The following is a 56634-nucleotide window of genomic DNA, read 5'->3' on the forward strand; positions in this document are numbered from 1 at the left end:
CGCGGTCGCCGACTTCTCGCCGGATGGGCAGGGCTTGGTGGTAGTGGTCGAGGGCCCGCTGCTGGTCCCCCAGCCCGTTGTACACGTGGCCGATGTTGTTGAGCGTGACGGCTTCGCCGGTCCGGTCGCCGACCTCTCGCAGGATGGGCAGGGCTTGGTGGTAATAGTCGAGGGCCCGCTGCCGGTCCCCCAACCCGTCGTAAACGAGGCCGATGTTGGTGAGAGTGGCGGCTTCGTTGCCTCGGTCGCCGGCCTTCTGGTAGATGGTCAGGGCCTGCTGGTAGTCCTCCAGCGCCAGCCAGGGCCGACCGGTCGACGACCGCGCCCAACCCCGGTCGTAGAAGGCACTAGCGTCCGGGCCCAGTGTCAGGGTCGCGGTGGCCATCGCCTCCACGGCGGCGAACCGCGACGTGCGCAGCCACAGCCGGCATACCCGGGCACTGGTGTGCCGGGCGATCTCCGCCTGCCGACCGGCGACGGCGAGCCGATGCACCTCCACGTGTCGGGCGACGGTCGCCGTCCCAGCAAGGGCAAGGGGACGTGATCGCGACGGTTCTGGGTCTTCCATGCCCCGATCCGCCCCCTTCGTTCTGCGGGCCGTGGCAGCACCTGCGTGGGGCGGGTGCATCGGTCGTCAAGTTTCTTGCTGGGACGGCCGGGGCGTGGTCGGTGAGTCGGAAACTCGTCACCCGGGCCGGGTTCTCCGGCCGGGCCCGGGATGCGAATGGAACGTACAGTGGCCGCCATGGCCCGCCGTCGATCACCTGGCCTGGGCCGGGCGCGGGCGGTGCTGGGCCGGCTTGGCCAGGCAGCTTGGGGGAGGCGCGAGTGATGGGTAATGCCACGGTCGAGGTGTCCGGGGCGCAGGCCGCGAGGTGGGCGGCGGAGTTGCGGGTCGCGCTGGCCGAGGCCGTGGGGCCGGAGGGCAGCGTGTCGCCAATGCAGGTGCAGCGGTCGGCGGAGATGGTGATCGCGGTGATCGGGTTGGTGTTCTCCGGGGTCGAGGTGGCCAAGACGATCACCGAGTGGTGGGGTGCCCGCCGCCGGGACGGTGCTGCGGTGACGGTGCTGCTGCCTGATGGCACCCGGATCGAGCTGGCCGAGGGCAGTCAGACGCGGTTGGAGATCGCCATGCGGCAGGACGACGCCGGCCAGCACTGAAACCGGCCGGCAGACGGGGGATGGGCTGATGAGCACCTTCGAGCTGGAGGTCTTCGCGCAGACCTCCAACTACTACGAGCTGCGCTTGTCCGCCGACGGCGAGCCGCCTCGCACCCGTGGCTTGGACCGGGCCGCCGTCGATGAGCTGATCGCGCTGGTAGGGCGTGACTACAGCACCGACGCCGCCGCGCAGAAGGTGTACGGCGCGGTCCGGCTGGCTGAGCTGGGGGCGCGGCTGGCGGAGTTCCTCGACGGCGACCAGCGGTGGCTGGCCCCGATGCTGGCCCACCCCTCCGGGTCGGTGCTGCGGATCACCGCCGAGCAGCGGCTGCGGCACCTGCCCTGGGAGCTGCTCGCCTGGGAGGGCGCGTTCCTGACCGTGGCCGGGCGGGCGCCGCTGTTGCCGGTGCGTGCGGTCGGCACCCACGCGGCGCTGACCGGTGCGGTCGCGCCGGGCAACCGGCCGTTGCGGGTGCTGTTCATGGCGGCGTCGCCGGAAGGCGTCGAGCCGGTGCTCAACTTCGAGGCCGAGGAAGCCGCGATCCTGGCCGCGACCCGACGCACCGGCACCGATCTGGTGGTCGAGGAGAGCGGCACCCTGGAGGGGCTGCGTTTCCTCAGCCGCGACTACGGGTCCGGTTACTTCGACGTGCTGCACCTGAGCGGGCATGCCACCACTGCCGGCGGGGAGCCGGTGTTCGTGGTGGAGGACGAGTTCGGCGCGGTCGCCAGGGCGACGGCCGACCAGCTCGCTCAGGCAATGCAGGGGCACTGGCCGAGGCTGGTGTTCGTCTCCGGCTGCCTGACCGCCGACGCCCCCGACGGTGGGGTGTTCCCGTCGATGAGCGAGAGCCTGGTGCAGGCCGGTGCCCCTGCGGTGCTGGGCTGGGCGCTGCCGGTCGGGGACGTCTCTGCCACCGACTTCGCCGCCGCCCTCTACCGGGCTTTGGCCGACGGCCAGCCACTGGACCGGGCCGTCGTCGAGGCCCGCCGCCACCTGTTCCACGACAAGAAGAGCAGCTACTGGCATCTGCTCCGGCTCTACGCCGACCGGTCCCCGCTGGCACCCATGGTCACGCCGCTGCACACCAAGGGTCGCAAACGCTTGCAGGTGCGCCCCGCCGACCAGCAGTTCCTGGACCCGCAGACCCAATTGTCCCGGGTGGCGTCCCGCGCCGAGTTCGTCGGCCGGCGTCGCGTCATCCAGCGGTGCCTGCGCGTCCTGCGCCAGCCCGCCGACACCCCGGGCGCGGCGCAGGGCCTGCTGCTGGCCGGGATGGGCGGGCTCGGCAAGAGCAGCCTGGCCTCCCGGCTGCTGGAGCGCATGCCCACCCACCAGCGCGCCGTCTGGTATGGCCGGGTCGACGCCATCAAGTTCCGTGAGCTGACCAGCAAGATCCGTTTTGACAGCGTCGACCAGACCGTCGAGGCCAACAAGCTTCTCGACAACGAGCAACTCCCGCTTCCGATCCGTCTGCGGCACCTGCTCGACGTCGACGGGCCGCTCGGCGGGACGCCCTGCCTGTTCGTGTTCGACGACTTCGAAGCCGGCAACCTCGACACCCGCGCCGACGGCAGCCGGGTGCTCGCCCCGGCAATGGCCGAGATCCTGCCTGCCCTGCTCACCGCCATCCGCGACACCGGCAGCCCGAGCCGCGTCGTCATCACCAGCCGCTACCGCTTCCCCGCCCTGGCCGGCACCACCATCGCCGTCGAGGCCCTGGAGACGCTCACCGCCGTCGAGCAGGACAAGAAGATCGCGAACCTGGCCAATCTGCGCCCTGAGTCCACGATCGACCCTGCCATCCGCGACCGGGCGATCGAGGCCGCAGCGGGCAACCCCCGGCTGCTCGACTGGCTCAACCGGATCGTCGGCGATCCCACCCTCGACATCGATGGGCTGCTCACCGCCATCGAGAACGAAGCCGACCGGTTCCGCCGCGAGACCGTCCTGGCCGACAACCTGCTCGACTCCCAGCCCCTCGAACTCCGCCGCATGCTTGCCAAGGTCAACGTCGTCGAGCTGCCCGTGCCCGCCGCCACCGTCCACGCCCTGCACCAGCACTCCGACGCCGCCGGGCACATCCAGCGGGCCGTCGAACTCGGCCTGCTCGAAGAGGGCACCGACCCGGACACCCGCCAGCCCCGCTACTACGTCTCCAACGTCCTGCATCCCCTCGTCCGTCCCCTGCTCACCGACGACGAATACATCGAGGCGTGTGCCGCCGCCGCCCAGTCCCTCTACCAGCTCTGGGTCCTCGACCCCGCTGCCTCCGATGGCCACTGACCCGAGGGCCCTCGCCCGGTGGGCCGAGGTGCATAGGCTTGCCGTAGCCGGTGCGCAGGCGTCGATCGCCCGGGACGTCGGTACCCGGGTGTGCCTGGTGTGGCTGCATACCTCGCGGTTCGCCGCCGTCGAGGCCATGGCCACCGCGACCCTGACCCTGAGCGCAGACGCCAACGCCTTTTTCCACCGTGCCTGGGCGTTGTCGTCGACCGGTCGGCCCTGGCCAGCGCTAAGGGACTATCAGCGGGCTCTGACCATGTACCAGCAGGCCGGTGACCGAGGTCGGGAAGCCGCCACCTTCAGCAACATGGGCCTCGTGTATGCCGAGATAGGGGATTGGCGGCGGGCTCTCGACTTCTATGGCCAGGCTCTCCCTGTCCTGCGGGAGGTGGGTGATCGGGCTGGCGAAGCCGCGACTCTCAGCAACGTTGGTGGTGTGCACGCCGGGTTGGGGGATTGGCGGCGGGCTCTCGACTTCTATGGCCAGGCTCTCCCTGTCCTGCGGGAGGTGGGTGATCGGGCTAGCGAAGCCGCTACCCTCAGCAACGTCGGCCTCGTGTACGTCAGATTGGGGGACCGGCAGCAGGCTCTCGACTTCTTCCACCGATCCCTCGCCGTGGCGCGGGAGGTGGGTGATCGGGTTGGCGAAGGCGTGACCCTCAATAACATCGGCCTCGTGTATGCGGGGTTTGAGGATTGGCGGCGGGCTCTCGACTTCTATGGCCAGGCCCTCCCTATCCGGCGGGAAGTCGGTGACCGCGCCGGCGAAGCCGCCACCCTCCATAACATCGGCGGCGTGTACGCAGGGTTGGGGGACCGCCAACAGGCTTTCGACCACTACCACCAGGCCCTGCCCATTCGGCGGGAGGTGGGTGATCGGGCTGGCGAAGCTGTGACCCTCAATAACATTGGCCAGGTGTACGCCGGGTTGGGGGACCGGAAGCGGGCCCTCGACCACTACCACCAGGCCCTGCCCATTCGGCGGGAGGTCGGCGACCGGGCCGGCGAGGCCGTCACGCGGTACAACATCGCGATGCTCCACCGGGCGGACGGGGACCTCGACCAGGCAATCCAGGAACTCGAACACGTCGTCGACCTGGAACGGCAGATCGACCACCCCGACCTCGAAGCCGACACCGCCGTCCTCGAACAACTCCGCCGTCAGCGCGCGAAAGACCACGGATCCGAGCCACCACCTGCGGGACCGTGAGGGCAGCGATGCCGACGACTCAGGCGAGATGCTCCTGACGCCGACCGGTGGCGCTGCGCTCGGCATCGTACTGCCGAAGGGGGTGTGCTGGTCGTCGCCTGAGCGGGTGCAGGGTCGCCTGGTCACCGGGCCGGTGGGTGCTTGACCCGTGTTATGGATGGAACCTAAACTTTCGCCTTGTTATCGCTAACAGTGGCGTCAGTCGATGAGAGCCGACGGGTCATTGACGCCGGGGTCAAGGGCAGTCCCCAGGGCGACGCTGGAGGGCGGTGCCGACCGGTCCGGGCAGGGCCGGGGCACGCGCGTGTCACCACCACCAGCCAGGAGGACGCAAACATGACGCAAGAGCAGAACGGGCCGGCCGGCGGCGAGCGGCGAACGCTGAGCCGCAGGGCCGTCCTGACGACGGTGGGGGCCGTGCCGGTCGCGGCGGCGGCCGGGACGCTGCTGGGGGCCACGGGAGCCTCGGCCGCGCCCGCGACCATCAACGTGTCGGCGCAGCGCCAGACCATCAAGGGGTACGGCGCGATGGCCCACGCGGCCTGGATCGGCGACCTGACGGCCTCCCAGCGGGAGACGGCGTTCGGCACCGGCGAGGGCCGGCTCGGCTTCTCCATCCTGCGCATCCCCGTCGGCGAGAGCTCGGCCGACTTCGGCCGCGACCTCGCCACGGCGAAGCGCGCCGTCGAGCTGGGGGTGACCGTCTTCGCGTCGCCGTGGAACCCGCCGGCCAGCATGATCGAGACCTTCACCCGGGGCAGCCAGACCAACGCGAAGCGGCTCCGCTACAACGCGTACGCCGCCTATGCGCAGCACCTCAACGACTTCACCACCTACATGCGCAACAACGGGGTGCCCCTCTACAGCATCTCCGTGCAGAACGAGCCCGACTACGCGCACGACTGGACCTGGTGGACCACCACCGAGATGGTGCGGTTCCTGAAGGAGAACGCCGGCTCGATCAGCACCCGGGTCATGGCGCCCGAGTCGTTCCAGTACGTCAAGTCCATGTCGGACCCGATTCTCAACGACGCCGCCGCGCTGGCCAACGTGGACATCATCGGGGCCCACCTCTACGGGACGTCGTACTCGAACTTCCCGTACCCCCTGTTCAAGCAGAAGGGTGCGGGCAAAGAGCTGTGGATGACCGAGGTCTACTACCCCAACAGCAACGCCAACTCCGGTGACGCCTGGCCCGAGGCGCTCGACGTGGGCGAGCACATCCACCGCGCCATGGTCGACGCCGAGTTCCAGGCGTACGTCTGGTGGTATTTGCGGCGCAGCTACGGCCCCATGCGCGAGGACGGCCAGATCAGCAAGCGCGGTGCCATGATGGCGCACTTCGCCCGGTTCGTCCGGCCCGGCTACACCCGGATCGACGCGACGGCGAACCCGGCGTCGAACGTCTACGTCTCGGCGTACCGGGGCGGCGACACCGTCGTCATCGTCGCCGTCAACAAGAACACCTCGTCGGTGAGCCAGCAGTTCACCCTGTCGGGCGCCACCGCGTCCGGCAGCGTCTCGAACTGGCTGACCGACGCGAGCCGCACCGTCGCGCCGCAGAGCGCGCTCACCATGTCGAACGGCTCCCTCACCGTCACGCTGCCCGCCCGAAGCATCATGACCTTCGTGACCAGCGTGAACGGCACCACGCCGCCCACCACGCCGCCGCCCACGAGCCCGACCCCCACGCCCACCGCCACGCCCCCGCCTGCCGGCACGGGTCCCCGGGTCGCCTACACGATGAACTCGTGGGGCTCCGGCTTCACGGCCAGCATCGACATCACCAACACGGGCACCTCGGCGATCAACGGCTGGACGCTGGCCTTCACCCTGCCCTCGGGCCAGTCGATCACCTCGGGCTGGAACGCCACGTTCTCGCCGTCGAGCGGCCAGGTGAGCGCCCGCAACGTCGACTACAACGCCGCGATCGCCCCCGGGGCCACGATCAGCATCGGCTTCCAGGCCAACACCAGCGGCAGCACCGCCAAGCCGACCGCCTTCACCCTCAACGGCGTCGCCTGCACGGTGGTCTGACGGCCACGGGACGTCGAACATCCGGGTGCGGCCCCTCCGGCGTCGGAGGAGCCGCACCCGGCGTACGTGCTGCTGCTGTTGCCTTTCAGGTGGGTTCCTGGCCGCCCGCGCGTTGCCGACGGAGTTGTTCGAGGACGGCGATGCTTGCTTTGAGACTGGGGTGGCCCATCTGCCGGTTCAGTTCCACGACGTGTTCGATCTCCTCGATCGCCTGGTCGAGGTGGCCTCCCGCCTGGTGCACCATCGCGATGTTGTAGCGGGTGACGGCCTCGCCGACCCGATCGCCGACCTCCCGTTGCAGGGGGAGGGCCCGGTGGTAGTGGTCGAGAGCCCGCTGCCGGTCGCCCAACCCGTCGTACACGAGACCGGTGTCGCTGAGGGTGGCGGCTTCGTTGCCTCGGTTGCCGGCCTGCTGGTACCTGGTCAGGGCCTGCTGGTAGTCCTCAGCGCCGGCCAGAGCCGGCCGGTCGACGACCGCGCCCGACCCCTGTCGTAGAAGGCGCTGGCGCCCGGGCCCAGGGTCAGCGTCGCGGTCGCCATGGCCTCGACGGCGGCGAACCGCGAGGTGCTTATCCACGACCGGCACACCTGGTCACCGGTGCGCCGGGCGATCTCCGGCTGCCGCCCGGCAACGGCGAGTCGATGCACCTCCACGTACCGGCTGACGGCGGCTGTCGCGGCGGGAGTGACAGGGCGCGGTCGCGACGGCTCTCGATCCTCCATGCCCGATCCACCTCGCTTTGCCTGCTGCTCCCGCTCGTCGGCGTGGCGGTTGCCGAAGGTCGGACCGTGGCACCACCGGCGTGGGCGGGTGCGTTGGTCGTCATGTTCTTCCCACTGCGCCCGGGGTGCGGTCGGTGAGTCGGAAATTCGTCACCTGCGCCGGGTTCTCCGGCCGGGACCGGGGTGCAAATGAAACGTACAGTAACCGCCGTGGCCTGCCGTCGATCACCTGGCCTGGGCCGGATGTGGGCGGTCGCGGGCCGGCTTGACCAGACGCATTGGGGAAGGCGCGGATAATGGGCAATGCCACGGTGGAGGTTTCCGGGGCGCAGGCCGCGAGGTGGGCGGCGGAGCTGCGGGCCGCGCTGACCGAGTGCAGTCAGGCGCGGCTGGAGGTCTTCGCGCGGACCTCCCACTACTACGAGCTGCGCCTGTCCGCCGACGGCGAGCCGCACGTCGACGTGGTCGGCCTATCCGTGCCCGCCGTCGCCGCCCAGTCCCTCTGTCAGCTCTGGGTCCTCAACGCTGCCGCCCCCGATGGCCACTGACCCGAGGGCCGCCGAACCGGCGGCCCTCGCCCGGTGGGCCGAGGTGCATCGGCTCGCCGCCGCCGGTCGGCAGGTGGCGATCGCCCGGGACACCGGTGCCCGGGTGTGCCGGGTGTGGCTGCGTACGTCTTGGTTCGCCGCCGTCGAGGCCATGGCCACCGCGACGCTGACCCTGGGACCGGACGCGGGCGCGTTCCACGACCGGGGTCGGGCGCGGTCGTCGACCGGCCGGCCCTGGCCGGCGCTGGAGGACTACCAGCAGGCCCTGACCATCTACCAGCAGGCCGGCGATCGAGGCAACGAAGCCGTCACCCTCGGCAGCATCGGCGCCGTGTACGACAGGTTGGGGGACCGGCAGCGGGCTCTCGACCACTACCGTCGGGCCCTCCCCATCCAGCGTGAGGTCGGCGACCGGGCCGGCGAAGCCGCCACCCTCAACAACACGGGCCACGTGCACGCCAGGTTGGGGGACCGGCAGCGGGCTCTCGACTACTACCGTCGGGCCCTCCCCATCCAGCGTGAGGTCGGCGACCGGGCCGGCGAAGCTGCCACGCTCAACAACATCGGTGGCGTGTATGCCGGGTTGGGGGACCGGCGAGCTCTTGACTACTACCGCCGGGCGTTGCCTATCGCACGTGAGGTTGGCGACCGGGCCTGCGAAGCTGCCACGCTCAACAACATCGGTGGCATGTATGCCCGGCTGGGGGACCGACAGCGATCCCTTGACTACTACCGCCGGGCGTTGCCTATCGCACGTGAGGTCGGCGACCGGGCCGGCGAAGCCGTGACCCTCAACAACACGGGCCACGTGTATGCCGGGTTGGGGGACTGGCAGCGGGCCCTTGACTACTACCGTCGGGCCCTCCCCATTCGGCGTGAGGTCGGCGATCGGGCCGGCGAAGCCGCCACGCTCAACAACACGGGCCGCGTGTATGCGGGGTTGGGGGACTGGCAGCGGGCCCTTGACTACTACCGTCGGGCCCTCCCCATTCGGCGTGAGGTCGGCGATCGGGCCGGCGAAGCCGTCACGCGGTCCAACATCGCGATGGTCCACCGGGCGGGCGGTGACCTCGACCGGGCGATCCAGGAGCTCGAACAAGTTGTCGACCTGGAACGGCAGATCGACCATCCCCGCCTCGAAGCCGACACCGCCGTCCTCGAACAACTCCGCCGACAGCGCGCAGAAGACCAGGAACCCGAACCGCCTGCGGGACCGTGAGGGCACCGCCGCGCCCCACACTGCGCCGATCTTGCACTTTCGGCCCCTCGGGTGGGTGCTTCATCCCATTCGTCGGGGCCACAACCGCAAGATCGTGTGAACGTGGGACGCGGGCAGCCGGGCTGGACGTGGGGTTGGCGGGCGGCGGGCCGCGCACGACGTGTGCGCGGCCCGCCTCGCGTACGGCTGAACTGCTCTTTGTCCTACTTGTAGGTGATGTTCGACGACGTGTACTTGCAGTACGTACCGTCGGGGCCGCTGCCCGTCTTGACGGGCTCCTTCCCGGTGTTGTTGCCGGTGTAGCGGTCGCAGATGGAGATCTTCCTGCTGCTGTCGCCATAGATGGTGATGCCCGAGAACGTCGCGGTGTCGCCGTAGTTGGTGTTGATGCCGGCAAGCGCCGATCCGGGTGCGGTCACGGTGACGTTCTGGATGACGACCGTCCGCTTGTGCTGGGTCGAGCAGTTGCCGCACGACCGGTACAGCTTGCCGAAGTTGCTGACGTCGAAGTTCTTGATGGTCAGCGTGCCGCCGCCGTTGTGCTGGAACACCTTGTCGGAGGCGGAGCGGGCGCCACCGCCGTCGACCGTGTAGTTGGCCGACGAGCCGCCCTTGAACGTGGCGGCGTCCTCGCCCACGTCCTCCCACCAGACGTTGATCAGCGTGCAACTGCCCTTGCAGTGGATGCCGTCGGCGGCCGGCGAACCGATGATCAGGTTCTTGACCACGGCTCCGTCGGCCAGCTCGAAGATCGGCTTCTGGCTCTCGCTCTGGCCGCCGTCGCCCATCGCGCCGCCGGCCTTGTAGCGCACCATGCCGAAGTCCTTGGTGCCGCTGACCGACTGGGTGCTGGTCACGGTCGTGGTGCTCTTGGGCGTCGGCCAGGTGGCGGCCTGCGCGGCGGTCTGGGTCACGGCCAGGCCGGTGGCGACCAGGCTCGCGGTGACGAGCGGCAGCAGGGCGAGCCGCCAACGCCGGTGGCGTGGCGTCGCACCATTCTCACGTGTGGTCACGTGTCCTCCGAGTTGGATCAAGGGACGGGGTGGTGGCGGGTCTGCGTCCGCAGGCGGCGGGAAAGCGCTTGCCTGCCGGTTGTTACAGTACGACAACCGTCGATGGCACGAAAGAGGGTTTCCTGGTGAGTGCCAATCTGGGCTTGGAGGTCGACGCATCGTTCTCTGCCGGTCGCCGTGGGAGACGGGCCTCCTTGGCGGCCGAACTGAGTCCCACCCCGGCCGGGCGAAGCGGGCGATGCCGCCCAGCGGAGAGTTCCCGGGCGTCAGCAGACCCGTTGGTGGGTCGCTGTGACGGGCTGCCCGCCCGCAGACACCGGGCGACCTTGGACAGAAACTGCTCTCCAGCAACCGGAACTGTCCAAGATTCGCGCGACCGCGACCGCGACCGCGACCGTGGTCGCGGGCGTGGGTGTGGGCGCGACCGTGGGTGTGGGTGGGTGTGACCGTGGGCGTGGGCGTGGGTGGGGGGCGGAACGGCGAGCGCCGCCTGGCGCTGCGCGCCGCTGCGCGAGCGCGGTGCAGCGTCGCGCCGCGCCGACCCCGGCGAAGTCGCCGAGACTTGTCAGGGCGCTGAGCTGTGCGGCGTCGAGCGGTACGAGTCCGGCGTTAAGAAGGGGCCCCTGCTATGCAGAATGCGTTAACAAGGTGCCCTTCCTTACCGCAGCGAAGCGCGGGCGGAGAAGGCGATGCTCGCCAGCAGGAAGCCGCCGTTGACGATCGTGAACGCCACGATCACCCAGAACACCAGGGCCGGGGCGAACGCCAGCACCAGGCCCGCCACGAAGATCACCGCGCCGTAGTCGCGGACCAGCTTCACCAGCCGCACCGGCAGCGACGTCGAGGTGACCATGCTGGCCGCGTTCGGGCCGGACTGCATCACCGACGTGACGAGGTTGACCATCCAGGTGCCCGCGAACAGCGCGACCAGCCACGTCGGCGTCGACGGGCGCTGCGCCACCGCCGTGGCGGACAGGGCGGCCACCAGGGCGATCTGCGCGGCCACGTCGCAGAGCACGTCGACCCGCGCGCCCGCCGCGCTGCCCGTGCCGGTCACCCGGGCGAGCTGCCCGTCGGCGCAGTCCAGCGAGTAGGCCACCTGCCAGCCGACCAGCGCCGCCAGCCCCACCGCCCACGCCGGTACGCTCCCGGCGGCCACCTCGTCGGCGAGCGCGACCACGGTCACCGAGGCGGCCAGCCCGAGCACCAGGTTGGCGATGGTCAGCGCCGTGGGGCGCAGCCCGAGCCGCTGGGCGACCAGCGCGAACACCGCGCCCAGCCACTGGCTGACCGACTCGCTGAACAGGCCGCCGCCCCGGTTGACCCGGTGGAAGTCGGCTACGGAGGGGCGGGCGGGATCAGCCAAGGTCGCGGAGTGCACCGGCGTAGTCTGCCAGCCGCTCCCGCGTCTCGGAAGCCGACATCGCCAGGTGCTCCAGGATGGTGTACCGGTCGGGGCGGGTGGCCGGCGCGAACTGCACCGCCTCGACGAACTGGTCGTCGGTGAGCGCCACCTCGGCCGGGAGCCGGGGCAGGTTGTGCCGGGCCAGGCACGCCGACATCTCCGCGAACCGCCGCGCGTCGCCGCGCAGGAACGTGCAGAACAGCGCGCCGAGGCCCGCCAGCTCGCCGTGCGAGGCGGTGCCGGGGAAGATCGCGTCGATCGCGTGCATGATCTCGTGGCAGCCGCCGCTGGACGGGCGGGACGTGCCGGACACCGCCATCGCCAGGCCGCTGGAGATCAACGCCTCGGCCAGCACCGTGACGAAGGCGTCGTCGGTCATGTCGCCGGGGTGGGCGAGGACCGCCTCGGCCCCCATCCGGGCCAGCGACGCGGCCAGGCCGTCGACGGGCTCGCCGCGTACCTGGCGGGCCAGCTCCCAGTCGGCCAGCGCGCTGATGTTGCTCACCACGTCGCCGATGCCGGCCCGGTTGTGCCGCTCCGGCCCGGCCTCCACGAAGTCGAGGTCCACGATCACGGCGATCGGGATGTGCACCCCGTAGGAGCCTTTGATCCCGCCGGTGATCAGCGACGCCACCGGGGAGGCGATGCCGTCGTTGGCCAGGCTCGTCGCGACGGTCACCATGGGCAGGCCGCGCCGGGTGGCCGCGTACTTGGCCACGTCGATCGTCTTGCCGCCGCCGATGCCGACCACCGCGTCGTACGACCGGGCGCGCAGCTTCCCGCCCAGGTCGTCGGCCGCCTCCAGGGTGCCCCCGGCCACGGTGAACACGTCGGCCGAGCGCAGCGACGGGCGGATCAGCTCGGCGATCTGCCCGCCCTGCCCCGGCCCGACCACGACGGCGACGTCGCCCCCGGAGGAGATCCGCCCGTCGGCCAGGATCGCCGCCAGGTCCGCCACCGCGCCCCGCCGCACGTCGATGTGCAGCGGGGTGAGGATCGTCCGGGCTAGTAGCGGCACGCGATCTCCCGCGCCCGGGCCAGGTCGTCGTGGTTGTCGACCTCCACCCAGGAGACGTCCCCGATCGGCGCGGCCCGCACCTCGCCGCCCCGCTCGGCGAACTCCTGGTAGCCGTCCTCGTAGTAGAGGTTCGGGTCGCGCCGCCAGGTCGCCTCCAGGGCGTCGGCGAGCGCGTCGGCCACCTGCGGCTCGATCAGCGTCGCGCCGATGTACTCCCCGTACGCCTCGCCCGGGTCCATCAGCTTGGTGATGCGGGTGAGCTGGCCGGCGGCGTCGAAGGTGGTCTTCATCTCCTCCTCGGCCAGCGTCTTGAGCGTGTCCACGGCGAGCAGGATGCCCGGCCCGCGCTCGGCCAGCAGGGTCCGCTCGACGCTCACCGGGTGCACGGTGTCGCCGTTGACCAGCAGCACGCCCTTGGCGAAGTGCTCCCGGGCCAGCCAGAGCGAGTACGCGTTGTTCCACTCCTCGGCCTTGTCGTTGTGCACGAGGCTGAGCGTGACGCCGTGCCGCTTCTCCAGCTCCGCCTGGCGGGTGACGACCGCGTCGGCGGCGTACCCGACGACGACCACCACGTCGGTGAGGCCGACCTCGGCGAGGTTGCGCAGCGCGATGTCCAGGATGGTGGTGTCACCGTCCACCGGCACCAGCGCCTTGGGCAGGGTGTCGGTGTACGGGCGCAGCCGACGCCCCGCACCGGCCGCGAGGACCATCCCGATCATGCAGTTGCCTCCCTGGTTCGACTCCGGGTCACCGGTGGAGGATAGCGCCGGGGCCCACCCCGCCCGCCGTCAACCGGCGCGCCAGCCCGGCCGGGCCGCGCCCGATCCCGGCGCGTCCGCCCCGGCGGCACCACCACCGACCCCCGGCGTCAGCCCGGCAGGGCGGCCAGGTCCGCCAGCATCGTCAGCCGCTCCTCGGCGGTCAGCGCCGCGTACGGGCCGGCCGCCCGGCGGTCCGTCTCCAGCTCGATGGCCAGCCGCTCCGGGCCCGCCGGCAGCTCGCTGACGCTCAGCGCGGTGTGCCCCGCCGCCGTCCACGCCGCCGCGTGGGCGTCGGCCCGGTGGTAGCGCAGCGTGCCCAGCCGGTTGAGCAGCAGCACGCCCGGGGCGGTGCCGTCCGGCTCGTACGGCGGCGCGGTCACCGCGAACGCGTCGCCCAGCACGTCGGTCTCCTCCTCGGCGCTGACCAGCGCGTGCGCCAGCAGCCGGCCGAGGACGTCGACCAGCCGGAGGATCCGCTCGTCGTGCCCCGCCCACAGTTCCTCGGTCACCTCGGCGTGCACCTGGAACAGCTCGGCCAGGAAGGCGAGGCCACGCTCGGTGGCGCAGAGGCAGCCGTCGGGGCGGCGGTGCAGCATCCCGTACGCCACCTGCTTGTCCAGCGCCCGCTGGCAGGAGGCCGGGTCCCGGTAGCGGGTGACCGCGGCGAAGCCCGCCGGGTCGACCGTCCCGCCCGGCGCGGCCAGCCGGGTGCGGAACTCGACGAGGAAGCCGGTCGCCGCCGGCCCGCCGTACCGCTGGCTCAGCTCCGCGCCGCCCCCGTCCCGCCCGGCGAGGATGCCGGCGGCGAAGACCCGGTCGACGGCCGGGGCGACCAGCCCGGCGAACCGGTGCGGCGGAAGCTCGACGTCGTCGCTCACAGACCGATCGAGCGCAGCGCCGCGAAGCCGTCCTCGGCGATCCGCCGGATCAGCCCGTCGTTGACGTCGCGGTGCTCGTCCAGCACGGCCAGGTCCCGCTCGGTCAGCCAGCGGAACTCGGTGTGCTTGCCCTCCTCCAGCCGGGGGCGGCTCAGGTCGCCGTCGACCCGGACGAGGAAGTCGCTCTCGATGCGGGCCAGGCCGTCGTTGCCGGTCCACCGGTATTCGCCGACCACGCCGAGGAGGTGCGACACCGTCCAGCCGGTCTCCTCGGTGACCTCCCGGCGCAGCGCGTCCTCGATCTCCTCACCCGGCTCCAGGTGGCCGCCGACGATGTCCCAGGTGTCGGGAAAGAGGACCCGCTGCGGGGACCGGCGCTGGAAGAAGAGGCGGCCGTCGTCGTCGACGATCAGCGCGCCGGCGCAGCGGAGAGGCTCGGTGGGCACGTCACGACAGTAGCGAGCCGGGGCCGTCAGGGCGATGCCCCGTACGGCCCCGGCTCGTCACCGCTGGCGTCGTGCCCGGGTCACGGCCCGACGAAGACCGCCTTCGCCCGCCAGTCGACCCCGTTGACGAGGCGGTTGCTGCGCACCGTCCAGCTCCCCGACGGCGCGCCGTTGACCCAGCTCGCCGACGACAGGTTGCCGGAGGCGCGGCTGACCAGGTAGATCCGGTCACCGGAGACGAAGACCCCGCCGGAGTCGGCGAAGCCGGTCGTGGCCGCGGTGAACTTGTCCGCCCCGACGGTGCCGCTGTCCGGGTTGAACCAGCGCCAGTACAGGCCGCTCTGCCCGGTGAGCGTGTAGTAGAGCCGGCCCTTGGTGTAGAACATGCCGGTCACGTTGGCGATCTCCGGGTAGAAGCTCACCGTGCTGCCGGCGTACGTCTGGCCCTCCGGCCCGGAGCCGGTCACCACCTTGTCCCACAGCGCGTCGTGGTACGGGTCGACCTTCGTCGGGGCGCCGAAGGTGTCGCCGTTGAACGTGCGCCGCCACAGCGCGCCGCTCATCCCGTAGAACAGGGTGCCGCCGACCCAGAAGGCGCTCTTCGCCGCCGACCAGGCGGTGGCGTCGGGGTTGGCGACGGTCGTGGCCGCGCCGATCGCGCTCGTCCCGTCGTACGACCGGCTCTGCACCGCGTTGACCGAGCCGCTGCTGAACCCGGCCAGGTAGACCTTGCCCGGCAGGGCGGCGGTGGCGGTGGAGTGCGGGGCGGCCCCGCCGCTGAGCGGGAAGAACGCGATCCGCCCCCGGCGGTACTGGAAGTTGCCGATGTACTCCTGGTCGGAGCCCAGCCAGATGCCCTCCGAGGTGACCAGCAGCTTCGCCACGCCGTAGCCGCGCGGGTGCCGGCCCGGGTTCCACGACAGCGGCAGGCCGCTGAGCGGGTCGAGCGCGGCGATGCTGGGCCGGGCCACCGCGCCCGCGTACGCCGAGTTGGTGGCGGAGGTGTTGTTGAGCCAGCGGAAGTGCCCGCCGACGTAGATCGCCTTCTCGGTGATGCCCACGGAGAGGAACGTGTCGCCGCCGCTGTAGTTGACCCAGGTCGGCTGGACCGACGTGCCGGTGGACGACGTCTCCCACCGCGACACGGCGTCGCAGAGCGTCCCCGCGTACGACCCGCCGGTGTTGACGATGACGAAGTAGCTGCCGTCGGGGGAGAAGCTCACGTCCCGCACGTACGAGTCGAACGACTTGTAGGAGCAGCGCGGCTCGAACCGGTTGGTGTTCCACGACGACACGGTCGCGGCGGACGCGCCCAGGCTGATCCGGACCACCTGGTCGTGCAGCGCCCCGTTGGCCTTCTTGAAGTTGCCGATCACCACGAGCTGGGTGCCGTCGGGCGAGACGGCCATCTTCTCGGGCCCGATGCCGGCGCTCGCGCCGCTGACCCCGTCGTAGTTGTGGTGCTCGGTCAGCGAGGTGGTGAGGTAGTCGTCCACCACGCCGGTGACGGCGTCGAGCGAGGCGAGGCCGTTGCGCGGCTTCGTGGCGGCGGTGGTGAAGATGCCGCCGACGAGCAGCCGGCTGCCGACCTTGACGACGTCGTTGACCAGGCCGTTGAAGGCCAGGTTGGGGAAGCTGGTGACCACGCTGCCGTCGGCGAGGTTGAGCAGGGCCAGCTTGCGCCGGCTGGTGCCGTTGACGGTGTTGAACTTGCCGGCGAGGTAGACGGTGCCGGCGGTCGGGCCGGCGAGGATGTCGTAGACCTCGTTGTCGACCACCGGGGCGAACGCGGTGTCCACCTGGCCGGTGGCCTTGTCGAAGGCCAGCACGTAGCTGCGGGCGATCGTGACGTCCGAGTTGCGGTTCTGCGCCTGCGTGAACGAGCCGCCGACGATGACCTTGCTGCCGGCGTCGTGGATGGCGAAGACGGTGCCGTCCACGATGTTCGGGGTGAGGGCGGAGGGGACCGCGCCGACCACGGTGGAATGGTCGGGCGCCGCGGGGGCCGGGCCGGCGACGAGGACGCCGGAAACGGCCAGGGCGGCGGCGGTCAGGACCGCGAGGGGTCGGCGACCAAGCGCCGGGAAACGGACCACGGGCAACTCCGGGTGAACAGCGGAGATCGATGTGAGGTGCCTCCGTGCGAGCGGGCGGACCCGTTCGGCGACCGCCGGTCGGTCAGGCGTCGACCGGGGGACGGAAAGGCTCGGTGACACGATCGCGCACAAAACGCCCCGCGTCTACCCCGTGGGACGTGTTGTGCCCGACCACCTGGCCGCAGCCGCCGGTGCAGCCGGGCCGGACGGACGAAAAGACGAGGTCACTGGGCACGCGGGCCGTGCGCCGGGGTCGGTGGCGGCGGCGCGGAGAACCACGGGTCGGCCGTCAGTTCCCGGAACGCGGCCAGGCCGTCCGGGTCGTCGTTGAAGGTGCTGTCGTACGCGGGCTTGGTCTGCTTCGCCGCGAAGTAGACGACCGCCTTGATCTGCGGGTGCCGCTTGACGTACGCGCCGGCCTCGCGCAGCCACGCGCCGCGCTGCCCCGGCGAGCCCGGGTAGGTCACGCCGAACTCGCCGATCACCACCGGCCGCGGGTGCTGGGCGGCGAACGCCATGAACTTGTCCATCTGCGGGGCGAAGCCCTCGAACCCCTTGCCCGGGTAGACGTCCGTGCAGAGCCAGTCGACCTGGTCGTCGCCCGGGTAGTACGCGGCGGCGTCACGGGAGGAGTCGACGAACCCCTGCACGTGCGGGCACCAGACGAAGCCGGCGTTGGTCGCGCCGACCTCGGTGAAGATGCCCCGGATGCGCTTCCAGGCCGCCACGTAGTCCTCCGGCGAGTGGATGCTCTGCCGCAGGTTGGGCCGGTCCATCTCCCACCGCCAGCGCAGCAGCAGCGGCACCCCGAACTGCTTGATCTTCTCGGCCCGCTGCCGGATGAGCTGGTCGTACACGCCATCGCGGATGGACCGGGTGTCGGCGCCCGACCAGGAGATCATCTGGAGCTTCCCGGCGGCCTGGAATGCCTGCTCGGTGGGGCCGGGGAAGTCGTCCTCCCACTCGTGGAACATGTGCGCCAGGGTCACGTTGCCCTGGGTCTGTGCGGCGAACGCGTTCAACGCCTCCACCCGCCCCTCCGGCGTCTGCCAGTCCGGCTTCACCCACGCGCCCAGCCACGCGCCCTTCTCGGGCAGCTCCGGGCCCCGGCCGGTGGTGGCCAGGTCGCCCGCTGCGCGGGGGGACACCGTCGGCGCGGCGTCGGACGGGGGCGGCACGAAGTCCGGGGCCGGCTCGGAGCAGGCCGTCACGGCCAGCGCCGAGGCGAGCAGGAGCGCCGCCGCCCTGTGGAACCGCTTCATCGTGTGCCGCACCTTCCCCGTGCCGGTGCCGCCGGTAGACCCGGCGGCGGGAGTTGCTTGTTGGTGGGAGACCCGGGCGGGCCTCAGCGCCGGCGGCCCCGGCGCAGGGCCCGCAACGCGTCGAGCTGGAGCACCCGGCGCAGCCGCCACGCACCGGCGAGGTACCCGGCGGTGCCGAGCACCGCGAGCACCGCGAGGGTGACCGGCCCGGCGTCGAGCAGCGCGCGGGCGATCAGCGCCGGCACGCCGAAGCAGGCCACCGCGAGGCCGGCGGCGGCGAGCGTGCCCCGGCCGAACGGGTGCAGCCGGTACGCGTGGTGCAGCTGCGCCAGCGGCACCAGGTTGGTGATCAGGATGGACGCCGACCAGGCGACCGCCGCCCCCATGATGCCGAAGCGCGGGATGAGCAGCACGTTCAGCACCACGTTGACCAGGGTGCCGGCCAGCGCGTTGTAGAACGTCCACGACGTGCGCCCGGCCATGTTGAGCACCGTGTCGACCATGCCGCAGCCGGTGGCCACCAGCATCGTCAGGGCCAGGAACACGGTCACCCGCGCCCCGGCGGAGTAGCCCTCGCCGAACAGGTGCAGCATCGGCTCGGCGAACACCGCGAACAGCAGGTACGCCGGCCAGGCCAGCAGCACCAGCCAGCCCGTGGCGGCCTGGTAGAGCCGGCCCGCCGCGTCCCGGTCGTCGCGCACCAGGTGCTCGGCCAGCCGGTGCTGCACGGCGGTGGACAGGGCCTGCCCGGAGAGCTGCCCGAGGGCGAGGAACCGGGTGGCCGCCGTGTAGAGCGCCGCCTCGGAGAGCCCGCGCAGCGCGCCCAGCAGCACGATGTCGAGCCGCTGCACCGCCATCTGGGCCAGCCCGCTCAGCGCCCGGGGCCCGCTGTAGCGCCAGTAGGGGGCGAACTCCTCGCGCAGCGACACCGCCGGGGCCTGCGCGCCCCGCTCCGCGCGCCGCACCAGCCGGGCCAGCCACACCGTGCCGACCAGCGCCGCCGGGAGGTAGGGCGCGACCCAGGCCAGCGGCAGGGCCGTCGTCGCCGACAGGCCGAGGACGGCGGCGAGCCCCACCCCGGCCACCTGCAACCCCGGGCGGCCGAGGCGCTCGATCAGCAGCAGCGGGCGCATCTTGCCGAAGCCCCGGCAGGCGGCCAGGACGAAGTCGCACAGCGCGGCCACCGGCACGAAGACCAGCAGCACCCGCAGCGCACGCACCGCGCCGGGCACCGGCTCGTCGAACGTCAGCGCCACGATCCGGGGGGCCACCCACCAGCCGGCCACCGCGATCAACGTGCCGACCACCAGCACCGGCAGCAGGCCCACCAGCACCGACGCGCGCAGCCGCTCCGGCTGGCCCAGGGTGCGGTAGCGGCTGATGAAGTAGACCGAGCCGACGCCGGTGCCCAGCCGCGCCGCCGCGTACGCGATCATGAAAGCGCTGGTGGCGGCGAAGAACAGGCCCGCGTCCGACATGGACCAGCCGCGGGTGACGACGATGTTCAGGCCGAAGCCGGCGACCGCCGCGACCGCCACCCCGAGCAGGTTCGCGACCCCGTGCCGGGCCGCGCCGCCCAGCTCGCCGCCGGCCGACCGGGCCGGGGCTACCGTCGCCACGACGGCACGCGTCCCCACCAGGCGCTCAACCGCTCGTCGTACGGGGCGAAGTGCTCCTCCAGGCGGGCCCGCAGCGCCGGATCCATCGGCGAGCGGGACCGCGCGTTGTGCTTGCCGAACGAGATGTCCGCCCAGTGCGGCAGGCCGAGGAAGTCGCACACCGCGTCGAACGCCGGCCGGGGCTCGGCGAAGAAGTCGTCCGCGTCGATCACGTGCAGCCTGTCCCGCCCGAAGATCGACTCAAGGCGTTCGAGCTGCTCCACGTACTGGCCCCGGGTCAGGTACGCGTTGTGCTGGAAGTGGTGGCTGTGCGCCGTCGGGTCGGCGAGCAGCCGCTCCCGCTCCCCGGCGATCCGCTCCTGCTCCAGCTCCAGGGCCCGCTCGAAGCCCTCCGTCTCGAAGCCACGCGCCGCCTCGTGGGTGTGCGCCGAGTAGGCCCGCTCCACCGGGTCGCGCAGCAGCACCAGCAGCCGCACGCCCGGCAGGTCCTTCGCGATCCGCTCCCCCGCGAGGGGGTGGAACATGTAGTACGGGCTCGACTCGCCGGTCACCCCGCGCACCCCGACCTGCTCGCGGACCGATTCGGCCCGGCGCACCGTCGGGAAGTGCCCGAGATACCAGTCCATCCCCCGGTCGTAGCCGGTGTCGAAGTAGTGCACGCCCTTGTGGTAGACCGCCGGTAGCACCGCCGGATGCTGCGACAGGGTCTTGAACAGCGAGGTCGTGCCGCAGCGCTGGGCACCCACGATCAGGAAGTCGGGGGCGAGCCGCGACCCGGCGGTCCACCGGCCGTACGTCCGGCTCACCGACCGCACCGCGCGCCGCGCCTGTGCCTTGACCAGCGTCACTTCGCCACTCCTCCCGCACCCGGCCGCCCGGCCAGGTGTTCCTCCACCGCCGGCAGCAGCCAGGCGTCCACGTGTCCCAGCCGGGCCCCCGCCTCGGCCTGCCGGTCGCGCAGGTAGCGCGCCGCCAGCTCGACCAGGTAGAGCACCGCCACCAGGTCGGCCACCCCGGCGGGCTGACCGAAGGGGGTCAGCTCGTCGGCCGCCCCGGCGATGAGCCGCCCCGCCGCCGCCCGGGGCTCCACCCCGGCCCGGGTGATCGCCGTCTGCACCCGCCGGTGCAGGGCGTCGAACCCCAGCGGCACGTCGTCGGCGAACCGCTCCCAGTCCCACACCAGTACCCGGCCGTTGGCCAGGGCCGCGCTGTTGCCGCCGTTCCAGTCGCCGTGCCAGGCCCCCAGGCCCAGCACCGGGTCGACGCGGCGCACCTCGGCCAGCACCGCGCGCAGCCGCGCCGCCTCCGGCCGGTCCCCCAGCGCCGCCACCTCGGCTTCGAGCCGCCGGGCGTGGGCGCTGCCCGCGTACGGGCGGTGCTCCACGCCGACGCAGCGGCTCACCGCGACCATCGCGGCCCGTTCCGCCTCGGCGGCCGGCGCGGGCGCGGCCCGGGGCAGCCCCACCGGCAGGGCGCTCTGCACCAGCAGCGCGTGCCCGCCCCAGGCGCCGTGGTGCAGCGCCTCGGCCACCTGCACGCCGGGCAGCTCCAGCGTGGCGAGCCGGGCCAGCGCCGCCGCCTCCGCCTCGACCAGGGCCCGGGTGAGCGGGTCGACGCCGAGCTTCGCGTACCCGATCGGGACGCCGGCGGCGTCGAGGAGCTGGACCACCGGCTTGCGGTTGGCCCGCGCCGGCCCGATGTGGATGCTCAGCAGCGCCGGGCGGCCCAGCACGGCGGCCAGGTGCGCGTCGAGCGCGCCGCCGCCGGAGCCGCCCGCGTTGCCGCCGGGGTCGACGACCAGCCGGTCCCGGAACGCCAGCCGGCCCAGCCCGGTGCGGAACGCGGTGGCCAGCACCGCGCGGCGCAGCCGGGCCTTCGGGCTCTGCGCCTCCGTGGAGTGCCGCACCGCGCCGGCCGCCGCCCGCCGGGAGCCGGCCGGCACCAGCAGCCGGGGCCGCGCGGCCGAGGGCACCACCGCGAACCCGGCCCGGCCGCCGCGCCGCAGCGCCGGTCGGGCCGGCGCCGGCCAGACCAGACCGGCCAGCTCCGGCAGGTACGCGCCGCGCGCGTCGGCGTCGGGGGGAGGGGTGAGCATCAGCGGGACCGCCGTTCGGGCCGGGCACCCGGCGCGGCCGGCGCGGACGCGGCCTCGACGGCGGCGAGCCGGGCCTCGCGGCGCTCGGCGCGCAGGTGCAGGTCGTTGCGGGCGAGCAGGGCCACGGTGATCAGCCCGTACGCCAGGGTGGTGTTCAGCGAGCCGTAGAGGAACTGGAAGAACAGCATCAATATCAGCACCAGGCTGCCGGCGATGCCGATCGGGGTGTTGTCGTGCCGGAACCGCCACAGGCACCACAGGAAGAACGCGCTGTAGCAGAACGCGCCCACCCAGCCCTGGCCGGTCAGCAGGTTCCACACCTGCCCGTTGCTGCCCAGCTCCCGGTTGCCGCACTGCTTGCACTCGGCCGACTTGCCGATCGCGATCGACCGGTTGCTGCCGATCAGGGCGCGGTTGCCCCCGTAGCCGAGCACCGGGGAATGGTTGGCCGCCTCGACCGCGCCGCTGGACAGGGTGGCCCGGATGTCGTCGCTGTGGCCGTTGGCCATCCGCTCGTTGAGCAGGTCGCCCAGCGGGGACGCCAGCACCGCCACGCCCATCAGCCCGGTCGCCAGCGCCAACCCGACCAGCACCACGACCCGGCCGCGCAGCGCCAGCCGCACCGCGACGTACACCGCGCCGATCACCAGCCCGATCCACAGCCCCCGGTTGAGCGAATAGACGATCGGGAAGACGGCGGCGACGGCCACCAGGTAGCCGGTGAGCCGGCGCGGCCCCCGGCCGAGGACCACCCAGCCGACGATGAACCAGATCAGCAGGATCGCCATGTTCTCGCCCCAGGTGTTGGTGTATTCGAAGGGGGCGGCCGGGCGGGGCGAACTGGCTTCCCCGGCGAGCACCTCCTGCACCTGGGCGACCTCGACGTGCATCAGCCGGTTGACGAACGGTTCCTTGGCGATGGAGGCGGGCAGGATGTAGTTGAGCGGCGCGACGAACTTGAGCTGCGGGAACAGCGCGCCGACGTACCCGCCGACCACGGTGACCACGGCCATGAAGCCGAACAGCTTCACCATCCGGCCCCGGGGCAGCTCCCGCTCGCTGAGGTTGAGGACGTAGAGCATCGTCACCGTCAGGGCGGTGTAGTTCATCACCCGGATGCCCCAGCCGATGTATCGACCGGAGCCGCTCGGGGGAAGCGTGTTGGGCGCGGTGATGCCGAGCATCAGCCCCGAGAGCACCACCCAGGCCAGCAGGATCAGCCAGATCCCGAAGCCCGGCGGCACCTTCACGTTGCCGCGCCGGTAGAGCTGGAACGCCATCGGGACGGCGAGGATGGCGAAGATGAACGAGGGCAGGCCCAGCGCCCACCACACCGGGTAGAGCACGAAGAGCGCGGTCACCGGCCAGCCGACGGGCAGCCGCAGCGACCAGCGCCGGGCCGGCGCCTCCGGCGGGTGCTGCGCGGGGTGCTGGGGCGGGCCGGCCGGATGCCCTCCCGCCGGTGCCGGCTCCGGTCCCGGTGCCGGCCGGAGCGGGGCGGCCATGGTCATGTCACGCTGACCTTGGCGGTCTTCGGGGCGTAGACCACCCAGGCCGGGCCGGGCTGCGGCCGGACCTGGAAGCCGCCCTCGTCGGTGACGTTGCAGACCAGCTTCTGCCCCGGCTTGCGCCACTGCGCGACGGCGCTGGACGGGCCGGAGACCACGAGCGCCGCCCCGGAGCCGTAGACGTTCGCCCCGGGCAGCGAGCGGGGGCTGGGCTTGCGCACGGTGAGCGTGCGGTATTCCATCGTGAGCACCACCACCGAGGCGACGCTCACCGTGACCTTGCCGATCCTGCCCCGCCACGACGAGCTGGCCGCGTCGTACGTCCAGGTCTGCGTGGGGTGCCCGGGGGCGGCGATGGTCAGCTTACCGGCCGGCTTGACGCCCTGGCTGGCCAACGGCGCGCCCGGGGTGGCGTGGTCGAGGACGGGGGTCGGCGCGGCTCCGCCCTTCGGCGCCGCCGCCCGCAGCGCGGCGGTCGACGCCTGACCCGACGGGAACGCCGCCTCGCGCTGCGCCGGGGTGACGCCCTTCAGCTCGGCGGCGGCGAACTGGTTGAGGAAGCCGGTCGGCCCGCCCGCGTAGCCGACGAACGGATGCAGCACGCCGACGGTGCGGACGTCCACGGGGCGGATCTCCGCGACCGGGCCCACCTTCGCGGCGTCCCGGGACTGGTAGACCGCCGTCAGGTGCAGGCTCTCCGACTCGGCGAACTCCTGGTAGACCACGTCGGCCTCGGCCAGCCCGACGGGGCTCGTGCCGGGCGTCACCCGCACCGGGACCACCACCGCCTGGCGGCCCGCCACCTCCTCGGCGACCGGCTTGCCGGACAGCGGCGCGGTCGGCAGGCTCGGGGTCGGGGTGGGCCGGGGGGCCGGTGAGCCAGGGTCGACCACGTTGGTGGCCCCGGGCGGCTGCTCCTCGGCGCAGCCCGCGCCGAACGTGGCGACCAGCGCCACCGCGAGCGTGTTGCCCAGGGCGCGCCGGCGGTTCACTCCCTGTCCTCGACCGGGTCGAGGGCCATCGAGTATCGGCCCGGGTCGACGCCGTCGGAGTCCCGCGACGAGCGGTAGACGGTGGACTTGCCCGGGGGCTTCGGCTGCGTCGTCGGCCGGGACGGCGCGACCGGCTGCGGCGGGGCGGGCGGCGGGGCCTGCACCGCCGGGGCGGGGGGCGTCGGCCTGGCGGGCCCCTGCGGCCCGGTCGGGCGGGCGTCCCGGCTGCCGGCGGTGGGCCGGCCGTCCCGGGCATCGGCCGAGGGGCGGGCGTTCCGGGCGCTGGCGGCGGGGCGGGGAAGGATCATCGTGGACTCGATGTTGGGCGGGCCGGCCTGCGGCGGCACCGTCGGGCTGGGCCGCGGGCGGGGCGACGGCGGACCGTCGCGCCGGGCCGCCGGGGCGGCGGCCGGGGCCGGGACCCGCTCGGCCAGCCGGGGGGCCAGCACCGCGCCGAGCACCGGCGCGTCGACCTGCTCGAACTGGTGCATCGCGGCGGTGATCTCGCTGCTGCGGGTCTGCCCGCCCTCGATCACCAGGATCACCCCGTCGACGTGCCGGGCCAGCGCCTGCGCCTCCACCGCCGCCGTCGGCTGGGCCGTCTCGATCAGCACGTGGTCGAAGCGGGCGGCCAGCTCGCCCAGGACCTCCAGCATCATGGCGACCGGCAGCTCCACCTCGGTGTCGAGGGCGCCGGGGAACAGCACCCGCAGCTGGCCGAGGCCGGGGGCCGGGGTCAGCGCGGTCAGCGCCGACACGTCGCGGCGCAGCACGTCGGCGAGGGTGTGCCGGGGCTTGATCCCGCCCAGCATCGTGGGCAGCGGGGAGTCCCGCTTGGTCGTCACCACCGCCACCTGCGCGCCGGTGCGGGCGTACGCGGCGGCGAGGTTGCCGACCACGAAGCCGGCCGCCGGGCCGGGCGAGGTGTCGGTGAGCAGCAGCTGGCGGCCCCGCCCGGGCTGCGGCTCGGGCATGGTCGACAGCAGCACGTTGCGCAGCCGGCCCAGCTCCCGGGAGACCTCGTGGCCCGCCGGCAGGATGGTCAGCCCGGCCTGGCCGGTCGGCAGCTCCAGCAGCATCGGCAGGCCGAGCCGGTCGGCGACGTCCCGGCCGCGCCGGACGCGCGTGTCGAGCCGGTCCAGCACCAGGGCGACCACGATGCCGAAGAGCAGACCCGCGCCGAGGCCGCTGGCCAGGTTGAGGGTCGTGTTCGGGGAGCTGGGCTTCCGGGGCAGCGGCGCGTCGGAGATGATCTCGCCGGGGTCGAGGGCGGTGCTGAGCAGCGGGCTCAGCCGACTGTTGAGGCTGGCGAGCTGGTTGGTCAACACGTTGCGGTCGGCCTCGGCCCGGGCCCGTTCCACCGAGTTCGGCGGCGCGGCGGCGATCTTGCCGGCGACGGCGGCGAGCTGCTTGTTGGTCTCGGTGATCTGCTGCTTGAGCGCGGTGGTCTCGTTCTCCAGGGATCGGGTGGCCGTGGCCAGCCGCAGGTCGAGGTATGCCTGGGCGAAGGAGTGCGAGCCCGCCTGCGCCGCCTCGGGGCTGGCCGCCTCGAACGCGATCTGGAGCACCTGGCTGTTCGGCGGCACCGTCACCGACAGTGACCGGACCATCTCGTCGGCGGGGAGGTCGGTCTTCAGCAGGGCCTGGGCCCGCTCGGCGACCACCAGGGAGCGGACGACCTGCGCCTCGGTGTCGAGGTTGACCTTGGCGCCAGGGTTGGCGTCCGGGCCGACCTGGCGGACCAGCAGCGACGTGGTCGACACGTAGGTGCGGGTCTGCACCTGGCTGACCAGCATGCCGGCGCCCGCGCCGAGCAGCGCGGCCACCACGAGGATCCACCACCGGCGGCGTAGCCACTCGAGGTAGGTCATCAGGGTGGGGCCGTCTGAGTCGCGCAGATCGGCGTGGTGAGACGAGGGCATCGGGGTGTGTCGCTCCCTTTGGACCGGACCGGCCAGTCGTCCGTGGCGGGCGACGCCACGGCGGAAACCTGAGTCTCCCTGATCCGGGCGGTCAGGGGAAGCCGACGAAGCGTCGCTTCTCAGCAACGACGTCGCAGGGGAGGATAGGCGGGTGCGGTTTTGCTACCACATCCAGAGCCACCGGTCGCCCGAGCAGCTGAACCGGCTGGTGCACGCGGTGAAGAAATACAGTCCCGACAGCATCGTGCACGTCAGCCACGACGTGAACGGCGCCCCGCCGGACCTCGCCGAGCTGCGTTCGCTGACCGACGTCGTCGTGCAGATGCACGAGGGTGGATACGGTGACTTCAGTCATGTCGACCGCTACATGGCCGCCGTCGACTGGCTGAACGCCGAGGGTGTGCAGGTCGACTGGCTGGTGAACATCACCGGTCAGGACTACCCGCTCCGGCCGCTCGGCGAGTGCGAGGCGGAGCTGGTCGACTCGGGCGCCGACGGGTTCATGGAATACTGGGACGCCCTCGGGCCGGAGAGCCACTGGCCGCGCAGCCGCGTCCACTCCCGCTACCACTTCCAGCACCGCCGGCTGCTGCCGCTCAGCCCCCGGGGCAAGAAGCTGCTCCGCCCGCTCCAGGCGGTCAACCGGGTGCAGCCGCTGGTGCGGGTGCACGTGTCGTACGGGCTGGCCGTCGGCCGCCGGGCCCGCACCCCGTTCGGCCCCGACCTGCGGCTGCACGGCGGCTCGGCGTTCTCCTCGCTGAGCTGGCCCGTGGTGGCCTACCTGCGGGACTACTTCGACCGGCGACCGGACGTGGTCGAATACTTCCGACACTGCCTCTCCCCGGTCGAGGCGGTCTTCCAGACGATCGTGTGCAGCGCCGACCGGTTCGACCTGGTGCCGGACTGCAAGCGCTACTTCGACTTCCGCAACAGCACGTTCAACCACCCCAAGTCGCTGACCGCCGAGGACCTGCCCCGCGCGCTGGCCAGCGGGGCTCACTTCGCCCGCAAGTTCGACTACGAGCGGGCCCCGGAGCTGCTCGACACCCTCGACGCCCACCTGGCCGCCGCCGTGGCGGCGGCGTAAGGAAGGGCCCCCTGTTAACGCTTTCGGTATAGGAAGGGCCCCCTCCTAACACCTCAGCGGTAGCCGTAGCGGCGGCGCAGCGGCCAGGTCATCGCCCCGACCAGGCGGCGGGGCCCCGGGGCGTACTCGCGACGCCACTTCTCGTCCAGCGCCAGCGTGATCGGGCCGCTGCGCATCCGGATCCGGCCGCCGGCCACCGCGTGCGATCCGGCCTGCTCGAACTCGTTGTCGCGGAGGAACTCCAGCGGGTCGACGACGCCGGTCGCGTCGGCGGTCAACGCCGCGATCCGGCCCAGTTCCCCGCGCGGATCGCGGACCAGGTCCTCGTACCGGACGGTGACCCGGGGCACGCCCCGGCGACCGAGCGCGGCGACCATCGCGTTGACGGTGACCCAGCGCCGGGCGGTCAGCCGTGCCGACCGCTGGTTCATCCGGCCCTTGGTCGAGGTGCCCTCGGGCAGCTCCACCACCTGGCTCCACGAGTACGCGACCCCGCGCGGGTCGCGCAGCACGTGCACCAGCCGCAGGTCGACCTGCGGGGCGCGGGCCAGGATGTACGCCAGCGAGGGGCGCTTGGTCGAGTCGACCACCACCCGCGCCCCGGACACCTCGGCCACCGCCCGGTAGAGCGGGGTCAGCAACTCGGTGTAGCGGTCCAGGTCCCGCCGGAAGGCGGTGGACATCCCCGGGTTGACGATCAGCGGGATCTTTGCGGTGGCGTCGACCCGGCCCTGCAGCGCGCGTACGTCGGCCACGTCGATCTCCGACCACCCGCCGTACGCCCGGCGGCCCACCTCGCCCCAGAACGGGCACGCGTCGAAGTGCTCCCCGCAGGCGCACCGGAAGTTGCGTTCGACGCCGGACTGCCACAGGTAGAACAGCTCGCCGACGTCGCAGTGCCCGACGAACTGGCCGAGCATCAGGTCGAGCAGCGTGGAGCCGCTGCGCGGCATGCCGCAGACGTAGAGGACGGTGACCGGCTCGGGGGTCACCCCGCTGCCGACACCCTGTGCTGCCTCGGCCGTCTGGTCGGTCATTCGCGATCCCCTCGCCCCGGTGCTGTCAGCGGGCAGTCTAGGTGCGGGACGGCGGAGCCCGGCATTGGCGAAAGGTCCTGCTGGCAACCATCCGACAGGCCGGATGATGGTGAACGCCACTTATGTTTCTGTTCCGGAGGCCGCTACATTGTGGCGGCGTCGCGCCGCCCGGTCGACCGCCCCCGGTGGGCGCGTCCCGGGGCGCGGTGGGCCCTCGGGAGGCGGGTGGACGTGGAGTCTGGTGAAGTGATGCTCGTCGGTTCCAGCGGCGGGCACCTCGCCCAACTGGTGGCGCTCGCGCCGTGGTACCGCGACCGGGCCCGCTCCTGGGTGACCTTCGACACCCCGGACGCCCGTTCGCTGCTCGACGGTGAGGACGTCGTCTGGGCGCACCACCCGACCACCCGCAACCTGAGGAACCTGGCCCGAAACCTCTGGCTCGCCGTGCGGGTGTTCCGGGGGCGGGACGTCGCCGCGGTGGTCACCACCGGCGCCGGGGTCGCCCTGCCGTTCGTGGTCGTGGCCCGGCTGCGCGGCATCCCCACGGTCTACATCGAGGTGTACGACCGCATCGACACCCCGACGCTGTCGGCCCGGCTGTGCCGGCCGTTCCTCTCCGCGATGCTCGTGCAGTGGGAGGAGCAGCGCCGGCTCTATCCGAAGGCGACCGTGGTGGGAAACCTGCTGTGAGCCTGCCGATCCCGCGCCAGCGCGGCAACTCCCCGGCCCCCCGCACGATCCTCGCCATGGTCGGCACCGACGTGCACCGCTTCGACCGGCTGGTCGACTGGCTGGAACGCTGGCACGCCGGCCGGGACGCCGCCGCGCCGGAGGTCCGCCTCGTCGTGCAGCACGGGCGCAGCCGCGCGCCCCGGCTGCCGGGCGCCGCGCCGTTCCTGGCCCACGACGAGCTCCAGCGGGCGATGACCGAGGCGGACCTGGTGGTCTGCCACGGCGGGCCGGCCACCATCACCGAGGCCCGCCGGCACGGGCACCTGCCGATCGTGGTGCCCCGGGACCCGACCCGCGACGAGCACGTCGACAACCACCAGCAGCTCTTCGCCCGCCGGCTCGGCGCGGCGGGGATGGTCAAGCTGGTCGAGGCCGAGGTCGACCTGGTCGAAGCGCTCGACAAGGGCGTGGCGGACCCGCTGACGTACGCCCTCGCGGCCGACCCGGACCGGCCCGACCCCCGGGTCGCCGCCGCCACGGCGGTGGGCCGGATCGTCGAGGACCTGGTCCGCGCCAGCCGGGCGTCGGGGCGGCGCAGGTGGTGGCGGTGAGCGCCCGCGTGCTCTTCGTCGGCGGGCTGGGACGCAGCGGCTCCACCCTGCTGGAGCTGATCCTCGCCCAGCACCCCGACGTCTGCGCCGTCGGCGAGGTGGTGCACCTGTGGGAGCGGGCGCTCGGCGGCGACGAACGGTGCGGCTGCGGCGAACGCTTCACCGCCTGCGACTTCTGGCAGCGCGTCGGCGAGCACGCCTTCGACGGTTGGTCGACGGTCGACCGCGCCGAGGTGCTGGCCCTCAAGGACGCCGTGGACCGCACCCGGCACATCCCCCGGCTGGCCCGCGCCGAGCTGCCCACCGCGCAACTCGACGAGGTGCGCCGCTACGCCGACCTCTACACCCGCATCTACGCCGCCGCGATGGCGGTGACCGGCGCGCGGCTGGTGGTGGACTCCAGCAAGCACGCGTCCACGGCGTTCGCGCTGCGCTGGGCCGACGACCTCGACCTGCGGGTGCTGCACCTGGTGCGGGACAGCCGGGCGGTGGCCTACTCGTGGGCGAAGCAGGTGCGCCGGCCCGAGGTGGTGGACGCCGAGGCGTACATGCCGACCTTCTCGCCGTTCACGGTCAGCAAGCTGTGGACGGCGCAGAACGCCGCGTTCCACCTGCTGGCCACCCGCGCGCCGGTGGTCCGGCTGCGCTACGAGGACTTCACCGCCGACCCGCGCGGCACGGTCGCCCGGCTGCGCCGCTTCGCCGGCCTGCCCGACGACCCCGCCGCGCTGCGGGTGCTGGACCCGTCGCCCGCGCCGCTGCGTCGGGCGCACAGCATCGCCGGCAACCCGCTGCGGTTCAACGCCGGCCCGCTGCGGGTCCGGCAGGACGACGCCTGGCGCACGGCCCTGCCGTCGCGCAGCCGGGTGGTGGTGAGCGCCGCGACGCTGCCCCTGCGTCTGCGGTACGGATACGTCGGCCTCGGCCGCCCGGGTTCCACGGAGGCACCATGACCGAGCCGGTGAACGACGCGGACGCGGTGCGCGAGCAGGCCGGCGCATACCCGTCGGTGACCGCCGTGGTCCCCACCCGGGACCGTCCGGAGCTGCTGCGCAGGGCCCTCGACGCGATCCTCGGCCAGGACTACCCGGGCCGGGTCGACGTGGTGGTCGTCTACGACCAGTCCGAGCCGGACCGGTCGCTGGCCGACGACCCCCGGGTCACCGTGCTGGTCAACCAGCGCACCCCCGGCCTGGCCGGCAACCGCAACACGGGCATCCTGGCGGCCACCGGCGACCTGGTGGCGTTCTGCGACGACGACGACGAGTGGCTGCCCGGCAAGCTCGCCGCGCAGGTCGCGGCGCTCGCCGCCGCCGGCGACGGCGCGTTCGTGAGCTGCGGCATCCGGGTCGACTACGACGGCCGCCAGGTCGACCGGGTGCTGCCCGTCGACCGGGTGCCGCTGGCCGCCCTGCTGCGCGACCGGCACACCGAGCTGCACCCGTCGACCTTCCTCATCCGCCGGGACGCGCTGCTCGACGGCATCGGGCTCGTCGACGAGGAGATCCCGGGCAGCTACGCGGAGGACTACGAGTTCCTGCTCCGGGCCGCCCGGCACGCCCCGCTGGTCAACCTGGCGCAGCCGTACGTGACGGTGCGCTGGCACAAGCGGTCGTACTTCGCCCAGCGCTGGGAGACCATCGCCGTGGCGTTGCAGTGGCTGCTCGGCCGCTATCCGGAGTTCGCCACCGTGCCGGCCGGCGAGGCCCGGGTCAGCGGGCAGATCGCGTTCGCCCAGGCCGCGCTGGGCAACCGGGGCGAGGCCGTGCGCTGGGCGCGGCGCACGCTGTCGCGCAACCCCCGGGAGCCGCGCGCGTACCTGGCCCTGGCCGTGGCCAGCCGGGCCGTCGACCCCGACCGCGTCCTGCGTACGCTGCACAAGCGCGGCCGGGGGATCTGAGCCTCGTCAGGAGGCGGCGCACCAGGCCCGCCACGCCTCGCGGCTCGGCGCGTCGGTGAGCCGGAAGTCGCCGCCGGCCACCTCGTAGTCGTAGTACGCCACCCACAGCGGGCGCTGCGCGTCGAGGTAGCGGCTCATCGACCGGATCCACGCGGCCCGGCCGGCGCCGCTGCTGTCCCCGGCGATGCGGACGCTGCCGGTCTCGGCGAGCCCCCACGGCTTGCCCAGCGCCTTCGACTTGTTGATCATCGGGGTGAAGACCTGCGCGGGGTCGGTGTAGCGGTCGTACTTCCCGCCGCTGTTGTAGCAGTCCCAGCCGAGCACGTCGATCGCGTCGCCGCCCGGCCAGTAGTCGTCGAAGCTGCGCCGCGAGTTCGGGTTGAGCGTCCAGCACATCAGGATGAGCGTGGACCGCAGCCGGGCGTTGCCGGCCCGGTCGGCGAGGCCCGCGAGGCGCTTCCACGCGGACCGGTACTGGGCGGCGGTGTACGAGCCGCGCTCGATGTCGTCCTCCGGCTCGTGGAAGTAGGACCAGTAGACGTCGAGGTCCCGGGGCACGGAGCGGAACCAGGCGGCCAGCCGCGAGTCGTGCCTGCCGGCGGCCACCTCACCGGGCGGGGCCTTGAACGAGACGACCACCGTCCGGTCGGCGACGTCGGCGCGGCTGCCCGACCAGGACGGCGGCAGCCCCGGGTAGAAGACCCGGACCATGCGCAGCGGGCCGTAGCTGCGGTCGGACCGGGCCAGCCCGGCGGCGAAGCTCTCCCCGTCCTTGAGGTGGATGCTCGCCCCGGGCAGCGTGTTCCGGTTGCCCGGGACGACGCCGGAGGTGCCCCCGCCGCTGACGCTCGGGCTCGGCGAGCCCGACTTCGGGCCCGCGCCGAAGCCCTCGTTGCCGCCCGGGGTGGGGCGGCTGCCGGGGGCGGCCGGGCCGAGGCCGGCCTTGCCGCCGGTGGCGTCGGTGACCGTCGGGCCCGGCCGGCCGGGCAGGTCCCCGTTGGTGGCGAGGGCGACCGTGGTGCCGAGCGCGAGCGCGCCGGCCGTCAGCGGCAGCAGCCACCACCGGCCGAGCAGCAGCCGCCGGCGACGGGGCGGGTCGGGCTCGGGCGGGGCGGGCGCGAGGGTGGGCGCGGCGGCGGGGCCGGTGCTCATGACCCTCCTCGGATCGGCGGTGCCGGAGCGGGCGTCGTCAACGGTAGCGGTCGATGGCCGCGAGCAGGGATCCCGCGTGCTCCGGCCGGCACACCAACAGGTCCGGAAGTCGCGGGTCGTCCCGGTTGTAGCGCAGCGGCGAGCCGTCGATCCGGGAGGCGTGCATCCCCGCGCCGAGGGCCACCGCGACCGGGGCCGCCGAGTCCCACTCGTACTGGCCCCCGGCGTGCACGTACGCGTCGACCTCGCCGGTCACCACCGCGCAGACCTTCACCCCGGCGGAGCCCATCGGCACCGCGCGGGCGTCGATGCCCTCGACCAGCTCGCTGACGAACGCGGGCGGACGGCTGCGGCTCACCGCGATCCGCAGCGGCCCGTCGACGGCCGGCGCGGCCGGGACCCGGTTGCCGAGCACCAGCGGCGTGCCGTCGGGGCCGGTCCGGGCCGGCATGCCGACCGCGCCCGCGACGAGCGCGCCGTCCGGGCCGGCCGACCGCTGCCACAGCGCCACGTGCACCGCCCAGTCGTCGCGGCCGGACTCGGAGAACTCGCGGGTGCCGTCCAGCGGGTCGATGATCCACACCCGGTCGGCGGCGAGCCGGGTCGGCCGGTCCCCGGCGGACGGGTCGTCGGCCCAGGCGCGCCGGCTGTCCGCCTGCTCCTCGGAGAGCACCGCGTCGGCCGGACGCCACCGGGCCAGGGCCGTCGACATCAGGTCGTGGGAGACCTTGTCACCGGCGTCCTTGAGCGCCTTCGGGTCGGCGAAGCCCTGCTCGGCGCGGAGCGCGGTCAGCGCCACGCCGGCCTCGCCGGCCAGCCACTCGGCGAACGCCTGGTCGTCGAGCCGACCCGTACCGTCCTCGGTCACGTGAACCTCACCACTCCTTCAGCGCCGCCGAACCGTCCTGTGCCGCCCGACCGGACGCCATCCTTCGGCGGTCGCGCGGTCGCGGCCAGACACCGGTCCGATAATCGACAACGAGTGTCGCGCACCTTCGGCGCTCACCGCTTCGGCCGTTCGCCGCCCGTGGACTGCCCGCATGTTGAACTTGGCGTGTATGCCGGTCGGAGCGCCCGGGCCAGGCCCTAGGCTCGTCCGCATGACCGCCGAGCAGCTGATCTCCTTCGCCCGTGGCGCTCCCTCGCTGGACATCGTCGATGTCGAGGGGCTCAAGGCCGCCGCCGTCCGCGCCTTCGACGCCGATCCCGCCGGGGTCACGGCGTACGGCACCTCCGTCGGGTACCCGCCCCTGCGGAAGTGGATCGCCGAGAAGCACGGCGTCGAGGCCGACCAGGTGTTGGTCACCAACGGCTCGCTCCAGGCCGACGCGTTCCTCTTCGACCACCTGGTCCGGCCCGGCGACGCGGTCGTGGTGGAGCGCCCCACGTACGACCGGACGCTGCTGAACCTCCAGCGGATGGGCGGCGAGATCCACGGCGTGACCGTCCAGCCCGACGGCCTGGACACCGCCGAGCTGCGCAAGCTGCTGGAGTCCGGGGTACGCCCCAAGCTCGCCCACGTCATCCCGAACTACCAGAACCCGGCGGGCGTCACGCTGTCGCTGGACAAGCGGCGGGAACTGCTCGACCTGGCGGCCGAGTTCGGCTTCACCCTCTTCGAGGACGACCCGTACGCCGACATCCGGTTCCGGGGCGAGCCGCTGCCCTCGATGCTGTCGATGGACACCCGGGGCGTGGTCGTGCACGCCTCCAGCTTCACCAAGACGGTCTGCCCCGGCGTGCGGGTCGGCTACCTGGTCGGGCCGGCGGACCTGATCGGCGACATCGCGAAGAAGGCCACCAGCCTCTACATCTCGCCGGGCATGGTGTCCGAGGCGATCGTGCACCAGTTCTGCGTCTCCGGCGACATCACCCGCTCGATCGAGAAGGTCAGCACCGCCCTCGGCGAGCGGGCCCGGGTGCTCGCCGAGTCGCTGCGCCGGCACATCCCCGAGGCGCGCTTCGTCGAGCCGGACGGCGGCTACTTCCTCTGGGTCGAGCTGCCCGAGGACGTGCTGGTCGACCGCCTCGCCCCGGCGGCGGCCGAGCGCGGCGTGGCGGTCGTCAAGGGCAGCGACTTCGTGCTCGACGGCGGGCAGCACGCGCTCCGGCTGGCCTTCTCGGCGGTCACGGCCGACCGGATCGACGAGGGCGTCCGTCGACTCGCCGAGGCGATGGCGGCCGTTCGGGGCTGAATGCCTGTCAGATTGGTCACAACAAGGTGGTGTGGGCCGGGTGGGGACTCCCGCCCGGCCGGTCCACGGCCCACAATGCTGCGAGCGCCGTTCACACCGGCCGGTCTGCCTGCCCCGACGCGGGTTCGGCGGCCCCGGCCGGCGGCGCGCGAGGCATCACCCCCGCCCCCAAGGGCGCCGGGTGGGCCGGGCCGCCCCTCACCCCCCTGATGCGACCCGGCCCACCCGGCGCCGCCCCGCCCCGACCGACGTCCGGCGGGCGGCGGCGGTCGGCCCGCCTCCGGCGGGCGTACCCTGCAACCCGCGGCGGCGTCGGCGGTCGCGGCAGCGCGGGGAGGGGGTCGCCATGTCGGACCGGACGGAGCGCAACGAGGCCACGTCACCCACGGGCGCGCGGGCGATCAAGCCCCGGGCCTGGGGCCCGGTGCGGGCGATGACCCGGATCCTGAACGCCGACGGCAGCCAGCGCAGCGCCGTGCCGCCCGGCGTCGGCACCGGCCGCAGCGCGGTCATGGACTCCGCCCTCTACGTCGACGGGCGGCGGCAGCCCGGCGACCGGCACTACGCGGAGGCGCTGGCCGCCGCCCGCCGCGAGCGCGGGTTCGTCTGGATCGGCCTGCACGAGCCGGAGTTGGCCGAGATGACGGCGATCGCCGCCACCTTCGGCCTGCACGAGCTGGCCGTCGAGGACGCGGTCAAGGCCCAGCAGCGGCCCAAGCTGGAACGCTTCGGCGAGGTCAGCTTCCTGGTGCTGCGCACCGCCCGCTACTGCGAGCACGACGAGCTGACCGAGAACTCCGAGGTCGTCGAGACCGGCCAGGTGATGCTCTTCATCGGCCCCAACTTCGTGATCAGCGTCCGGCACGGCGACGCCTGCCGGCTCGCCCCGGTCCGCGCCGACCTGGAGGCCAAGCACGACCTGCTGGCGCACGGCCCCTGGGCCGTCGCGTACGCGATCACCGACCGCGTGGTCGACCTCTACCTGGAGGTGGCCGACCAGCTCGAGGACGACCTGGACGTCCTGGAGGCCGACGTGTTCGACCGGCAGGGCAGCGGTCGGATCCAGCGGATCTACCAGATGAAGCGGGAGCTGGTCGAGTTCAAGCGGGCCGTCGTCCCGCTGCAACGCCCGCTGATGACCCTCACCGCGCAGGTCAGCCGGGAGATCCCGCAGGAGGTGCGGCGCTACTTCCGGGACGTGCAGGACCACCTCAGCCGCACCGTCGAACAGGTCAACTCCTACGACGACCTGCTCAACTCGATCCTCCAGGCCCGGCTGGCCCAGGTCACGGTCGACCAGAACAACGACATGCGCAAGATCGCGGCCTGGGCCGCCATCGCGGCGGTCTGGACCGCGATCGCCGGCATCTACGGCATGAACTTCGAGAACATGCCCGAGCTCAAGATGACGTACGGCTATCCGGTCGTGCTCGCCCTGATGCTCGCCATCTCGCTCGCGCTCTACCGCTGGTTCCGCCGCAACGGCTGGTTGTGACGGCTCCGCCGTCGCGGCTGGCTGCGACGGCATCGCCCGCGGCGCGGGACGACGGGGGTCGTCGCCGCGCCGCGGGCGGTGGCACGAGGGTCAGCGACGGCCGCCGGAACCGGCCGTCTTCTCCTTGTCGAGCGCCTTGTCGAGGGCCTTGTCGAGGTTGTCGGCCGGGCGGCCGGAGGCGTCCCGGGCGCCCTCGGCGACCGAGGGAACCCTGTCGGTCGGGTGGACCACCGGCTGGGCGCCGGGCCGGGGGGCGGAGGAGTTGGCCGAGGGGGTCTCCACGACCAGGGTGTCCACCTCGTCGCGGGCCGGCTCCAGGGTGCGGGTCGGGTCGTACTCGGACCACTCCTGCTGCTCGCGACGGCGGCGCAGCGCCATGGCGCCGGCCAGGCCGGCGACCGTCCCGGCGGCCAGCAGGCCGACCATCGTGCCCCGCGAGCGCTTCTGCTTCCGCTTCGCCTTCATGCTCTTCGCCTTGACCTTCCTGCTCACGGCGGCCTGCCGCGCGGCGGCGGCCTTCTTTCCCGTGACGGCCTTGCCGGCCGCCTCGGCCTGTGCGTTACGGACTGCCAGGGCGAGCGGCGCGAGGGCCGCGACCGTCGACGCGAGACCGCTGGACGCCCGGTCCCGCACCACGAGGGCGGTCGGCGCGACGGCTCCCCGGGCCGCCTGGACCCGCGGGCCGACCGTGGCGCCGGCACCCTTGGCGGCGTACGTCGCAGCCTGCCGCAGGTGGCCGATGCCCTGGTTCAGCTCGACCCTCGCCAGCTGCCCCTGGGTCTTGCGCCGCACGATTCCAAACACGGTCCCACCTCCTGGGAGTTGTTCCTTCGTCATCCTCCACCTTCGGATGCCTCCGCACTGCCAGAACGGGCACATGGGAGGATCCGCATGGAACTGACCAACGACTGAGGAGTACCCGTGGCCGAGGCTGTCTACGCCACCTTGCACACCAACGCCGGCCCGATCCGGCTGGAGCTCTTCCCCAACCACGCGCCGAAGACGGTTCGCAACTTCGTCGACCTGGCCGAGGGCAACAAGGAGTACATCGACCCGCGCACGGGTCAGCCGGGCAGTGGGCCGTACTACGACGGCACGATCTCGCACCGGGTGATCAGCGGCTTCATGATCCAGATGGGCGACCCGACCGGCACCGGTCGCGGCGGCCCGGGCTACAAGTTCGGCGACGAGTTCCACCCCGAGCTGCGCTTCGACCGGCCGTACCTGCTGGCCATGGCGAACGCCGGGCCCGGCACCAACGGCTCGCAGTTCTTCATCACCGTCGGCCCGACCCCGCACCTGAACAACCGGCACACCATCTTCGGCCAGGTGGCCGACGAGGCGTCGGCGAAGGTCGTCGACTCGATCGCCAACACCCCCACCGGCCCGAGCGACCGTCCGCTCCAGGATGTGGTCATCGAGCGCGTCGAGATCGAGCGCACCCCGGCCTGACCGGCCGCGCGAGGTACCTTTGCTCGCATGACTGAGCGCCCCGTGGCACCGGGAGGCAGCCGCCGTGAGTGAGTCCCCGCCGACCACCCCGGTCTGCTTCCGGCACCCCGGCCGGGAGACGTACGTCCGCTGCACCCGCTGCGACCGGCCGATCTGCCCCGACTGCATGCGGGACGCCTCGGTCGGCCACCAGTGTCCGGAGTGCGTGGACGAGGGACGCCGCAGCGTGCGGCCGGCGCGCACCGCCTTCGGCGGCGGTGCCGCCGGCCGCCTCGGCTACGTCACCAAGGCGCTCATCGCGCTCAACGTGCTGCTCATGCTCCTGTCCATCGCCTCCGACCGGGGCGGGGACGCGCTGGCCGGCGGCTCCGGCTTCGGCGGCCTGATGGGCGGCAGCACCCCGCTCACCGACTGGGGTTCGGTGCTCGGGCAGGCCCTCTTCCCCGACGGCAGCGTGCACGGCATCGCCCAGGGCGAGTGGTACCGCCTGGTCACCGCGATGTTCCTGCACTACGGCATCGTGCACCTGCTGCTGAACATGTGGGCGCTGTGGGTGCTCGGGCGGTCCCTGGAGGCCAACCTCGGCCCGCTGCGCTTCCTCTCCCTCTACCTGATCGCCGGCCTCGGCGGAAACGTGGCGGCCTACCTGTTCAGCGCCGAGAACGCCACCACGGCCGGCGCGTCGACGGCGATCTTCGGCCTCTTCGCCGCGCTGATCGTGATCGAGCGCCGAATGGGGCGGGACATCTCCTCGGTGCTGCCGGTCCTGGTGATCAACCTGGTCTTCACCCTGACCGTGCCGGGCATCTCCATCCCGGGCCACCTCGGCGGCCTGGTGACCGGCGGGGCCATGGCGCTGGTGCTGGCGTACGCCCCCCGGTCCCGGCGGACGCTGTTCCAGGTCGCCGGCGCGGCCGTCCTGCTGGTGGCGCTGCTCGCCCTGGCGGTCGTGCGCACCCTGACGCTGCCCGGCTAGCCGGCCGGCCGATCTCACTCCGCGTGTTCCTCTGCTGGCCTGCCACCACGCCCAGCGCTCCCTTTGCTCTGCACCCATATGAGCGCCATCGGCCTGAGCTGCGGTGATGCGGGATGGTCAAGGGTGGGGGGTGGTGACGGCCGGTTGCGCTACGTAGACCGTTGCGTATCCGGGTGCAGAGCAAAGGGCCGGAACGGGCGGTTGGCCCCGCGCTGGCTCGTTGCTCTCCGTCACCGGGCCTGGCAGTGATCGTGGTGCCTCGGAGCGGCGTCAGCGAAAGGCGGAGCTGCCGCCGGGCCGGCGGCCGGACTGCGGCCTCGCCTCGGGCGCGACAGGTTAGGGGCGACCCAGCCCGCCCGGCCCGCCCACCTCGCCGGGTCCGCCCACCCCGAGCGACCGGGCGTGGGCGGCGCGCAGCGCGTCGGCCACCTCGCCGGGCGGGGCATCCAGGTCGTAGCGGCCGAACAGGTGCAGCGACTCGCCCGCGTCGATCTCCAGGACCTCGGTGGACAGGCCCAGCCGGGGCCGCCGGTCCACCGTGATCGCCTCGACGGCGGCCCAGTCGAGGCGACGTCGGCCCGCGAAGCCCCGGGCCACCGTGATCCCCGCCGGATCGACCGCGAGCCGCACCGGGGCCAGCAGGTCCCGCAGCGCCCAGCCGGCCAACCCGGCGGCCACCACCACGGCGAGCACCAGCCGCACCCGGTCGCCGTCGGCGAACACCAGCCCGAGCCCGACCAGCGCCGCCGCGCCGACCAGCTTCAGCGCCGCAAGGGCGGGCGGCACCCGCCACTGCCGGGCCGACGGCGATGCGGGGGTCAGTGCCGACTCCATTCCACCAGGATGCCAGCCCGGCCCGCCCGTGACAGGGGCCCGCCCCCGACCGGCCCGCCCGGCGCGGGGGGACGACCGGGCGGCGGAGGACGTACTATCGGGGCAGCCAGGTTACCGGGGAGTAAACATGAGTGACGCGGTCATCGTCGGTGCGGTACGCACCCCGGTCGGGCGGCGCGAGGGCAGCCTTGCCGCCGTGCACCCGGTCGACCTCTCGGCGCACGTGCTGCGCGCCCTCGCCGAGCGCACCGGGATCGACCCCGGGCAGGTCGACGACGTGATCTGGGGCTGCGTGTCCCAGGTCGGCGAGCAGTCCTGGAACGTCGCCCGCAACGCCGTCCTCGCCGCCGGCTGGCCCGAGACGGTGCCCGGCACCACGCTGGACCGGCAGTGCGGCTCCAGCCAGCAGGCCCTGCACTTCGCCGCCGCCACCGTCCTGTCCGGGCAGGCCGACCTGGTCGTCGCGGGTGGCGTCGAGTCGATGACCCGGGTGCCGATGGGCTCCAGCGTCGGCGGCGGCACGCCGTTCAGCGCCCAGGTCCGCGACCGCTACCGGGGCGTCGAGGGCTTCGCCGGCGACGAGCCGCTGCCGTTCAACCAGGGCGTCGGGGCCGAGCTCATCGCCGCCCGCTGGCACTTCTCCCGGGCCCAGCTCGACGAGTTCGCCCTCGCCAGCCACGTCAAGGCCGCCGCCGCCCAGGACGCCGGCGCGTTCGACCCGGAGCTGGCCCCGGTGGCGCTGGCCGACGGCGGCAAGTTCGCCGCCGACGAGGGCATCCGGCGGGACACCTCGCTGACCAAGCTGGGCGGGCTGAAGACACCCTTCCGCGCCGACGGCGTGGTCACCGCCGGGTCCGCGTCCCAGATTTCCGACGGCGCCGCCGCGCTCGCCGTCACCACCTCCGAGTGGGCCAGCCGCCACGGCCTGCGCCCGCTGGCGCGGGTGCACACCGCCGTGGTCGCCGCCGACGACCCGGTCACCATGCTCACCGCGCCCATCCCGGCCACCGCGAAGGCCCTGCGCCGCGCGGGGCTGGGCATCGAGGAGATCGGGGTGTACGAGGTGAACGAGGCGTTCGCCCCGGTGCCGCTGGCCTGGCTCGCCGAGACGGAGGCGGACCCGGAGCGGCTGAACCCGCGCGGCGGCGCGATCGCCCTGGGCCACCCGCTCGGCGCGTCCGGGGCCCGGATCATGACCACGATGCTCCAGCACATGCGCGACAACGGCATCCGCTACGGCCTCCAGACCATGTGCGAGGGCGGCGGCATGGCCAACGCCACCATCGTCGAGCTGCTGTGAGCGGGCGGGCGGGGGAAAACCCCTCGCCGGCCGCCCCGACGCTGCCTACCCTGCCCACCGTGACCGACGCACCGACGCCCCCCGCCGACGCGCTGGCCTCGCCCGCCGACGCGCCGACGCCGCCCGCCGACTGGGCCGACCCGCGCTGGCAGTCCCGCGTCCACGACTGGGTCGCCGGCCAGCTCGACCGGGCCGGCCGCCGGATCACCGGGCCGGTGGAACCCCGCCTCCGGCCGTGGTCGCTGGTGTGGCGGGTGCCCACCGACGCCGGCCCGTACTGGTTCAAGGCCAACAACGCCGGCACCCGCTTCGAGGCCGGGCTGCTCGACGCGCTGGCCCGGATCGCCCCCGGCCGGGTGCCCGACCCGGTGGCGACCGACGTCGACCTGGGGTGGTCGCTGCTGCCCGACGGCGGCGAGACCCTGCGCGACGCGGTCGCCCGGCACCGCGACCCGGCCGTCTGGGAACGCGTCCTTCCCCGGTACGCGGCGCTCCAGCGCGCCGTCGCGCCCCGGGCCGGCGAGCTGCTGGCCCTCGGCGTGCCGGACCACCGCCCCGAGGCGATGCCCGCCCTCCTCGCCGGGCTGCTCGACGACCCCGACGCCCTGCTCGTCGGCGCGGCGGGCGGCCCCACACCCGAGACGCTGGAGCGGCTGCGGGCGTTCGTGCCCGAGTACGCCGACCGCTGCCGCCGGCTCGCCGCGTCCGGCGTGCCCGCCAGCGTGCAGCACGACGACCTGCACGACGGCAACGTCTTCGCCGCCGACCACCGCTTCTTCGACTGGGGGGACGCCTCCGTCGCCCACCCGTTCGGGACGCTGCTGGTGACGCTGAACTCGGTGGCGCACTCCTTCGGGCTGCCCGACGGCGACCCGGTGCTGCTGCGGCTGCGCGACGCGTACCTCGAACCGTGGACCGACCGGCACGACCGGGCCGACCTGCGGGAGGCGGCGGGCCTCGCGGTCACGGTGACCAAGGTCAGCCGGGCGTTGTCCTGGCGGCGCGCGTTGAGCACGCTGGACCCGGCCCGCGCCGAGTACGCCGAGGCGGTCCCCGGCTGGCTCGCCGAGCTGTTCGAACCCGACCGCGTCTGACCGCCGCCCCTTCGCGCGTGGAAGTTCCGTAGATTGGCGGTTGCCCATATCAGGCGCGCGGCGGGCTCGTTGGTCACGTCATGGACGTCTTCTCCCGCACGTTCCTTCCGGCCGCCGCGGAGACCGGGCTGGCCGGGCAGGCCGTCAGCCGGCACGTGCCGGTCTTCCGCCGCTGCGTCGGCGCCGGTGACGCCACCGTCCTGGTAGCCCGGTGCGGCCGACCCGACCGGACGGCCGGCGAATACCTGCTGCTGCTCACCCACCGCCGGCTCGTGGTCACCCGGCAGACCCGGGTGCTGCACCGGCTCCGCCTGCACCTCAACGCCGAGCTGGGCGAGCTCAGCGACGTCACCTGGAGCGCCGACCCGCGCCGGTCGGCGGTCGAGCTGGCCGCCACGGCCATCGACGGCGTGCGGGAACGGTTCGTGATCCGCGTCCCGCACCCGAGGCAGGTGTGGCAGCTCGACGCGCTGCTGCACCATGCCTTCCGCACCCGGCTGCGCACCTCCCGGGAGCGGGTGGTGGCCGCCATCGGCGACGCGCCGACCGCCGCCCGGGGTGCCGCGTTCCGGCCCGTCGTGGTGCACTGACCGGGTCCTTACCTGATCCGAACATGTCCCGACGTCCCTCGGCGGGCGGTGGTCGGCAATCATGGTCCGGTGACCGTCGACGCACCGCAGCGCGGGCTGGTCCTCGTTGTCGAGGACGAGCCGGCGATCGCCGAGCTGGTCCGGCTCTACCTGACGCGGGACGGTTTCGGCGTACACCTGGAACGCGACGGCGCGGCGGGGCTGGCCGCCGCCCGCCGGCTGCGCCCGGTCGCCTGCGTCCTGGACATCGCCCTGCCCGGGCTCGCCGGCACCGAGATCTGCCGGCGGCTGCGCGAGGCCGGTGACTGGACGCCGGTGCTCTTCCTCACCGCGCGCGACGACGAGGTGGACCGGATCATCGGCCTGGAGCTCGGCGCGGACGACTACGTGACGAAGCCGTTCAGCCCGCGCGAGCTGGTGGCGCGGGTCCGCGCGGTGCTGCGCCGCACGGCCGGCGTGCCGGAGGGCGTCGAGCGGCCCCGGACGGTCGGCCCGGTCACCCTCGACCCGACCCGCCGCACGGTGACCGTGTCCGGCGAGCCGGTGCAGCTCACCTCCACCGAGTTCGACCTGCTCGCGCACCTGATGGCCCGGCCCGGCCGGGTCTTCACCCGCGAGGAGCTGCTGGCCGGCGTCTGGGGCTACGCGGCCCACTCCGGCACCCGTACGGTCGACGTGCACGTGGCGCAGGTCCGGGCCAAGCTGGGCGGGGCGGCCGGGGTGATCCGCACGCACCGGGGCGTCGGGTACGCCGCCGATGGCTGACCGGCCGGCGACGCCGGGGGAGTCCGCGCGGGCCCAGCCCACCGTCGCGCTGCCGGTGATCGGCCCGCGCCCGGCCGGCCCGCAGCGGCGTCGCCCCGGGCGTACGCTCACGGCCCGCGCGGTGCTCGTCACCTGCGCGGTCGCCCTCGTCTCGGTGCTGGTCACCGCGCTCGTGGCCGTCCCGCTGGCCGTGCGCGGTCAGGAGCGACGCGACCAGGAGGCCCTCGCGGCGCAGGCGCGGCTCGCCGCCGACGTGTTGCGCGTGCGGGCACCGCGGCAGCGGGACGCGGCGGGCGAACGGTTGATCCGCCAGCTCCAGGAGCAGGACATCGGCGTGTACGTGATCCGCGCCGGCGCGGTCGACCACGCCGGCCTGCCCCGGCAGGTCGTCAACCGGGTCGCCGCCGGCAACACCGTCTCCGGCCGGCGGCTGGTCTCCGGCGAACGCGCCCTCGTCGAGGGGCGACCGCTGGCCGGCGGGGACGGCGTGGTGCTGACCCGGCCCGCCACCCCCGGCCTGTGGGGGCGGGTCGTCCGGGGCCTCTGGCTGCCGCTGCTCGCCGGGCTGGCCGCCGGGCTGGCCGCCGGGATGCTGCTGGCCCGCCGGCTGGCCCGGCCGATCCGCGTCGCCGCGACCGCCGCCGCCCGGCTCAGCGCCGGCGACCGGGCCGTCCGGGTGCCGGTCGAGCCGCCCGACGAGGTCGCCGAGCTGGCCCTGGCCCTGAACGGGCTGGCCGCCGCGCTGGCCATGAGCGAGGACCGGCAGCGGGAGTTCCTGCTCTCCGTCTCCCACGAGCTGCGCACCCCGCTCACCGCCATCCGCGGCTACGCCGAGGCGCTGGCCGACGGGGTGATCGGCGCGGACGACACGCCGCGTACCGGGCGCACCATGCTGGCCGAGGCCGAGCACCTGGACCGGCTGGTCCGCGACCTGCTCGCGTTGGCCCGGCTGGAGGCCGCCGACTTCCCCCTCGAACCGGTGCCGGTCGACCTGGCCCGGCTGGCCGCCGACGCGGAACACACCTGGGCCGACCGCTGCGCCGCAGTGGGGGTGACGTTCCGCATGGAGATCCCCGACGGCGTGGTGCCCGCGTACACCGATCCGGGGCGCATCCGGCAGGTGGTCGACGGGCTGCTGGAGAACGCGCTGCGGGTCGTGCCCCCGGGTGCGCCGGTGGTGCTCGCGGCCCGGCCCGCCGGAGCCGACCCGGCGGCCGGCGGAATCCTGGAGGTGCGCGACGGCGGCCCCGGCTTCACCGACGACGACCTGGCGGTGGCGTTCGACCGGGGTGCGCTGCATGCGCGCTACCGGGGGGTACGCAAGGTCGGCAGCGGCCTCGGGCTGGCCCTCGCCGCCGGGCTGGTACGCCGGCTGGGCGGCGAGATCGCCGCCGGCCACGCCGCCGAGGGCGGCGCGGCGTTCACCGTGCGGCTGCCGGCCGACCCTTACCTGACCCGAACATCGCGCTGACGCCCCCTGAGCACCGGGGCGGGACGCTGGGACCCTCACCGACGAGAGGGAGACCAATGGCACGTCACGGATTCGCGGTCGCCGCCACCTCGCTGCTCGCGGCGGTCGCCCTGGGCGTCACGGGCTGCGGGCCGGCGCAGGTGGCACAGGACGCCTCCGGGGAGGTCGCGGTCGACGTGTCCGCCGCGCTGGGCGCGGAGGGGCAGGCGCTCGCCGCGCTGGGCTTCGACCCGGGCGACCTCGACCTGGTGGCCGCACCGGCCCCGGCAGGCGCGGCGGCCCCGGGGGCACAGTCCGGCTCGCCCGCGCCGGCCAGCGGCGAGCCCGACGCGAAGGAGCGGCGGGGCGAGCGGGCGCAGGAGTGGCGCAAGCGCCGGCAGGCGCGGGTGCTGCTGCGGAAGAAGAACACCCTGCACGGCGAGGTCGTGGTGGGCATGAAGGACGGCGGCACGAGGACCGTCGCCGTGCAGCGCGGCGAGGTCACCGCGATCGACGGCGACTCGATGACCGTGAAGTCCACCGACGGCTTCACGATGACGTGGACCTTCGGCGACGACCTGCGGGTGGTCGAGCGGCGCAAGACGATCCAGCCCGAGGCGGTGCGGGTCGGTGCGACGGTCGGCGTGGCCGGCGCGAAGGACGGCGACGCCGCCAAGGCGCGCCTCGTCCTGCTCAGGTGAGTAAGCAGGGGCCCCCTGTTAACGCATTCTGTTGCACAGGGGCCCCTGCAAACAACCAACCCCGCCGGGTCAGCCCGGCGGCAGCAGGGCGTAGCCGACGTAGCCCCGCCAGGCCAGCGTCCAGCCGGCGGGCACCAGGTCGGCGCAGACCTTCCGGCTGCCGGTGCAGACGATCGCGTCCGTCGAGGCCGGGTCGGCCGGCGGCCGGTCCGGCAGCACCGACTGGAGCGCCACCAGCTCGGGCGGCCGGCCGTCGGCGTCGCGCAGCAGGAGCCACCACGGGTACTCCCAGTTGTCGTTCTGCTGCACCAGCCCGATCCGCCGCGCGCCGCTGGCCCGGACCGCGTCGGCCGCCGCCCGGAACTCGTCGGCCCACTGTGGCCGGCGCAGGAAGCGGGTGTCCCACTCCGAGGTGGTGAAGACCGAGCCGGCCCCGACCAGCCGGCGCGGGAAGCCGTACGACAGGGCGAGCACCCCGGCCAGCGCGGACCCGGCGAGCATCGCGACCGCCAGCCCGACCGCCACCGACCGGCGGCCGGGTGCGGAGGAGGAGCCGCCCTCGGACCCCGGCTCCGGCGCGAGCCGGCGGCGCAGCAGCGAGTCGAGCCAGAGCCCGGCCAGCGGGGCCGCCAGGACCAGGGCGTACAGCAGCAGCCGGTTCCCCCACGGCTGCCACTTGATCATCGCGGTGTGCAGCGCGACGGCCGTCACCACCACGGTCGCGTACCCTCGCAGGGCGCCGGCCGAGGCCGGACTGACCCGGGTCGGTCGGGCCAGCGCCAGCACCGCGCCGACCAGCGCCAGCGTGCCGGCCAGCGGGAACGCCACCCGGTCCTCGTCGGGATACCAGGACGGCACCGGGAAGGTCTCCCGGCCGAAGGTGATGGCCCGGTCCTGGGGGTCCACGCCGATCGCCCGCGCCCCGGCCATGATCGCCTCGGCGGTGCCCGCGCGCACCGGCGCGAGCGGCGTGTCCAGCGCGGTGTGCCCGATCCGCAGGGCGTTGACCAGGACCGACGGCGGGTCGTGCCGTTCCATCGGGATGGACTCGCGCAGCCGTGGCGGCCCCAACGGGTGCCCGAACTCCGCCTGCACGCGGGCCAGGAACGGGCCGACCACCAGCAGGGCCACGAGCACCACCAGCACCGACCCGGCCACCGTCCGGGCCACGCCGCCCGCGCGGGACCCCGGTGCCCGCGGCGCGCCGCCGTCCGCCGTCGGCCGGGCGACGTCGTCCGCGCCGCCCGGGGCCGCCCGGTCGGCCCCGCCGGCCGGCAGACCGACGCGACCCGCGCCCACCAGGGCCGGCCGGGCCGGTCCGTCGACCCTGGCCCCGGCCCGCCGGTCGCGGTCCGCGCCCCGCCCGGTCCCGCCGACGTACGCCAGCCGGAGCTGGCCGATCCCCCAGAGCAGCAGCAGCGGGCCGACGCCGATCAATCCGCTGGTCTTCGTCACCGCGGTCAGCCCCGTCGCCGCGCCGAGCAGCAGCAGCGTGCCGACCCCGGCCCGCCGGCGCAGCCCGTCCAGGGCGAGGGTCGCCACGCAGGCCACCCAGGCGGCGCAGACCAGGTCGGTCTGGGTGCTGGTCGCCTGGAGCGCCACCATGGGCGTGGTGCCCAGCACGAACGCGGTGAGGAGCTGGGCGCGCCGCCCCCCGCCGAGCTGCGCCGCGATCCGGGCGACGGCCAGCAGGCAGCCCACCCCGGCGGCCCACTGGACCAGGTTGTACAGCGCGTCGCCGCCGGTGAACAGGCGCAGGTGCAGCAGCAGGTACTCCGCGCCGGGCGGGATCGTCACCTGCCGGTGGATCGCGGTGGGCCAGAACTCCAGGCCGCCCTGGGCCACCCAGTGCTCCACCTTCGGCAGGTGGTACGTCTGCGAGTCGAAGTTGTTCGGCTCGGCGAGGAGCGCGACCAGCAGCTCCACCAGGACCAGGCCGCCGACCGTGCCGGCGAGCAGGCGCTCGCCCCGCCGGGCCGTACGCCATCGGTCCGCCAGCCGGGCCCGGACGGCGGCCAGCCTCCGGGCGACGCCGGACCCGGTCGGCGCGCTGGTCCCGGTCGACGCGGCGACGCGGCGTCGCCAGGCCGCCGCCGCCACGGTGGCGGCGACGAAGACCAGCCACGCGACCGCGAACGCGGGCAGGGTCAACAGGCGCAGCGCGCCGAGCAGTTCCACCGTCAGCAGCGCGAACGCGCCGGTGACCACCGCGGCCCGGACCACGGCGAGGCGCAGCGGGGCGACGGTGTCCGGCCCGGCGGGGCGCAGCGCCACGGCGAGGGACGGGACGGCGACGAGCGGGGCCGCCACGAGCAGGGAGCCGGCTGCCGACATGGCGCGAAGTAAACACCATCGACCTGAACGCGCCGAGCCCGATGCCCGGCGGTGCTGCACCCCGCCGCGCTGAGCTGCCAAGCTAGGCTAGGCCCGACGTGTCACCGCCACCGTGGAGATTCCCGTGAAGCTCTCGATCCTCATGCCGGTCTACAACGAGGAAGAACGCATCGCGGATGCCCTCAAGCAGGCCCTGGCGGTCGACTACCCGTGCGAGATCGAGCTGGTCGTGGTCGACGACGGCAGCCGCGACGGCACCGGCGAGGTCCTCGGCCGCGCCGACGACGCCCGGCTGCGGGTGATCACGCACCAGCGTAACGCCGGCAAGGGCGCGGCCATCAAGACAGCGGTCGACAACGCCGAGGGTGAATACATGGTCATCCTCGACGCCGACCTGGAGTACGACCCGCAGGACATCCCCAAGCTGCTCGACCCGGTCCTCGACGGTCGTGCCACGGTGGTCTACGGCAATCGCACCTTCGGCAGCCACAGCGCCTACAGCTTTTGGTACGTGATGGGCAACAAGGGCGTCACCATGGCGGCCAACGTGCTGTTCAACTCGTACATCGGCGACCTGGAGACCTGCTTCAAGCTGATGCCGGTCGCGCTCTACCGGTCCCTCGACATCCGCTCGCGGGGCTTCGGCATGGAGGCGGAGGTGACCGGCAAGCTGCTGCGCCGGCGCATCCGCCCGTACGAGGTGCCGATCAGCTACCGCGCGCGGGGCCGCGAGGAGGGCAAGAAGATCACCTGGAAGGACGGCGTCGAGGCGATCTGGATCCTCGGCCGGGAGCGCACCCGCCGCCGTCCCGTGGGCGCCTCGCAGCACTGATCCCCGACAGTCCCGCCGTGGTGGCGGTCAGGCGGGCCGTGCCGATAGCCTGAGCGAGTTGAAGTCCACTTCAATTCAAGGCGACGTGATGCAGGAATCCCTGACCATCGGCCAGCTCGCCGCGCGCAGCGGGGTCGCGCCCTCGGCGCTGCGCTACTACGAGCGCCTCGGCCTCATCCGGGCCGACCGCACCGGCGGCAACCAGCGCCGCTACGCCCGCACCGAGCTGCGCCGGGTCGCGTTCATCCGCGTTTCCCAGCAGGTCGGCATCTCGCTGGAGGAGATCCGCGAGGCGCTGGACTCCCTGCCCGCCTCCCGCACACCCACGGCGGCCGACTGGGCCGAACTCTCCACCGCCTGGCGGGCCCGGCTCAGCGAGAAGATCCGCCTGATGAGCAAGCTCCGCGACGACCTCGACGGCTGCATCGGCTGCGGCTGCCTGTCGTTGCAGCGCTGCGTCCTCTACAACCCCGACGACAAGCTGTCCGGCGAGGGCCCCGGCGCCCGCCTCATGCTCCCCCGCCCCGAGCCCGCCGCCGGCCCCGCGCCCGCGACCTCCGCCTGCGGCGACTGCGCCCCCGCACCCGCCTAGACGGTCAACAGCACCTTCCCCACGTGGGCGTTGGACTCGACCAGGCGATGCGCGTCGGCGGCCTGAGCCATCGGCAGCCGCCGGTCGACGACCGGGCGGACCGTGCCGGCGGCGACCAGCGGCCACACCTGCTCGCGTACGCCCGCGACGATCTCCGCCTTCTCCGCCAGCGGGCGGGAGCGCAGCGCGGTGGCCGCCACCGACGCCCGCTTGGCCAGCAGCGCGCCCAGGTCCAGCTCCGCCTTCCGGCCGCCCTGCATCCCGATCACCACCAGCCGGCCGCCGGTGGCCAGCGCCGCCACGTTCCGGGCCAGGTAGGACGCGCCCATGATGTCGAGGATCACGTCCGCGCCCCGGCCGTCGGTGACCCGGCGGACCTCCTCGACGAAGTCCTGCTCCCGGTAGTCGATTGCGTGCGCCGCGCCCAGCCCGAGCAGCCGCTCGTGTTTCGCCGCACGGGCGGTCACCACCACCGTCGCCCCCAGCGCCGCGCCGAGCTGCACGGCGAACGTGCCGATCCCGCTGCCGCCGCCGTGCACCAGCAGCGTCTCGCCCCGCGCCAGCCCGGCGAGCCGCACGACGTTCGACCAGACCGTGCACGCCACCTCGGGCAGCGCCGCCGCGTCGACCAGGCCGACGCCGGCCGGCACCGGCAGCAACTGCCCGGCGGGCACGGCCACCCGCTCGGCGTACCCGCCGCCGGCCAGCAGCGCGCAGACCTCCCGGCCGACCTCCCACCCGGCCACGCCGGGACCGATCGCGCTGACCACCCCCGAGCATTCCAACCCGGGGTACGCGGGCGCGCCCGGCGGGGGAGGGTAGTGCCCCTGCCGTTGCAGCAGGTCGGCCCGGTTGACGGCGCTGGCCCGCACGTCGACGATCACCTCGCCGGGGCCGGGCTCGGGGTCGGGCACCTCCGCCCAGACGAGTGCGTCGGGTCCACCGGGCTCCGGGATCGTGATCGCGCGCATGGCCCAGTCATACCCGATCCGGTGCGCCCTCCACGTCCGGGCTGTCCGATCCGTCGCGCCGTCCACGTCCGGGCTGTCCGGTCCGGCGCCGCTCGGGCGCCGGTGGGACGGGAGCCGGGTGCCGGTGGGACGGCGAGTCGCGGGTTGGCCGGCTTCTGGCAGACTAGGCAGCGGTCGTGCCCCTCGGGGCGCGGGCCGGGAGGGTTCGCCTAGTGGCCGATGGCGCTGGTCTTGAAAACCGGTAAGGCAGCGATGTCTTCGTGGGTTCGAATCCCACACCCTCCGCTCACCTGGACAGCAAGAACGCTCCCTGACCAGCGCTAACGCCCGTCAGGGAGCGTGTCTATGGATGGTGAATCAGTCTCACTTCATCCCGCTCGGGGCCGCCGCGTCTCACTGGTCGTGTCGTTTACGTGTCGGCGTCTCCGGGCTCTCTCTCGGCCGCTTCCGGCTGTTCGGTGCCCAACGCTCCCTCGATCCGCTTCCGCGCCGCGTCATCCTGCCCATCGATGCACGACGCGTAGACCTTCAACAGCACATGCACGCTGTGCCCGGCCCACTGAGCAACCTGGGTGGCCGGCACCCCGACGTTGAGCCAGAGCGACACGGCCGCATGCCGCAGGTCGTACGGTCGGTGCGCCAGTGGTGACCGCTGCTGAACTGGCGTCAGCGCAGATCTCCCGCGCTTGCCGCCACGCTCGCAGATACGTGCTCTTGGACACTGGGGCCACCCGAGCGCCGGCAGCGTTGAACATCCGGCCGTTGGCGTCGCGACAGTGCTGCCGTAGGTGGTGTCGCAGGATGCGAACCAGTTCGGGGCAGGCAGGCACATCGCGGGTCGCCTTCTTGGCCCGGTGCTTCAACTCGCGGTCTTCCAGCGATTCGCCGCTGTCGCTCCAATCCTCGCCGACCTGCTGGGTGGAGCCGCTGAGGTGGAGCCACCCCCATCTCTGCTCGGGTAGCTCGCATTCGTCGGCGCGTAGGTGGATCACCTCGGACGGCCGGAGAGCGGCGAAGTACATGCAGGCGAAGAAGCCTTCCAAATGCGGGTCGCGCTTCCCGACCGTCGTAAGCAGAGCACGGGCTTGCTTCGGGTTGACCACCACCTTTCGGTCGACCTGATCGGTGTTCTTTGGCGCTTCGCCACTGGATGAAGTCAGGCGTTGGGCGGAACCCTCTCCGTGGCTCTCAGGGGGCCGTTTCCCGGTGTCGGACGGGCGGCGGGCGGGCCGGGGTGATGCCGGAAGGGGTCGGGTGACAGCGGACAGCAGGAATTCCGGGTGGGCGGACACGAAGGCGAAGGCGTGCTGCAGTTACGGATGGTGACGTCGCCCGGTCGCGGACGACGTGGCTGGTCGGTGACGGCGGATACTGTCGGGGCATGGTGCAGCAGCGGATCATGGTGGTCGATGATCGGGTGTATCGGCCTGCCGGGTGGTGGACTCCTACGGTGCATGCGCTGCTGGAGTATCTGCACGGGGTGGGGTTCACCTGCATTCCGAAGCCGTTCGGCGTGGTCGACGGCACGGAGGTTCTCGGCTTCATAGAGGGCGAGTCTGGGGCGGTTGGCTGGCAGCGGGCGGTGCCCGAGGCTGGTTTGCGATTAGGGCGTGTGTCGAAGTCGGTTACAGCCACTCGTTGATCGCGGCGATGTGCACGGTGGCCTCGTAGCGGACGGCGAGTTTGTCGAAGCGGGTCGCGACGGCACGGTGGCGTTTGAGTCGGTTGATGCCGCACTCCACGGCATGGCGCTGCTTGTACCGCTGCGGGTCGAAGGCCGGAGGCCGGCCGCCCTTCGACCCCTTCCTACGCCGGTTCGCGTCCTGGTCGGCCTTCGACGGGATCGTCGCCCTGATCCCACGTCGACGCAGATAGCGACGGTTAGCCTTCGACGTGTACGCCTAATGAGCGTGCAAGGGCTGGTCTTGCCCGGTGCTCGTTCGGAGATCTCGCGTTGTAGCCCGCGCGGTGAGCGCTTCGACAAGACCGATCCGACACGGCGGGTCCTGGCAGGACCGGCCCTTGCGCAGTGGTAGTCACTTGCTTGAGCCGCTCGCGTGGGCCACCTCTGGACAGGCCTGGATCATCGAATCCTTCGACAACGATGGAGGGCCACGCGGGCGTCCACGGTCACTTCAACGCTGGTGGGATGGTGGACCGAGAGTCCTTTCATTAGGTCGCGGCGTGATCGTGGCGGGCCCGCCCGAATCTCAGATATCACCTACGAGGGGTTGATGCCTATGACTGTTTACTGCGGAATTGACTGGGCCGAGGAACACCACGACGTCGCGATCGTCAACGACAGCGGCGGGTTGGTCGCACGGCTGAGAATCGGTGATGACGCGGCCGGTTACCGGCAGTTGATCGAACTGCTCGCCGACGCCGGTGACAACCCGCAACAGCCGATCCCCGTGGCGATCGAGACCTCCCGGGGTCTGCTGGTGGCTTGCCTACGGGCGACCGGCCGGCAGATCTACGCGATCAACCCGGTCGCGGTCGCTCGTTACCGAGACCGATACACCGTCTCACGCACCAAGTCCGACCATGTCGACGCGGTGGTCCTGGCCAACATTCTGCGTACCGACATGGCCGTGTACCGGCCGCTGCCCAACGACTCCGAACTCGTCCAGGCGATCGCAGTTCTCGCCCGTGCGCAACAAGACGCCGTATGGGATCGAACCCAAGCCCACAACAAACTGCGCTCACTGCTGCGCGAGTACTACCCGACGTTCCTACTGGCCTTCCGCGACGCCCGCGGCGGGATCACCCGCCCCGAAGCCCGCGCCGTACTCGCCACAGCGCCCACCCCCACCCAGGCAACGACCCTGACCCCAGACGACCTCGCCGACGCCCTACGACGAGCCGGCCGGCAACGAGGCGTCACCGCCGAAGCTGACCGACTGCACCAGGCCCTGGCCACCGCAACCCTGCACCAGCCACCCCTGGTCGAACAGGCCATGGGACGACAAGCCCTGGCCCTACTGCGCGCCTTGGACACCGCCTGCCTCAACGCCGAAGACCTGGCCACGGCCGCAGAACAGTCTTTTGATCAACACCCGGACGCCGAGATCATCACCAGCTTCGCAGGCCTCGGTCGACTCATCGGCGCCCGGGTACTCGCCGAGATCGGGGATGGCCGATCCCGCTTCGCTGATACACGAGCACTGAAATCGTATGCCGGTTCCGCCCCGATCACCCGCGCCTCCGGCAAGAGCCTGATCGTCATGCACCGACGAGTGAAAAATCAGCGCCTCGCCCACGCCAGCCATCTCTGGGCCTTCTCCGCCCTCACCGCCTCCCCCGGCGCCCACGCTCACTACCAACGCCGACGAACCGCTGGCGACGGCCACACCGCCGCCCTGCGCCACCTGTCCAACCGGCTCCTTGGCTGCCTTCACCACTGCCTGCAAACCCGACAGCTCTACCAGGAGACAACCGCCTTCACCCCACCTCAACCACAACAGCTACCCACCGCAGCTTGACACCAAATTGCGTGGGATGTCTTGTCCGCGAGGACCCGGTCCGGACGGGTCCGGGGCCGACCGCCGCCGAGACGGGGCACCCGAATCCCGTCGAGCACCGCAACGAACTGCGGGCTGTCCCCACGCTGCCCGCCGGTCAACACGATCGACAACGGCTTCTGCCCCTGCTCACACGCCAGGTGCACCTTCGTGGTCAACCCACCCCGCGACCGCCCGAGCGCATGATCGACCGGCTCCACCACGACCCCGCCCGGCGATTCGACCTGCAGATCCCCCTTTTCCGCGCCCCAGCGGCGTGCTGGTGCGCCCTGGCGACCGTCGAGTCCACCGACACGTCCCACGTGATACGCCCGGACGCGTCCGCGACGGCCTGCAACGCGGTCAGGATCCTCGCCCAGGTCCCGTCACGCTGCCAACGCCGAAACAGCGCGTACACCGCCGCCCAGGACCCGTAGCACTCCGGGACGTCCCGCCACGGGGCACCGACCCGTATCCGCCACCGAATCCCATCAATGAGCTGCCGCTTCGTCCATCTCGACGGCCGACCCGGCCTACGCCCCACGGGCAGCAACGGCTCCAACGCCACCCACTGCGCATCGGTCAGGTCATGCCGCCTCGTCACCGCTACAGTGGCCACGAGGTCTCCGGTGTTCGGGTTCTGCTTGGTCGCTGAACCAGATACCGGAGACCTCGCTACATCTCGAACACCAACACGCCAAGACCCTCAAGCCAACAGCTCACGCCCTGGCACCGACTTCGACACAGGGCCTAAGGTGCGTGTGGGCCGCCTGGCGCGGGAGACGATCGCCGTGCGGGTCCTGATCTCCGACATGACCGTGCCGATGGCGCTGCCCTCACGGGCCGAGACGCAGGCCGACGACCCGGCCGTGCGCGAACGCGCCGATCGGATCACCCGCCGGGCGGCGGACGGCATCATCGATCAGGTCACCGAGCTGGGCGACCTCGGCCTGATCCGGTCGGCCACCGTTGAGGTACGGATGCACCGGGCGTCCCCGCTGTTCAAGCTCTACATCTTGAACGGCGAGGAAGTCTTCTACGGCTTCTACCCGGTCGTGGAGCGCACCGTCTCGATCAAGGGTGAGCCCATCGCAATCTACGACCTGATGGGCAAGGACGTGCCGCTGTTCCACTACGCGGTGACCGACGACGACGCGTCCCACGGCACGCAGTTCGTGGAAGCTTCCCGCCACTGGTTCGACTCGGTGTGGTCGACCATCGCCTACCGGTACGACGGATGAACGCCGACCTCGGCCGACTGCTCGCCATGGCCGGCGCGGTACTGCTCGACTTCGACGGGCCAGTGTGCAGCATCTTCGCCGGATACCCGGCGCCGCAGGTTGCCGCCGAACTGGTCGACGTGCTGCGGCGGCACGGTGTCGACGTACCGCCGGATCTTGCCAGCGAGCCGGACCCGCTTGAGGTGTTACGTCGCACCGGCGCGACCGGCGACCAGGGCGTCACGCGGGTGGTAGAGGATGCGCTCTGCGCAGCCGAGCCCCCGGGCCGCCGAGACTGCCGAACCGACGCCATACGGCCGGGAAGTTATCGTGGCGGCACGGCAGGCCGGGATGCCGGTGGCGGTGGTCAGCAATAACTCAGCGGGCGCGGTGAGCGCGTACTTAACAGCGCATCGGCTCGCCGCGTACGTCTCGCCGGTGGTTGGCCGGGCGTACGCCGAGCCGGCCTGCATGAAGCCCAACCCGGAACCAATCCTGCAAGCCGTGGATGCGCTCGGCGAGTCGCCGGGCAGATGCGTCCTGGTGGGCGACTCAGTGTCAGACATCGAGGGGGCAAGGGCGGCAGGATCGCGGGTGATTGGCTATGCGAATCGGCCGCTCAAGGCCAAGGCATTCTGGGCGGCCGGTGCGGACACCGTAATCACCAGCATGGGAGCGATAGCAGCTTTACTGGTTGAGCTGGCCGGCGATTAGACCTAGGAAGCCCCGTAGGCCGTTGGGTTCGGGACGTCGATGCTGAGGGCAAGCTAGAAGCATCCTCGATGGAAAAGTACGTGACCGGAGTGGCCTCTGAGCAATCGATTATTTCAGGCTAGACGTCATGCCGATGAGCTTTTTGAGCTTTCCACAAAAAGTACATGTCATGCAGTTCCACCTGCTGACGTTCTTCAAGATTTTTCAGCAACTGAGGTAAAGGTGCGCCGATCGCGGCAGCTGCCCCAGCTGCCGCGATAAGCGGAAAGCCTCCGAGCGCACCCACGGCGGCACCGATTGCCCCGACGGTAACGCCAGCGACCGTCTTCCTGATCATCGCTCGACTGCTTGCCTCCAACTTGCGCTCGATATCCGCGACGCCAGGTCGAATTTTGTTCCGCCAGATCTCATCGGCAATTACTGAGGCCGGCTTTGATCCTGCTTTTTCTACGCCGGCCTGGATCGCTTCAGTTAGTACTTGACGGAAGCGTTCGAAGCTTTCGTATTCCTCTTCTCGCAGGCGGAGCAAATTTGCGGTGGGCATGGCACGCAGGATGGGGATATTTAGCTGCAAAGCAACGTCATCAGGGGATACTCCACGGCTACGGCGTAGCTCTTGAATCACAAAATCCGCTTGCGCGACGGATGCGAGGGGCGCGTCGAGCCGCTTGGCTGCCAGTGTCTCCTTCACTGTCGTGCGGACGATTCGGCTGACGAGTTGCTGGGCCATCCAGCGTTTACTGGGTCGGCGCTCCAATTTGAAAAGTGGGGTAAGAGTCGTCGAGAACATCGGATGCGTTAGATGTCCTCCCCAATGCCCTGGCGCCGGTTGGGTAATCTTCAGATGATCGGTCCGTACGACCTCAGCGACTACTTCTGAGAAAGCGCCCGGATCTGCGAGGTGCTCTAGACCGACCTCCGCGAGCTGTTCATCAATGTGGTCGTCGCAGAGGCACGGGT

Annotated in this window: 50 protein-coding genes, 1 tRNA gene and 4 pseudogenes (1 of these 55 running past the window's edge); 28 read left to right on the forward strand and 27 right to left on the reverse strand. The window is 72.7% G+C overall.

Translation table 11 applies throughout. The annotated features are described in order from the left end of the window. A partial coding sequence (locus tag ACFYWL_RS10300; protein ID WP_386970059.1) for a tetratricopeptide repeat protein occupies positions 1-499 on the reverse strand: 499 nt, incomplete at its 3' end. A gap of 332 nt (positions 500-831) precedes the next feature. Between ACFYWL_RS10300 and ACFYWL_RS10305 the strand changes: the two genes are divergently transcribed. The 4 genes from ACFYWL_RS10305 (at position 832) to ACFYWL_RS10320 (ending at position 6695) form a co-directional block, all read left to right on the forward strand. Continuing rightward, positions 832-1161: a hypothetical protein gene (locus tag ACFYWL_RS10305; protein WP_386970062.1), complete on the forward strand. Its 330-nt coding sequence runs from the start codon at positions 832-834 to the stop codon at positions 1159-1161. Positions 1162-1189: 28 nt separating this feature from the next. Continuing rightward, complete coding sequence (locus ACFYWL_RS10310) at positions 1190-3448, forward strand: CHAT domain-containing protein (RefSeq protein WP_386970064.1); 2259 nt, start codon at positions 1190-1192, stop codon at positions 3446-3448. Further along, entirely contained in the window at positions 3438-4658 is a 1221-nt protein-coding gene (locus tag ACFYWL_RS10315) for a tetratricopeptide repeat protein (RefSeq protein WP_386970067.1), read from the forward strand. The genes ACFYWL_RS10310 and ACFYWL_RS10315 overlap by 11 nt, the downstream gene beginning before the upstream one ends. Before the next feature lie 336 nt (positions 4659-4994). Beyond that, entirely contained in the window at positions 4995-6695 is a 1701-nt protein-coding gene (locus ACFYWL_RS10320) for a cellulose binding domain-containing protein (protein WP_386970070.1), read from the forward strand. A gap of 85 nt (positions 6696-6780) precedes the next feature. Here ACFYWL_RS10320 and ACFYWL_RS10325 read toward each other — a convergent pair whose 3' ends face one another. Continuing rightward, entirely contained in the window at positions 6781-7272 is a 492-nt protein-coding gene (locus ACFYWL_RS10325) for a tetratricopeptide repeat protein (RefSeq protein ID WP_386970073.1), read from the reverse strand. Positions 7273-7714: 442 nt separating this feature from the next. Here ACFYWL_RS10325 and ACFYWL_RS10330 point away from each other — a divergent pair, with 442 nt between their 5' ends. Continuing rightward, entirely contained in the window at positions 7715-7966 is a 252-nt protein-coding gene (locus ACFYWL_RS10330) for a hypothetical protein (protein ID WP_386970075.1), read from the forward strand. Positions 7967-8009: 43 nt separating this feature from the next. Next, positions 8010-9185 carry a tetratricopeptide repeat protein gene (locus tag ACFYWL_RS10335; protein WP_386970078.1) on the forward strand — a complete coding sequence of 392 codons (1176 nt, stop codon included), beginning with the start codon at positions 8010-8012 and terminating at the stop codon, positions 9183-9185. A 203-nt stretch (positions 9186-9388) separates the two neighbouring features. On the opposite strand, the gene ACFYWL_RS10340 is transcribed toward ACFYWL_RS10335, so the two are convergent. The 14 genes from ACFYWL_RS10340 to ACFYWL_RS10405 all read right to left on the reverse strand — a co-directional run bounded on the left by ACFYWL_RS10340 (position 9389) and on the right by ACFYWL_RS10405 (position 26149). Continuing rightward, positions 9389-10198: a pectate lyase gene (locus tag ACFYWL_RS10340; RefSeq protein WP_386970080.1), complete on the reverse strand. Its 810-nt coding sequence runs from the start codon at positions 10196-10198 to the stop codon at positions 9389-9391. 658 nt (positions 10199-10856) lie between these two features. Then, entirely contained in the window at positions 10857-11579 is a 723-nt protein-coding gene (locus ACFYWL_RS10345; RefSeq protein WP_386970083.1) for a CDP-alcohol phosphatidyltransferase family protein, read from the reverse strand. Further along, positions 11557-12621, reverse strand: a complete 1065-nt coding sequence (locus tag ACFYWL_RS10350; RefSeq protein ID WP_386970086.1) for an iron-containing alcohol dehydrogenase family protein — start codon at positions 12619-12621, stop codon at positions 11557-11559. The genes ACFYWL_RS10345 and ACFYWL_RS10350 overlap by 23 nt, the downstream gene beginning before the upstream one ends. Continuing rightward, positions 12609-13340 (reverse strand): sugar phosphate nucleotidyltransferase, encoded by a 732-nt coding sequence (locus tag ACFYWL_RS10355; protein ID WP_386970089.1) that lies wholly within the window; start codon positions 13338-13340, stop codon positions 12609-12611. Before ACFYWL_RS10355 ends, ACFYWL_RS10350 begins: the two co-directional genes overlap by 13 nt. A 149-nt stretch (positions 13341-13489) precedes the next feature. Next, positions 13490-14260, reverse strand: coding sequence for a hypothetical protein (locus ACFYWL_RS10360; protein ID WP_386970092.1), 771 nt, complete (start codon positions 14258-14260; stop codon positions 13490-13492). Then, the gene (locus ACFYWL_RS10365; protein ID WP_386970094.1) at positions 14257-14706 is read right to left on the reverse strand and encodes an NUDIX hydrolase; all 450 of its coding nucleotides are present in this window, start codon (positions 14704-14706) and stop codon (positions 14257-14259) included. Before ACFYWL_RS10365 ends, ACFYWL_RS10360 begins: the two co-directional genes overlap by 4 nt. Before the next feature lie 80 nt (positions 14707-14786). Next, complete coding sequence (locus ACFYWL_RS10370) at positions 14787-16802, reverse strand: hypothetical protein (RefSeq protein ID WP_386970097.1); 2016 nt, start codon at positions 16800-16802, stop codon at positions 14787-14789. A gap of 224 nt (positions 16803-17026) precedes the next feature. Then, positions 17027-18064 carry a glycoside hydrolase family 26 protein gene (locus ACFYWL_RS10375; RefSeq protein WP_386970099.1) on the reverse strand — a complete coding sequence of 346 codons (1038 nt, stop codon included), beginning with the start codon at positions 18062-18064 and terminating at the stop codon, positions 17027-17029. Between the two features lie 83 nt (positions 18065-18147). Next, on the reverse strand, positions 18148-19683 hold the full coding sequence (locus ACFYWL_RS10380; RefSeq protein ID WP_386970102.1) for a lipopolysaccharide biosynthesis protein: 1536 nt from the start codon (positions 19681-19683) through the stop codon (positions 18148-18150). After that, positions 19671-20531, reverse strand: a complete 861-nt coding sequence (locus ACFYWL_RS10385; protein WP_386970105.1) for a sulfotransferase domain-containing protein — start codon at positions 20529-20531, stop codon at positions 19671-19673. The genes ACFYWL_RS10380 and ACFYWL_RS10385 overlap by 13 nt, the downstream gene beginning before the upstream one ends. Next, positions 20528-21778, reverse strand: a complete 1251-nt coding sequence (locus ACFYWL_RS10390; protein ID WP_386970107.1) for a hypothetical protein — start codon at positions 21776-21778, stop codon at positions 20528-20530. Before ACFYWL_RS10390 ends, ACFYWL_RS10385 begins: the two co-directional genes overlap by 4 nt. Beyond that, positions 21778-23289, reverse strand: coding sequence for an O-antigen ligase family protein (locus ACFYWL_RS10395; RefSeq protein WP_386970110.1), 1512 nt, complete (start codon positions 23287-23289; stop codon positions 21778-21780). The genes ACFYWL_RS10390 and ACFYWL_RS10395 overlap by 1 nt, the downstream gene beginning before the upstream one ends. Beyond that, positions 23286-24278: a DUF3048 domain-containing protein gene (locus ACFYWL_RS10400; protein WP_386970112.1), complete on the reverse strand. Its 993-nt coding sequence runs from the start codon at positions 24276-24278 to the stop codon at positions 23286-23288. Before ACFYWL_RS10400 ends, ACFYWL_RS10395 begins: the two co-directional genes overlap by 4 nt. After that, on the reverse strand, positions 24275-26149 hold the full coding sequence (locus ACFYWL_RS10405) for a lipopolysaccharide biosynthesis protein (RefSeq protein WP_386970115.1): 1875 nt from the start codon (positions 26147-26149) through the stop codon (positions 24275-24277). The genes ACFYWL_RS10400 and ACFYWL_RS10405 overlap by 4 nt, the downstream gene beginning before the upstream one ends. Before the next feature lie 202 nt (positions 26150-26351). Here ACFYWL_RS10405 and ACFYWL_RS10410 point away from each other — a divergent pair, with 202 nt between their 5' ends. Then, positions 26352-27287 (forward strand): hypothetical protein, encoded by a 936-nt coding sequence (locus ACFYWL_RS10410; protein WP_386970118.1) that lies wholly within the window; start codon positions 26352-26354, stop codon positions 27285-27287. 53 nt (positions 27288-27340) lie between these two features. Here ACFYWL_RS10410 and ACFYWL_RS10415 read toward each other — a convergent pair whose 3' ends face one another. Further along, the gene (locus ACFYWL_RS10415; protein ID WP_386970120.1) at positions 27341-28324 is read right to left on the reverse strand and encodes a sulfotransferase family protein; all 984 of its coding nucleotides are present in this window, start codon (positions 28322-28324) and stop codon (positions 27341-27343) included. A 249-nt stretch (positions 28325-28573) separates the two neighbouring features. Between ACFYWL_RS10415 and ACFYWL_RS10420 the strand changes: the two genes are divergently transcribed. The 4 genes from ACFYWL_RS10420 to ACFYWL_RS10435 are packed head-to-tail and all read left to right on the forward strand — an operon-like array spanning position 28574 to position 31507. Next, positions 28574-29014, forward strand: coding sequence for a UDP-N-acetylglucosamine--LPS N-acetylglucosamine transferase (locus ACFYWL_RS10420; protein WP_386970550.1), 441 nt, complete (start codon positions 28574-28576; stop codon positions 29012-29014). Between the two features lie 56 nt (positions 29015-29070). Continuing rightward, positions 29071-29607, forward strand: coding sequence for a glycosyltransferase (locus ACFYWL_RS10425; RefSeq protein ID WP_386970552.1), 537 nt, complete (start codon positions 29071-29073; stop codon positions 29605-29607). After that, positions 29595-30560: a sulfotransferase family protein gene (locus ACFYWL_RS10430; RefSeq protein ID WP_386970122.1), complete on the forward strand. Its 966-nt coding sequence runs from the start codon at positions 29595-29597 to the stop codon at positions 30558-30560. The genes ACFYWL_RS10425 and ACFYWL_RS10430 overlap by 13 nt, the downstream gene beginning before the upstream one ends. After that, positions 30557-31507: a glycosyltransferase family 2 protein gene (locus tag ACFYWL_RS10435; protein WP_386970125.1), complete on the forward strand. Its 951-nt coding sequence runs from the start codon at positions 30557-30559 to the stop codon at positions 31505-31507. Before ACFYWL_RS10430 ends, ACFYWL_RS10435 begins: the two co-directional genes overlap by 4 nt. A gap of 6 nt (positions 31508-31513) precedes the next feature. Here the strand turns inward: ACFYWL_RS10435 and ACFYWL_RS10440 are convergent, their stop codons facing one another. Beyond that, positions 31514-32659 carry a hypothetical protein gene (locus ACFYWL_RS10440; protein ID WP_386970127.1) on the reverse strand — a complete coding sequence of 382 codons (1146 nt, stop codon included), beginning with the start codon at positions 32657-32659 and terminating at the stop codon, positions 31514-31516. A gap of 37 nt (positions 32660-32696) precedes the next feature. Continuing rightward, positions 32697-33527, reverse strand: coding sequence for a 3'(2'),5'-bisphosphate nucleotidase CysQ (locus ACFYWL_RS10445; protein WP_386970130.1), 831 nt, complete (start codon positions 33525-33527; stop codon positions 32697-32699). A 232-nt stretch (positions 33528-33759) separates the two neighbouring features. Between ACFYWL_RS10445 and ACFYWL_RS10450 the strand changes: the two genes are divergently transcribed. Beyond that, positions 33760-34854 carry a PLP-dependent aminotransferase family protein gene (locus tag ACFYWL_RS10450; RefSeq protein ID WP_386970132.1) on the forward strand — a complete coding sequence of 365 codons (1095 nt, stop codon included), beginning with the start codon at positions 33760-33762 and terminating at the stop codon, positions 34852-34854. 346 nt (positions 34855-35200) lie between these two features. Beyond that, a complete protein-coding gene (gene corA / locus ACFYWL_RS10455; RefSeq protein ID WP_386970135.1) occupies positions 35201-36349 on the forward strand; it encodes a magnesium/cobalt transporter CorA in 1149 nt (382 codons plus the stop codon). Positions 36350-36439: 90 nt separating this feature from the next. On the opposite strand, the gene ACFYWL_RS10460 is transcribed toward corA, so the two are convergent. Continuing rightward, entirely contained in the window at positions 36440-37186 is a 747-nt protein-coding gene (locus ACFYWL_RS10460; protein ID WP_386970137.1) for a hypothetical protein, read from the reverse strand. Positions 37187-37270: 84 nt separating this feature from the next. Here ACFYWL_RS10460 and ACFYWL_RS10465 point away from each other — a divergent pair, with 84 nt between their 5' ends. Both ACFYWL_RS10465 and ACFYWL_RS10470 read left to right on the forward strand, forming a co-directional pair. Further along, positions 37271-37801, forward strand: coding sequence for a peptidylprolyl isomerase (locus ACFYWL_RS10465; protein ID WP_386970140.1), 531 nt, complete (start codon positions 37271-37273; stop codon positions 37799-37801). Positions 37802-37865: 64 nt separating this feature from the next. Beyond that, positions 37866-38777 carry a rhomboid family intramembrane serine protease gene (locus tag ACFYWL_RS10470; RefSeq protein ID WP_386970143.1) on the forward strand — a complete coding sequence of 304 codons (912 nt, stop codon included), beginning with the start codon at positions 37866-37868 and terminating at the stop codon, positions 38775-38777. A gap of 336 nt (positions 38778-39113) precedes the next feature. Here ACFYWL_RS10470 and ACFYWL_RS10475 read toward each other — a convergent pair whose 3' ends face one another. Then, positions 39114-39611 carry a PH domain-containing protein gene (locus tag ACFYWL_RS10475; protein ID WP_386970145.1) on the reverse strand — a complete coding sequence of 166 codons (498 nt, stop codon included), beginning with the start codon at positions 39609-39611 and terminating at the stop codon, positions 39114-39116. A 127-nt stretch (positions 39612-39738) separates the two neighbouring features. Here ACFYWL_RS10475 and ACFYWL_RS10480 point away from each other — a divergent pair, with 127 nt between their 5' ends. The 6 genes from ACFYWL_RS10480 to ACFYWL_RS10505 all read left to right on the forward strand — a co-directional run bounded on the left by ACFYWL_RS10480 (position 39739) and on the right by ACFYWL_RS10505 (position 45511). After that, positions 39739-40911, forward strand: a complete 1173-nt coding sequence (locus ACFYWL_RS10480; protein WP_386970148.1) for a thiolase family protein — start codon at positions 39739-39741, stop codon at positions 40909-40911. A 59-nt stretch (positions 40912-40970) separates the two neighbouring features. Continuing rightward, the gene (locus ACFYWL_RS10485; protein ID WP_386970151.1) at positions 40971-42005 is read left to right on the forward strand and encodes an aminoglycoside phosphotransferase family protein; all 1035 of its coding nucleotides are present in this window, start codon (positions 40971-40973) and stop codon (positions 42003-42005) included. Positions 42006-42085: 80 nt separating this feature from the next. Further along, entirely contained in the window at positions 42086-42595 is a 510-nt protein-coding gene (locus ACFYWL_RS10490) for a hypothetical protein (protein ID WP_386970154.1), read from the forward strand. Between the two features lie 69 nt (positions 42596-42664). Next, positions 42665-43360: a response regulator gene (locus ACFYWL_RS10495; protein ID WP_386970156.1), complete on the forward strand. Its 696-nt coding sequence runs from the start codon at positions 42665-42667 to the stop codon at positions 43358-43360. Further along, on the forward strand, positions 43353-44831 hold the full coding sequence (locus ACFYWL_RS10500; protein ID WP_386970159.1) for a sensor histidine kinase: 1479 nt from the start codon (positions 43353-43355) through the stop codon (positions 44829-44831). Before ACFYWL_RS10495 ends, ACFYWL_RS10500 begins: the two co-directional genes overlap by 8 nt. 56 nt (positions 44832-44887) lie before the next feature. After that, a complete protein-coding gene (locus ACFYWL_RS10505) occupies positions 44888-45511 on the forward strand; it encodes a hypothetical protein (RefSeq protein WP_386970162.1) in 624 nt (207 codons plus the stop codon). A gap of 69 nt (positions 45512-45580) precedes the next feature. On the opposite strand, the gene ACFYWL_RS10510 is transcribed toward ACFYWL_RS10505, so the two are convergent. Further along, a complete protein-coding gene (locus tag ACFYWL_RS10510) occupies positions 45581-47845 on the reverse strand; it encodes a hypothetical protein (protein WP_386970164.1) in 2265 nt (754 codons plus the stop codon). 124 nt (positions 47846-47969) lie between these two features. On the opposite strand from ACFYWL_RS10510, the gene ACFYWL_RS10515 reads away from it, so the two are divergent. Continuing rightward, positions 47970-48677 carry a glycosyltransferase family 2 protein gene (locus ACFYWL_RS10515; protein WP_386970167.1) on the forward strand — a complete coding sequence of 236 codons (708 nt, stop codon included), beginning with the start codon at positions 47970-47972 and terminating at the stop codon, positions 48675-48677. Positions 48678-48765: 88 nt separating this feature from the next. Beyond that, positions 48766-49269, forward strand: coding sequence for a redox-sensitive transcriptional activator SoxR (soxR, locus tag ACFYWL_RS10520; protein ID WP_178066854.1), 504 nt, complete (start codon positions 48766-48768; stop codon positions 49267-49269). Here the strand turns inward: soxR and ACFYWL_RS10525 are convergent. After that, entirely contained in the window at positions 49266-50240 is a 975-nt protein-coding gene (locus ACFYWL_RS10525) for an NAD(P)H-quinone oxidoreductase (RefSeq protein ID WP_386970171.1), read from the reverse strand. The genes soxR and ACFYWL_RS10525 overlap by 4 nt on opposite strands. Positions 50241-50438: 198 nt before the next feature. Between ACFYWL_RS10525 and ACFYWL_RS10530 the strand changes: the two genes are divergently transcribed. Next, a tRNA-Ser gene (locus ACFYWL_RS10530) sits at positions 50439-50525 on the forward strand. Positions 50526-50649: 124 nt separating this feature from the next. Here ACFYWL_RS10530 and ACFYWL_RS10535 read toward each other — a convergent pair. Beyond that, the gene (locus tag ACFYWL_RS10535) at positions 50650-50847 is read right to left on the reverse strand and encodes a hypothetical protein (RefSeq protein ID WP_386970174.1); all 198 of its coding nucleotides are present in this window, start codon (positions 50845-50847) and stop codon (positions 50650-50652) included. A gap of 774 nt (positions 50848-51621) precedes the next feature. On the opposite strand from ACFYWL_RS10535, the gene ACFYWL_RS10540 reads away from it, so the two are divergent. After that, positions 51622-51882 carry a hypothetical protein gene (locus tag ACFYWL_RS10540; RefSeq protein ID WP_386970176.1) on the forward strand — a complete coding sequence of 87 codons (261 nt, stop codon included), beginning with the start codon at positions 51622-51624 and terminating at the stop codon, positions 51880-51882. Here the strand turns inward: ACFYWL_RS10540 and ACFYWL_RS10545 are convergent. Beyond that, positions 51866-52141, reverse strand: a pseudogene (locus ACFYWL_RS10545) (transposase); the annotation flags it as partial. The gene ACFYWL_RS10540 and the pseudogene ACFYWL_RS10545 sit on opposite strands and share 17 nt — an antisense overlap. A 339-nt stretch (positions 52142-52480) precedes the next feature. Here ACFYWL_RS10545 and ACFYWL_RS10550 point away from each other — a divergent pair. Beyond that, a complete protein-coding gene (locus ACFYWL_RS10550; RefSeq protein ID WP_386970177.1) occupies positions 52481-53722 on the forward strand; it encodes an IS110 family transposase in 1242 nt (413 codons plus the stop codon). A 20-nt stretch (positions 53723-53742) separates the two neighbouring features. Here ACFYWL_RS10550 and ACFYWL_RS10555 read toward each other — a convergent pair. Further along, positions 53743-54359 (reverse strand): annotated as a pseudogene (locus tag ACFYWL_RS10555) (IS5 family transposase); the annotation flags it as partial. Positions 54360-54492: 133 nt separating this feature from the next. Here ACFYWL_RS10555 and ACFYWL_RS10560 point away from each other — a divergent pair. Then, a pseudogene (locus tag ACFYWL_RS10560) lies at positions 54493-54981 on the forward strand (GntR family transcriptional regulator); the annotation flags it as partial. Next, positions 54978-55674: pseudogene (locus ACFYWL_RS10565) on the forward strand (HAD family hydrolase). The pseudogenes ACFYWL_RS10560 and ACFYWL_RS10565, both read left to right, overlap by 4 nt. Positions 55675-55792: 118 nt before the next feature. Here ACFYWL_RS10565 and ACFYWL_RS10570 read toward each other — a convergent pair. After that, positions 55793-56634 carry the 3' portion of a hypothetical protein gene (locus ACFYWL_RS10570; RefSeq protein ID WP_386970180.1) on the reverse strand. Its footprint extends 331 nt past the window's final position, so only the last 842 of its 1173 coding nucleotides appear in the window; the start codon falls outside the window, past its right edge; it ends in the stop codon at positions 55793-55795.

The organism is Micromonospora sp. NPDC002575 (genome assembly GCF_042889525.1).
Taxonomy (GTDB): Bacteria; Actinomycetota; Actinomycetes; order Mycobacteriales; family Micromonosporaceae; genus Micromonospora; species Micromonospora carbonacea.

Excerpts from the sequence above, each read along its gene's own strand:
- ACFYWL_RS10305 (WP_386970062.1), top strand. The coding sequence starts at position 832 with ATGGGTAATGCCACGGTCGAGGTGTCCGGGGCGCAGGCCGCGAGGTGG.
- ACFYWL_RS10310 (WP_386970064.1), top strand. The coding sequence starts at position 1,190 with ATGAGCACCTTCGAGCTGGAGGTCTTCGCGCAGACCTCCAACTACTAC.
- ACFYWL_RS10315 (WP_386970067.1), top strand. The coding sequence starts at position 3,438 with ATGGCCACTGACCCGAGGGCCCTCGCCCGGTGGGCCGAGGTGCATAGG.
- ACFYWL_RS10320 (WP_386970070.1), top strand. The coding sequence starts at position 4,995 with ATGACGCAAGAGCAGAACGGGCCGGCCGGCGGCGAGCGGCGAACGCTG.
- ACFYWL_RS10330 (WP_386970075.1), top strand. The coding sequence starts at position 7,715 with ATGGGCAATGCCACGGTGGAGGTTTCCGGGGCGCAGGCCGCGAGGTGG.
- ACFYWL_RS10355 (WP_386970089.1), bottom strand. The coding sequence starts at position 13,340 with ATGATCGGGATGGTCCTCGCGGCCGGTGCGGGGCGTCGGCTGCGCCCG.
- ACFYWL_RS10375 (WP_386970099.1), bottom strand. The coding sequence starts at position 18,064 with ATGAAGCGGTTCCACAGGGCGGCGGCGCTCCTGCTCGCCTCGGCGCTG.
- ACFYWL_RS10390 (WP_386970107.1), bottom strand. The coding sequence starts at position 21,778 with ATGCTCACCCCTCCCCCCGACGCCGACGCGCGCGGCGCGTACCTGCCG.
- ACFYWL_RS10395 (WP_386970110.1), bottom strand. The coding sequence starts at position 23,289 with ATGACCATGGCCGCCCCGCTCCGGCCGGCACCGGGACCGGAGCCGGCA.
- ACFYWL_RS10405 (WP_386970115.1), bottom strand. The coding sequence starts at position 26,149 with ATGACCTACCTCGAGTGGCTACGCCGCCGGTGGTGGATCCTCGTGGTG.
- ACFYWL_RS10415 (WP_386970120.1), bottom strand. The coding sequence starts at position 28,324 with ATGACCGACCAGACGGCCGAGGCAGCACAGGGTGTCGGCAGCGGGGTG.
- ACFYWL_RS10420 (WP_386970550.1), top strand. The coding sequence starts at position 28,574 with ATGCTCGTCGGTTCCAGCGGCGGGCACCTCGCCCAACTGGTGGCGCTC.
- ACFYWL_RS10425 (WP_386970552.1), top strand. The coding sequence starts at position 29,071 with ATGGTCGGCACCGACGTGCACCGCTTCGACCGGCTGGTCGACTGGCTG.
- ACFYWL_RS10435 (WP_386970125.1), top strand. The coding sequence starts at position 30,557 with ATGACCGAGCCGGTGAACGACGCGGACGCGGTGCGCGAGCAGGCCGGC.
- ACFYWL_RS10440 (WP_386970127.1), bottom strand. The coding sequence starts at position 32,659 with ATGAGCACCGGCCCCGCCGCCGCGCCCACCCTCGCGCCCGCCCCGCCC.
- ACFYWL_RS10450 (WP_386970132.1), top strand. The coding sequence starts at position 33,760 with ATGACCGCCGAGCAGCTGATCTCCTTCGCCCGTGGCGCTCCCTCGCTG.
- corA (WP_386970135.1), top strand. The coding sequence starts at position 35,201 with ATGTCGGACCGGACGGAGCGCAACGAGGCCACGTCACCCACGGGCGCG.
- ACFYWL_RS10460 (WP_386970137.1), bottom strand. The coding sequence starts at position 37,186 with ATGACGAAGGAACAACTCCCAGGAGGTGGGACCGTGTTTGGAATCGTG.
- ACFYWL_RS10475 (WP_386970145.1), bottom strand. The coding sequence starts at position 39,611 with ATGGAGTCGGCACTGACCCCCGCATCGCCGTCGGCCCGGCAGTGGCGG.
- ACFYWL_RS10480 (WP_386970148.1), top strand. The coding sequence starts at position 39,739 with ATGAGTGACGCGGTCATCGTCGGTGCGGTACGCACCCCGGTCGGGCGG.
- ACFYWL_RS10490 (WP_386970154.1), top strand. The coding sequence starts at position 42,086 with ATGGACGTCTTCTCCCGCACGTTCCTTCCGGCCGCCGCGGAGACCGGG.
- ACFYWL_RS10500 (WP_386970159.1), top strand. The coding sequence starts at position 43,353 with ATGGCTGACCGGCCGGCGACGCCGGGGGAGTCCGCGCGGGCCCAGCCC.
- ACFYWL_RS10505 (WP_386970162.1), top strand. The coding sequence starts at position 44,888 with ATGGCACGTCACGGATTCGCGGTCGCCGCCACCTCGCTGCTCGCGGCG.
- ACFYWL_RS10510 (WP_386970164.1), bottom strand. The coding sequence starts at position 47,845 with ATGTCGGCAGCCGGCTCCCTGCTCGTGGCGGCCCCGCTCGTCGCCGTC.
- soxR (WP_178066854.1), top strand. The coding sequence starts at position 48,766 with ATGCAGGAATCCCTGACCATCGGCCAGCTCGCCGCGCGCAGCGGGGTC.
- ACFYWL_RS10525 (WP_386970171.1), bottom strand. The coding sequence starts at position 50,240 with ATGCGCGCGATCACGATCCCGGAGCCCGGTGGACCCGACGCACTCGTC.
- ACFYWL_RS10540 (WP_386970176.1), top strand. The coding sequence starts at position 51,622 with ATGGTGCAGCAGCGGATCATGGTGGTCGATGATCGGGTGTATCGGCCT.
- ACFYWL_RS10550 (WP_386970177.1), top strand. The coding sequence starts at position 52,481 with ATGACTGTTTACTGCGGAATTGACTGGGCCGAGGAACACCACGACGTC.